Annotated in this window: 52 protein-coding genes and 1 tRNA gene; 23 read left to right on the forward strand and 30 right to left on the reverse strand. The window is 61.0% G+C overall.

The genetic code is table 11. The features are described from left to right. Positions 1-29 precede the first annotated feature (29 nt). The 3 genes from N5D22_RS26105 to N5D22_RS26115 all read right to left on the reverse strand — a co-directional run bounded on the left by N5D22_RS26105 (position 30) and on the right by N5D22_RS26115 (position 5,150). A complete protein-coding gene (locus tag N5D22_RS26105) occupies positions 30-1,475 on the reverse strand; it encodes an NAD(P)(+) transhydrogenase (Re/Si-specific) subunit beta (protein WP_279657936.1) in 1,446 nt (481 codons plus the stop codon). A gap of 19 nt (positions 1,476-1,494) precedes the next feature. Next, the gene (locus tag N5D22_RS26110; protein WP_279657937.1) at positions 1,495-3,069 is read right to left on the reverse strand and encodes a Re/Si-specific NAD(P)(+) transhydrogenase subunit alpha; all 1,575 of its coding nucleotides are present in this window, start codon (positions 3,067-3,069) and stop codon (positions 1,495-1,497) included. Between the two features lie 197 nt (positions 3,070-3,266). Further along, complete coding sequence (locus N5D22_RS26115) at positions 3,267-5,150, reverse strand: MFS transporter (RefSeq protein WP_279657938.1); 1,884 nt, start codon at positions 5,148-5,150, stop codon at positions 3,267-3,269. A 508-nt stretch (positions 5,151-5,658) separates the two neighbouring features. On the opposite strand from N5D22_RS26115, the gene N5D22_RS26120 reads away from it, so the two are divergent. Further along, positions 5,659-6,693: an aspartate-semialdehyde dehydrogenase gene (locus tag N5D22_RS26120; RefSeq protein WP_003522626.1), complete on the forward strand. Its 1,035-nt coding sequence runs from the start codon at positions 5,659-5,661 to the stop codon at positions 6,691-6,693. A gap of 221 nt (positions 6,694-6,914) precedes the next feature. Beyond that, a complete protein-coding gene (locus tag N5D22_RS26125; protein WP_279657939.1) occupies positions 6,915-7,730 on the forward strand; it encodes a lytic transglycosylase domain-containing protein in 816 nt (271 codons plus the stop codon). A 276-nt stretch (positions 7,731-8,006) separates the two neighbouring features. On the opposite strand, the gene N5D22_RS26130 is transcribed toward N5D22_RS26125, so the two are convergent. Both N5D22_RS26130 and pdxY read right to left on the reverse strand, forming a co-directional pair. Then, positions 8,007-8,648: a carbonic anhydrase gene (locus tag N5D22_RS26130; RefSeq protein ID WP_020011681.1), complete on the reverse strand. Its 642-nt coding sequence runs from the start codon at positions 8,646-8,648 to the stop codon at positions 8,007-8,009. A 74-nt stretch (positions 8,649-8,722) separates the two neighbouring features. Continuing rightward, a complete protein-coding gene (gene pdxY, locus N5D22_RS26135; protein WP_279657940.1) occupies positions 8,723-9,598 on the reverse strand; it encodes a pyridoxal kinase PdxY in 876 nt (291 codons plus the stop codon). 213 nt (positions 9,599-9,811) lie between these two features. Here pdxY and N5D22_RS26140 point away from each other — a divergent pair, with 213 nt between their 5' ends. Together N5D22_RS26140 and N5D22_RS26145 are read left to right on the forward strand one after the other, a co-directional pair. After that, positions 9,812-11,272, forward strand: coding sequence for a phosphatidylserine/phosphatidylglycerophosphate/cardiolipin synthase family protein (locus tag N5D22_RS26140; RefSeq protein ID WP_279657941.1), 1,461 nt, complete (start codon positions 9,812-9,814; stop codon positions 11,270-11,272). A gap of 49 nt (positions 11,273-11,321) precedes the next feature. Continuing rightward, positions 11,322-12,167 (forward strand): endonuclease/exonuclease/phosphatase family protein, encoded by an 846-nt coding sequence (locus N5D22_RS26145; protein ID WP_279657942.1) that lies wholly within the window; start codon positions 11,322-11,324, stop codon positions 12,165-12,167. 28 nt (positions 12,168-12,195) lie between these two features. Here N5D22_RS26145 and N5D22_RS26150 read toward each other — a convergent pair whose 3' ends face one another. The 4 genes from N5D22_RS26150 to N5D22_RS26165 form a co-directional block, all read right to left on the reverse strand. Then, positions 12,196-12,399 (reverse strand): hypothetical protein, encoded by a 204-nt coding sequence (locus N5D22_RS26150; RefSeq protein WP_279657943.1) that lies wholly within the window; start codon positions 12,397-12,399, stop codon positions 12,196-12,198. Positions 12,400-12,690: 291 nt separating this feature from the next. Beyond that, positions 12,691-15,885 (reverse strand): multidrug efflux RND transporter permease subunit, encoded by a 3,195-nt coding sequence (locus tag N5D22_RS26155; protein WP_279657944.1) that lies wholly within the window; start codon positions 15,883-15,885, stop codon positions 12,691-12,693. A gap of 132 nt (positions 15,886-16,017) precedes the next feature. Beyond that, on the reverse strand, positions 16,018-17,208 hold the full coding sequence (locus tag N5D22_RS26160; RefSeq protein ID WP_279657945.1) for an efflux RND transporter periplasmic adaptor subunit: 1,191 nt from the start codon (positions 17,206-17,208) through the stop codon (positions 16,018-16,020). A 117-nt stretch (positions 17,209-17,325) separates the two neighbouring features. Then, entirely contained in the window at positions 17,326-18,135 is an 810-nt protein-coding gene (locus tag N5D22_RS26165; protein WP_279657946.1) for an alpha/beta hydrolase, read from the reverse strand. Between the two features lie 248 nt (positions 18,136-18,383). Between N5D22_RS26165 and N5D22_RS26170 the strand changes: the two genes are divergently transcribed. Further along, positions 18,384-19,283, forward strand: coding sequence for a LysR family transcriptional regulator (locus N5D22_RS26170; protein ID WP_279657947.1), 900 nt, complete (start codon positions 18,384-18,386; stop codon positions 19,281-19,283). A gap of 75 nt (positions 19,284-19,358) precedes the next feature. Here N5D22_RS26170 and N5D22_RS26175 read toward each other — a convergent pair whose 3' ends face one another. The 3 genes from N5D22_RS26175 to N5D22_RS26185 all read right to left on the reverse strand — a co-directional run bounded on the left by N5D22_RS26175 (position 19,359) and on the right by N5D22_RS26185 (position 22,220). After that, positions 19,359-20,102, reverse strand: a complete 744-nt coding sequence (locus N5D22_RS26175; protein WP_279657948.1) for a hypothetical protein — start codon at positions 20,100-20,102, stop codon at positions 19,359-19,361. Position 20,103: 1 nt separating this feature from the next. Continuing rightward, the gene (locus tag N5D22_RS26180) at positions 20,104-21,135 is read right to left on the reverse strand and encodes a hypothetical protein (RefSeq protein ID WP_279657949.1); all 1,032 of its coding nucleotides are present in this window, start codon (positions 21,133-21,135) and stop codon (positions 20,104-20,106) included. 185 nt (positions 21,136-21,320) lie between these two features. Then, complete coding sequence (locus tag N5D22_RS26185; protein ID WP_279657950.1) at positions 21,321-22,220, reverse strand: LysR family transcriptional regulator; 900 nt, start codon at positions 22,218-22,220, stop codon at positions 21,321-21,323. A gap of 162 nt (positions 22,221-22,382) precedes the next feature. Between N5D22_RS26185 and N5D22_RS26190 the strand changes: the two genes are divergently transcribed. Together N5D22_RS26190 and N5D22_RS26195 are read left to right on the forward strand one after the other, a co-directional pair. Beyond that, a complete protein-coding gene (locus tag N5D22_RS26190) occupies positions 22,383-23,564 on the forward strand; it encodes an MFS transporter (protein ID WP_279657951.1) in 1,182 nt (393 codons plus the stop codon). A 61-nt stretch (positions 23,565-23,625) separates the two neighbouring features. Further along, entirely contained in the window at positions 23,626-24,459 is an 834-nt protein-coding gene (locus N5D22_RS26195; RefSeq protein ID WP_279657952.1) for an aldo/keto reductase, read from the forward strand. 149 nt (positions 24,460-24,608) lie between these two features. Here the strand turns inward: N5D22_RS26195 and N5D22_RS26200 are convergent. After that, positions 24,609-24,683 (reverse strand) — tRNA-Gly (locus N5D22_RS26200). A 369-nt stretch (positions 24,684-25,052) separates the two neighbouring features. On the opposite strand from N5D22_RS26200, the gene N5D22_RS26205 reads away from it, so the two are divergent. Beyond that, on the forward strand, positions 25,053-25,274 hold the full coding sequence (locus tag N5D22_RS26205) for a hypothetical protein (protein WP_004443464.1): 222 nt from the start codon (positions 25,053-25,055) through the stop codon (positions 25,272-25,274). Positions 25,275-25,339: 65 nt separating this feature from the next. Here N5D22_RS26205 and dps read toward each other — a convergent pair whose 3' ends face one another. The 10 genes from dps to N5D22_RS26255 all read right to left on the reverse strand — a co-directional run bounded on the left by dps (position 25,340) and on the right by N5D22_RS26255 (position 34,934). Next, a complete protein-coding gene (gene dps / locus N5D22_RS26210; RefSeq protein ID WP_279657954.1) occupies positions 25,340-25,828 on the reverse strand; it encodes a DNA starvation/stationary phase protection protein Dps in 489 nt (162 codons plus the stop codon). Between the two features lie 122 nt (positions 25,829-25,950). Next, positions 25,951-26,709: an ABC transporter ATP-binding protein gene (locus N5D22_RS26215; protein ID WP_279657955.1), complete on the reverse strand. Its 759-nt coding sequence runs from the start codon at positions 26,707-26,709 to the stop codon at positions 25,951-25,953. Beyond that, positions 26,706-27,674: an iron chelate uptake ABC transporter family permease subunit gene (locus N5D22_RS26220; protein ID WP_279657956.1), complete on the reverse strand. Its 969-nt coding sequence runs from the start codon at positions 27,672-27,674 to the stop codon at positions 26,706-26,708. Before N5D22_RS26220 ends, N5D22_RS26215 begins: the two co-directional genes overlap by 4 nt. Then, positions 27,667-28,632, reverse strand: coding sequence for an ABC transporter permease (locus tag N5D22_RS26225; protein ID WP_279657957.1), 966 nt, complete (start codon positions 28,630-28,632; stop codon positions 27,667-27,669). The genes N5D22_RS26220 and N5D22_RS26225 overlap by 8 nt, the downstream gene beginning before the upstream one ends. A 193-nt stretch (positions 28,633-28,825) precedes the next feature. Next, positions 28,826-29,764 (reverse strand): siderophore ABC transporter substrate-binding protein, encoded by a 939-nt coding sequence (locus N5D22_RS26230; RefSeq protein ID WP_279657958.1) that lies wholly within the window; start codon positions 29,762-29,764, stop codon positions 28,826-28,828. Positions 29,765-30,096: 332 nt separating this feature from the next. Further along, on the reverse strand, positions 30,097-30,357 hold the full coding sequence (locus N5D22_RS26235) for a hypothetical protein (RefSeq protein WP_279657959.1): 261 nt from the start codon (positions 30,355-30,357) through the stop codon (positions 30,097-30,099). A gap of 131 nt (positions 30,358-30,488) precedes the next feature. After that, positions 30,489-32,006: a tripartite tricarboxylate transporter permease gene (locus N5D22_RS26240; RefSeq protein WP_279657960.1), complete on the reverse strand. Its 1,518-nt coding sequence runs from the start codon at positions 32,004-32,006 to the stop codon at positions 30,489-30,491. A gap of 106 nt (positions 32,007-32,112) precedes the next feature. Further along, complete coding sequence (locus tag N5D22_RS26245) at positions 32,113-32,607, reverse strand: tripartite tricarboxylate transporter TctB family protein (protein ID WP_279657961.1); 495 nt, start codon at positions 32,605-32,607, stop codon at positions 32,113-32,115. After that, complete coding sequence (locus N5D22_RS26250) at positions 32,604-33,548, reverse strand: tripartite tricarboxylate transporter substrate binding protein (RefSeq protein WP_279657962.1); 945 nt, start codon at positions 33,546-33,548, stop codon at positions 32,604-32,606. The genes N5D22_RS26245 and N5D22_RS26250 overlap by 4 nt, the downstream gene beginning before the upstream one ends. A 306-nt stretch (positions 33,549-33,854) precedes the next feature. After that, positions 33,855-34,934, reverse strand: coding sequence for an ABC transporter substrate-binding protein (locus tag N5D22_RS26255; RefSeq protein WP_279657963.1), 1,080 nt, complete (start codon positions 34,932-34,934; stop codon positions 33,855-33,857). A gap of 63 nt (positions 34,935-34,997) precedes the next feature. Between N5D22_RS26255 and N5D22_RS26260 the strand changes: the two genes are divergently transcribed. The 4 genes from N5D22_RS26260 to N5D22_RS26275 are packed head-to-tail and all read left to right on the forward strand — an operon-like array spanning position 34,998 to position 37,840. Next, complete coding sequence (locus N5D22_RS26260; protein WP_279657964.1) at positions 34,998-35,678, forward strand: response regulator transcription factor; 681 nt, start codon at positions 34,998-35,000, stop codon at positions 35,676-35,678. Further along, on the forward strand, positions 35,675-37,060 hold the full coding sequence (locus tag N5D22_RS26265) for a sensor histidine kinase (protein WP_279657965.1): 1,386 nt from the start codon (positions 35,675-35,677) through the stop codon (positions 37,058-37,060). The genes N5D22_RS26260 and N5D22_RS26265 overlap by 4 nt, the downstream gene beginning before the upstream one ends. 28 nt (positions 37,061-37,088) lie before the next feature. Beyond that, entirely contained in the window at positions 37,089-37,649 is a 561-nt protein-coding gene (locus N5D22_RS26270; protein ID WP_279657966.1) for a hypothetical protein, read from the forward strand. Beyond that, complete coding sequence (locus N5D22_RS26275; protein WP_269829932.1) at positions 37,646-37,840, forward strand: hypothetical protein; 195 nt, start codon at positions 37,646-37,648, stop codon at positions 37,838-37,840. The genes N5D22_RS26270 and N5D22_RS26275 overlap by 4 nt, the downstream gene beginning before the upstream one ends. A 34-nt stretch (positions 37,841-37,874) precedes the next feature. Here the strand turns inward: N5D22_RS26275 and purU are convergent, their stop codons facing one another. The 4 genes from purU to N5D22_RS26295 all read right to left on the reverse strand — a co-directional run bounded on the left by purU (position 37,875) and on the right by N5D22_RS26295 (position 40,850). Further along, the gene (gene purU / locus N5D22_RS26280; RefSeq protein WP_279657967.1) at positions 37,875-38,759 is read right to left on the reverse strand and encodes a formyltetrahydrofolate deformylase; all 885 of its coding nucleotides are present in this window, start codon (positions 38,757-38,759) and stop codon (positions 37,875-37,877) included. A 205-nt stretch (positions 38,760-38,964) separates the two neighbouring features. Next, positions 38,965-39,741: a YbaY family lipoprotein gene (locus N5D22_RS26285; protein ID WP_279657968.1), complete on the reverse strand. Its 777-nt coding sequence runs from the start codon at positions 39,739-39,741 to the stop codon at positions 38,965-38,967. 227 nt (positions 39,742-39,968) lie between these two features. After that, positions 39,969-40,493, reverse strand: a complete 525-nt coding sequence (hutX, locus tag N5D22_RS26290; protein ID WP_279657969.1) for a heme utilization cystosolic carrier protein HutX — start codon at positions 40,491-40,493, stop codon at positions 39,969-39,971. 9 nt (positions 40,494-40,502) lie between these two features. After that, on the reverse strand, positions 40,503-40,850 hold the full coding sequence (locus tag N5D22_RS26295; RefSeq protein WP_279657970.1) for an antibiotic biosynthesis monooxygenase: 348 nt from the start codon (positions 40,848-40,850) through the stop codon (positions 40,503-40,505). A gap of 186 nt (positions 40,851-41,036) precedes the next feature. Here N5D22_RS26295 and N5D22_RS26300 point away from each other — a divergent pair, with 186 nt between their 5' ends. The 3 genes from N5D22_RS26300 to N5D22_RS26310 are packed head-to-tail and all read left to right on the forward strand — an operon-like array spanning position 41,037 to position 43,794. Next, positions 41,037-41,930 (forward strand): hemin ABC transporter substrate-binding protein, encoded by an 894-nt coding sequence (locus N5D22_RS26300; protein ID WP_279657971.1) that lies wholly within the window; start codon positions 41,037-41,039, stop codon positions 41,928-41,930. After that, on the forward strand, positions 41,927-43,015 hold the full coding sequence (locus tag N5D22_RS26305) for an iron ABC transporter permease (RefSeq protein WP_279657972.1): 1,089 nt from the start codon (positions 41,927-41,929) through the stop codon (positions 43,013-43,015). Before N5D22_RS26300 ends, N5D22_RS26305 begins: the two co-directional genes overlap by 4 nt. Beyond that, positions 43,012-43,794 carry a heme ABC transporter ATP-binding protein gene (locus N5D22_RS26310; RefSeq protein WP_279657973.1) on the forward strand — a complete coding sequence of 261 codons (783 nt, stop codon included), beginning with the start codon at positions 43,012-43,014 and terminating at the stop codon, positions 43,792-43,794. The genes N5D22_RS26305 and N5D22_RS26310 overlap by 4 nt, the downstream gene beginning before the upstream one ends. Positions 43,795-43,804: 10 nt before the next feature. On the opposite strand, the gene N5D22_RS26315 is transcribed toward N5D22_RS26310, so the two are convergent. Continuing rightward, positions 43,805-44,161 carry a YbaN family protein gene (locus N5D22_RS26315; RefSeq protein ID WP_149741208.1) on the reverse strand — a complete coding sequence of 119 codons (357 nt, stop codon included), beginning with the start codon at positions 44,159-44,161 and terminating at the stop codon, positions 43,805-43,807. 253 nt (positions 44,162-44,414) lie between these two features. On the opposite strand from N5D22_RS26315, the gene N5D22_RS26320 reads away from it, so the two are divergent. The 5 genes from N5D22_RS26320 (at position 44,415) to N5D22_RS26340 (ending at position 48,668) form a co-directional block, all read left to right on the forward strand. After that, positions 44,415-44,810 (forward strand): VOC family protein, encoded by a 396-nt coding sequence (locus N5D22_RS26320; RefSeq protein ID WP_279657974.1) that lies wholly within the window; start codon positions 44,415-44,417, stop codon positions 44,808-44,810. 18 nt (positions 44,811-44,828) lie between these two features. Further along, on the forward strand, positions 44,829-45,542 hold the full coding sequence (gene ung / locus N5D22_RS26325; RefSeq protein ID WP_279657975.1) for a uracil-DNA glycosylase: 714 nt from the start codon (positions 44,829-44,831) through the stop codon (positions 45,540-45,542). Positions 45,543-45,613: 71 nt separating this feature from the next. After that, positions 45,614-46,690, forward strand: a complete 1,077-nt coding sequence (locus tag N5D22_RS26330) for a DUF2218 domain-containing protein (RefSeq protein ID WP_279657976.1) — start codon at positions 45,614-45,616, stop codon at positions 46,688-46,690. A 163-nt stretch (positions 46,691-46,853) separates the two neighbouring features. Beyond that, positions 46,854-47,798: a VOC family protein gene (locus N5D22_RS26335; protein WP_279657978.1), complete on the forward strand. Its 945-nt coding sequence runs from the start codon at positions 46,854-46,856 to the stop codon at positions 47,796-47,798. 255 nt (positions 47,799-48,053) lie between these two features. After that, on the forward strand, positions 48,054-48,668 hold the full coding sequence (locus N5D22_RS26340) for an alpha/beta hydrolase (RefSeq protein WP_279657980.1): 615 nt from the start codon (positions 48,054-48,056) through the stop codon (positions 48,666-48,668). Positions 48,669-48,865: 197 nt separating this feature from the next. On the opposite strand, the gene N5D22_RS26345 is transcribed toward N5D22_RS26340, so the two are convergent. Beyond that, complete coding sequence (locus tag N5D22_RS26345; RefSeq protein ID WP_035228041.1) at positions 48,866-49,450, reverse strand: transglycosylase SLT domain-containing protein; 585 nt, start codon at positions 49,448-49,450, stop codon at positions 48,866-48,868. Between the two features lie 661 nt (positions 49,451-50,111). Between N5D22_RS26345 and N5D22_RS26350 the strand changes: the two genes are divergently transcribed. Beyond that, positions 50,112-50,645, forward strand: coding sequence for a transglutaminase-like cysteine peptidase (locus tag N5D22_RS26350; RefSeq protein ID WP_279657981.1), 534 nt, complete (start codon positions 50,112-50,114; stop codon positions 50,643-50,645). 90 nt (positions 50,646-50,735) lie between these two features. Here N5D22_RS26350 and N5D22_RS26355 read toward each other — a convergent pair whose 3' ends face one another. Further along, positions 50,736-51,623 carry a DMT family transporter gene (locus tag N5D22_RS26355; RefSeq protein ID WP_279657982.1) on the reverse strand — a complete coding sequence of 296 codons (888 nt, stop codon included), beginning with the start codon at positions 51,621-51,623 and terminating at the stop codon, positions 50,736-50,738. A gap of 241 nt (positions 51,624-51,864) precedes the next feature. Between N5D22_RS26355 and N5D22_RS26360 the strand changes: the two genes are divergently transcribed. Beyond that, positions 51,865-53,163 carry an adenylosuccinate synthase gene (locus tag N5D22_RS26360; RefSeq protein ID WP_046801505.1) on the forward strand — a complete coding sequence of 433 codons (1,299 nt, stop codon included), beginning with the start codon at positions 51,865-51,867 and terminating at the stop codon, positions 53,161-53,163. Positions 53,164-53,233: 70 nt separating this feature from the next. Further along, the gene (locus N5D22_RS26365) at positions 53,234-55,564 is read left to right on the forward strand and encodes a hypothetical protein (RefSeq protein WP_279657983.1); all 2,331 of its coding nucleotides are present in this window, start codon (positions 53,234-53,236) and stop codon (positions 55,562-55,564) included. Positions 55,565-55,728 lie beyond the last annotated feature (164 nt).

Genomic DNA, 55,728 nt, shown 5'->3' on the forward strand with positions numbered 1-55,728 from the left:
TTTCCGGTTTCCCGGAAACGCCCTTTCTCTTACTTGATCAGCGGCAGAAGGTCATTGATCGACTTCTTGGCGTCGCCGTAGAACATGCGGGTATTGTCCTTGTAGAACAGCGGGTTCTCGATACCGGAGTAACCCGTGCCCTGGCCGCGCTTGGAGACGATGACCAGTTTCGCCTTCCACACTTCCAGAACCGGCATGCCGGCAATCGGCGAGTTCGGATCGTCCTGGGCGGCCGGATTGACGATATCGTTAGAGCCGATGACGATGACGACGTCGGTATTGGGGAAGTCGTCGTTGATCTCGTCCATTTCCAGCACGATGTCGTAGGGCACTTTGGCTTCGGCCAGCAGCACGTTCATGTGGCCGGGAAGGCGGCCTGCCACCGGGTGGATGGCGAAGCGCACGGTCTTGCCATCAGCGCGCAGCTTGCGGGTCAGTTCGGAGACCGCGGCCTGCGCCTGCGCCACCGCCATGCCGTAGCCGGGAACGATGATGACGCTGTCGGCGTCATTCAGCGCGGCCGCCACGCCTTCGGCGTCGATCGCCACCTGCTCGCCCTCGATTTCCATCGCCGGACCCGTCGTGCCGCCGAAGCCGCCGAGGATGACCGAGATGAAGGAGCGGTTCATGGCCTTGCACATGATGTAGGAGAGGATGGCACCGGAGGAGCCGACCAGCGCGCCTGTCACGATCAGCAGATCGTTGCCGAGCGTGAAGCCGATGGCCGCCGCCGCCCAGCCGGAATAGCTGTTCAGCATGGAAACGACGACAGGCATGTCGGCGCCGCCGATGCCCATGATCAGGTGATAACCGATGAAGAAGGCGGCCAGTGTCATCAGCACCAGCGTCCAAGCGCCGGCGCCGTTGCAATACATGATGAGCAGCACGAGCGACAGGATCGCAGCGCCGGCATTGAGCAGGTGCCCGCCGGGCAGTTTCTTCGCCTTGCCGTCCACCTTGCCGGCAAGCTTGCCGAAGGCGACGACGGAGCCGGTGAAGGTGACCGCACCGATGAAGACGCCGAGGAAGACCTCGACCTTCATGATCGCCAGTTCCACCGGCGTCTTGTGGGCGAGGATGGCGGAAAAGCCCGTCAGCAACGAACGCGCGGTCTCATCGAGCGAGGCGACATGCGCTTCCTCGATATGGGCGTTGAAGCCGATGAAGACGGCGGCGAGGCCGACGAAGGAGTGAAGGGCTGCAACGAGCTGCGGCATTTCGGTCATCTGCACGCGGCTTGCGACGAAGTAGCCGAGAACGGAGCCGCCGGCCAGCATCAGCAGCACGACGAGCCATTGCCCGACGCCCTTGCTGATCTCAGGGCCGAAGACGGTGGCGACAATGGCGAGACCCATGCCTGTTATGCCGTACCAGACGGCGCGTTTGGCGCTTTCCTGTCCGGAAAGGCCACCAAGAGAAAGGATGAAAAGAACGGCTGCGGCAACATAGGCCGCGGAAACGATACCAATGGTCATTGAATGTCCCCTACACGGCTCAGGACTTCTGGAACATGGCGAGCATGCGCCGTGTCACGAGGAAACCGCCGACGATGTTGATCGTCGCGATCAGGACGGAAAGCGAGGCGAGGATCACCACCAGCCAGTTGCCGGAACCGATCTGCAGCAATGCGCCGATGATGACGATGCCGGAAATCGCGTTCGTCACCGCCATCAGCGGCGTATGCAGCGAGTGGCTGACATTCCAGATGACCTGGAAGCCGACGAAGCAGGCGAGCACGAAGACGATGAAGTGGCTCATGAAACTTGCCGGCGCATAAAGACCGACGAGAAGCAGGACAGCAGTGCCGGCGACGAGCAGACCGACCTGGCTCTTTGTCTGCGCCTTGAACTCGGCCCGTTCCTTGGCGTGCTTTTCCTCGGGCGTCAGCTCCTTTGCTTTTTCCTTTGGTTTCTGCGCGGCAATGGCCTGGATCTTCGGTGGCGGCGGGGGATAAGTAATTTCACCCTGATAGGTGACCGTCGCACCGCGGATGACGTCGTCTTCCATGTTGTGAACTGGCTTACCGTCCTTGGCGGGCGTCAGATCGGTCATCATGTGACGGATGTTGGTGGAATAGAGCGTCGAGGCCTGCGTCGCCATGCGGCTCGGGAAATCCGTATAGCCGATGACGATGACGCCATTCTCTGAGACGACGCGCTGGTCGGGAACCGTGAGGTCGCAATTGCCGCCGCGTTCGGCGGCGAGATCGATGATGACCGAACCCGGCTTCATCATCGCCACCATGTCGGCGAGCCACAGTTTTGGGGCGTCGCGGCCCGGAATGAGCGCCGTGGTGATGACGATATCGATCTGCGGAGCGAGTTCGCGGAATTTTTCGAGCTGCTTCTCGCGGAATTCCGGCGAGGAGGGAGCGGCATAACCGCCGGTGGCGGCGCCATCCTGCTGCTGATCGGCGAAATCGAGATAGACGAATTCCGCGCCCATGGATTCGATCTGCTCGGCCACTTCCGGGCGAACGTCGAAGGCATAGGTAATGGCGCCGAGCGATGTGGCCGTGCCGATGGCGGCAAGACCGGCAACGCCTGCGCCGATGACCAGGACCTTGGCGGGCGGCACCTTGCCGGCGGCGGTAACCTGACCGGTGAAGAAGCGGCCGAAATTATTGCCGGCCTCGATCACCGCGCGATAACCGGCGATATTGGCCATGGAGGACAGGGCGTCCATCTTCTGGGCGCGGGAAATGCGCGGCACCATGTCCATGGCGATGACATTTGCGCCCTTTTCCTTCGCCTGCTCCAGAAGGTCCTTGTTCTGGGCGGGATAGAAGAACGAGATCAGCGTCTTGTCCGAAGACAGGCGATCAATCTCCGACGTTTCCGGCGGACGAACCTTGGCGATGATGTCGGAACCGGCGTAAAGCGCATCGGCGCTGTCGACGATCGTTACACCGGCTGCGCGATAGGCGTCGTCGGAAAATCCTGCCGCCTTGCCTGCACCGGTTTCAAGAATGCAATCATATCCGAGTTTCTGCAATGCCTGGGCGCTGTCGGGCGTCATGCCGACGCGCGCCTCGCCCTCATATAATTCCTTAGGTGTCCCGATTCTCAAAATGGCTCTCCCTCTGCCTGATAATATAGGGGGGTCATAACCTATTCAGGGGGGTTTTGTCTCCATATTGATTTTGTCTTGCCTGCGACGGAATGACAGCCCGCTGCGACAGTCTTGTTCGATATGCGGACGTACCGCGCAATAAAAGAACCCGGCGCTGAAGCGCCGGGTTCCGAAAATGTCAAACAGGGTATGGCTCAATCCATGGCGTGGATATCGCGATCCTTGGTTTCCGGCAGGAACAGCAGGCCGACGACCAGCGTGATGCCCGCGAAGATGATCGGGTACCAGAGGCCGTAATAGATGTCGCCCTTCGCCGCGCTCATCGCAAAGGCGGTGGCGGGCAGAAGACCGCCGAACCAGCCGTTACCGATGTGGTATGGCAGCGACATGCCGGAGTAGCGGATGCGGGTCGGGAACAGTTCGACCAGCAGGGCCGCGATCGGGCCGTAGACCATCGTCACGTAGATGACGAGAACGGTCAGGACTGCGATGATGACGACCCAGTTCACGGCGGCCGGATCGGCCACCATGGAGAAGGTGCCGCCGCCGGCTACGGTGTAGACGGCCATTTCCGCCGCACCAGCGGCTTCTGCCGGTGTCAGCAGCTTGTCCGCCACCAGCTTGTCGGTCGCGACCATCTTCTTGTCGGCAGCGCGAACGGCCTCCGCATTGAGGTTAAGCTCCGGGTTTGCGGCAATGAAGGCATCCAGTTTCGCGTCCGGCACCTGTGCCGCGCCGCGCACCAGCGGGTAGCCGCCATCGTGAAGCGCCATGTTGACCTGTTTCTGGAAGGCCTTGTCCTTGGCTGCCGCATCCGCGCCGGCGGCGGCCGCGTCGTAGCTGGCGATGGTCGCATCGCCGATCTTGATGCTGGCCGGCTGGCCGGCTGCTCCTGCAACCACGTCATAGGGAACGGAGTTGCGCGTCAGGAACGAGGTGGCGATATCGCAGGATGTGGTGAACTTCGCCGTGCCGGTCGGGTTGAACTGGAACTTGCAGTCGCCGGGGGCTGCGGTCACGGTGGCGCGAACGGTGGACTGGGCTTGTGCAAGCGCCGGGTTGCCAGCCCATGTCAGTGCCTTGAACAGCGGGAAGTAGGTCAGCATGGCAAGGATGAGGCCGGCCATGATGATCGGCTTGCGGCCGATCTTGTCGGAAAGCCAGCCGAAGATGACGAAGAAGCTGGTGCCGAGGATGAGTGCTGCCGCCACCATGATGTTGGCGGACTGGCCGTCGACCTTCAGAATGCTTTGCAGGAAGAACAGCGCGTAGAACTGGCCCGTATACCAGACGACGGCCTGGCCGATGACGGCACCGACAAGTGCGATGAGCGCGATCTTGGCGTTTTTCCACTGGCCGAAGGCTTCGCTGAGCGGCGCCTTGGATGTCTTGCCTTCTTCCTTCATCTTCTTGAAGGCGGGGGATTCGTTCATTTTCAGACGAATCCAGACCGATACGCCGAGCAGCAGAACGGAGACGAGGAAGGGAATGCGCCAGCCCCAGGCGGCGAAGGCTTCCTTGCCGAGTGCGAACTGCACGCCGAGAATGACCACCAGCGACAGGAACAGGCCGAGCGTCGCCGTCGTCTGGATCCACGACGTGTAATAGCCCCTGCGGCCGTTCGGCGCATGTTCGGCGACGTAAGTTGCCGCACCGCCATATTCACCGCCGAGCGCCAGGCCCTGCAGCATGCGCAAAACGATCAGGATGATCGGAGCGGCGATGCCGATCTGCGATGCGCCGGGCAGGACGCCGACGAGGAAGGTCGAAACGCCCATGATGAGGATGGTGATGAGGAAGGTATATTTGCGGCCGACAATGTCGCCCAGGCGGCCGAATACCAGCGCGCCGAAGGGGCGCACGAGGAAGCCGGCGGCGAAGGCCAGCAGCGCAAAGATGTTGCGTGTCGTTTCCGGATATTGGCTGAAGAAGTTCGCGCCGATATAGATCGCGAGCGAGCCGTACAGATAAAAATCGTACCATTCGAAGACTGTTCCGAGAGAAGAGGCGAAAATCACCTTCTTCTCTTCACCCGTCATTGGACGGGCGGCGCCGCTCACGGTTGCAATATCTGCCATTGTCTGTCCTCCACAGATGTCCCAATTGGCGCATTGCGGAGCCCATCTCTCTCCTCCGGACTCCCCATAAGGGTGCAATGCGCGGAGTGTCAGAGTGACAGAAAATTAACTGCAATAAGAGCGATGCTTTCGGATTATGACTTTAGTCTAATGCAAGGCGTCCCGAAAATGTCGCGAGGCCGATTTGACGTCTTGCGCAAGACGTCTCCAAACGCGCCTTTTTTCTTGACACAAACAAGAAACCTTCTAATAGCTTCTCGCGAAGAAGGAGCATCACCTTGCGCATGCATGTTGCAGACATGTTCGTCATGGAAGGATCGGCACAATCCGCCGGCGATGATCCGCGCCTTTCTCATTCTACCCGAATTACGGCCAAAACGACGATTAAAACCGTCTAACGTCTCTGGCCACCGCTCTCTCCCCGGTTTGGCTGGGGATCGAGGAAGCCGCGATCTGATGCGGGTTCCCACCTCACCAAAAAGAGGAGAGACAGAAAGAGAGCTTGATCATGGGTTTCAAAGTTGCAATTGCAGGCGCCACCGGCAACGTCGGTCGCGAAATGCTCAATATCCTGGCCGAACGCGGTTTCCCCGCCGATGAAGTCGTGCCGCTCGCTTCCGCCCGCTCGCAGGGCACGGAAGTCTCCTATGGCGACCGCACGCTGAAGGTCTCGAACCTCGAGAACTACGATTTTTCCGACACGGATATTTGCCTGATGTCGGCCGGCGGCGATGTTTCCAAGAAGTGGTCGCCGAAGATCGGCCAGCAGGGCTGCGTTGTCATCGACAACTCTTCCGCATGGCGCTACGATCAGGACGTTCCGCTGATCGTTCCGGAAGTCAACGCCGATGCGGTTGCGGGCTTCACCAAGAAGAACATCATCGCCAACCCCAATTGCTCCACGGCACAGCTCGTCGTTGCGCTGAAGCCGCTGCATGACTTCGCCAAGATCAAGCGCGTCGTCGTCTCCACCTACCAGTCGGTTTCCGGCGCCGGCAAGGAAGGCATGGACGAGCTGTTCCAGCAGACCCGCGCCGTCTTCGTGGCCGATCCGGTCGAAGCCAAGAAGTTCACCAAGCGCATCGCCTTCAATGTCATTCCGCATATCGACGTCTTCATGGAAGATGGCTACACCAAGGAAGAGTGGAAGGTTCTGGCCGAAACCAAGAAGATGCTCGATCCGAAGATCAAGGTAACCTGCACGGCCGTGCGCGTTCCGGTCTTCATCGGCCATTCGGAATCGGTCAATATCGAGTTCGAAAACGAGATCACCGCCGATCAGGCGCGTGACATCCTGCGCGAAGCGCCGGGTTGCCTCGTGATCGACAAGCGCGAAAACGGCGGTTACATCACCCCGGTCGAATCCGCCGGTGAGGACGCGACCTATATCTCGCGTATCCGTGAAGATGCGACGGTCGAGAACGGCCTCAACCTGTGGGTTGTTTCCGACAATCTGCGCAAGGGTGCAGCTCTCAACGCCGTCCAGATCGCCGAACTCTTGATCAATCGTGGTTTCATCAAGCCCCGCAAGGCGGCTGCCTGATCCACGATACGATTTTTTAAGGTTCGTTAAGTATAACCCGTCTGTTCTGTGTGGGGCAGGCGGGTTTTATAATTGGCGAGATCACGGCCAGTTTATTTGCAGGCCTTGCTGCCGAAAGGCAATTTAGGCCGCCAAAAGACAGTTTTGGCACCTGAATCATACAGTATTGACGGTTTGGTTCTCGGGAATAATTCCCCAAAGGATATCGAAGGCAGATTTTGATGCGGGCAATGAAGGTAGTTCTGGCTGGTGTGGCCATGGTTTCGGTTCTGGCAGCGACGCCGGTTATGGCTGCGCAATGCGGCAATACTTCGGCGGGCTTCGATGCCTGGGTCGGCGCCTTCAAGCAGGAAGCGGCGGGCCGCGGCGTCAGCGCCTCGGTGCTCGACCGTGCTTTCTCCGGCGTCTCCTACAACCAGGCGACGATCCGTGCCGACCGCGGCCAGCACAGCTTCAAGCTCTCCTTCGAACAGTTCATGCAGAAGCGCGGCGGCCAGACGATCATTTCGCGCGGCAAGACCATGAAGAAGAACAACGCTTCTCTCTTTGCTTCCATCGAGCGCGCCTATGGCGTGCCGGCCGGTCCGCTGCTCGCGATCTGGGGCATGGAAACCGGCTTTGGCGGCTTCATGGGCAACCAGCACACGCTTTCCGCCGTTGCGACGCTTTCCTTCGACTGCCGCCGTTCGGATTATTTCACCGAGCAGCTTTATGCGGCCCTCAAGCTCGTCGGCAGCGGTTCGCTGAACGTCAACGCCAAGGGTGCGGCCCATGGTGAAATCGGCCAGACGCAGTTCCTGCCCGTGAACGTCGTGCGCTACGGCGTTGATTTCGACCGTGACGGCCGTATCGATCTCGTCGGCTCGCGCGCCGATGCGCTGGCCTCCACCGCGAACTTCCTCGTCGGCCATGGCTGGCAGCGTGGTGCGGGCTATCAGCAGGGACAGGCGAATTACGCCGCCATCCAGGGCTGGAACGCCGCAAGCGTCTACCAGCAGGCCATCGCCTTCATCGGCAAGGCGATTGACGGCCAATAAGGCCGCTTTCCACGGACTAAAATTTCACTTCCGTCATGCCGGACTTGATCCGGCATCCAGCGACGTAGCGTCCGACAGAGTTTTCCGCATGATCGACGTCATCCTCATGATCGACGTCATCCTCATGATCGACGTCATCCTCGGGCTTGACCCGAGGATCCATCGCGCGTCAGGTTGTGGATCCTCGGGTCAAGCCCGAGGATGACGAAGGAGGGGTTTGATTGCCGGGCAGATTAATGGCCACCCAGGACGTCTCGCTCTCTCAATCCGCTTCACTCACAGATCCGGACGGCGGAAATCACCCGTTTTACCATCCATCACCCACAATTCGCCGGTCGAAATATCGAACCATGCGCCGTGCAGTTTCACCTTGCCGGCAGTTTCCTGCGCCTTGACGAAGGGGAAGCCGCGTAGGTTGGCGATGGAGTTGCGGATGGAAACCCGCTCCAGCGCCGTCTGCCGCTCGGAGGCGGTCATGACGTCGTTGCTCTGGATCTGTTCGGCCGCCGACTTGACCATGTTCATCCATTTGCCGATGAAATCGCCCGGGGATAGCGGCTCGAGATTGGGATCGAGCGCCGCTTGAATGCCGCCGCAGCGGCCATGCCCCATGACAACGATGTCCTTCACCTTCAGAACCTGGACGGCATATTCGATGGCTGCCGAAGTGGCGTGGTACTGGCCATCAGGCTCGAAGGGCGGCACCATGTTGGCGACATTGCGGACGACGAAAAGCTCTCCCGGCCCGCAGTCGAAAATGGTTTCCGGCGCGGAGCGGGAGTCGCAACAGGCAATGAACAGGGTCTGCGGCTTCTGTCCGGTCTCGGCCAGAACGCGATATCTTTCGCGTTCGTCGACATAGCGGCCGCTCATGAAGTTCTTGTAGCCGTTGAGAAGGTTTTCCGGAAAATCTTTCATCTATCGCAGTACCGTTGTGGTTGGACCAAGATCACGGAGCGAACCTGGCGCGTTGAAGACCAATCCTTGAGACGCTATTTGCGCTTGCCGCGTGAAGGATGCAAGAGATGACGCATCTGCACCATGGCCATGGGTTTGGAGAGGCTTGAAGAGTCCGTCTCCAGCGTCAGTTCGTTCATGTCGCGTTTTTTGGTGCGGGCCAGAATTTCGAACACGCTGGCGGTCGCCAGCTGCAGCGCCTTTTCGTCATCCATGCCTTCCAGCAGGCGGGCGAGGAACAGGGCCGACATCAGGTCGCCAAGACCGTTCGGCGCATTCTCGATGGCGCGGTGTTCGGCAAGCAGCGCGTGGCGGCCGCTGAGGTAGAGGTTGCCAGTGCCGCCCGTCATCATCGGCACGGCTGAGGTGACCAGCATTTTCGGCGGGCCGAGCGCGAGCGCGGCATCCATGATGGCATTGTTGGTTTCAAGTTCCGCACCGCTCATCCAGGCCAGTTCATAACGGTTCGGCGTGGCGACGGTGGCAAGCGGGATGAGGTGATCGCGGATGGCTTCGGCGGTCTCAAGCGGAATGTAGAGCCCGCCCAGATCGCCCATCACCGGGTCACAGGCGTAAATCAGCGCCGGGTTCTTTTCCTTCAGATTGCGGATCAGCCTTGCGACGGAGCGCACCTGCGCTGCGCTGCCGAAATAACCTGTTAGAACCGCCTTGACCTCGCCGATCCATTTGGCGTTTTCGAGGTCGGTCATCGCCCTGTCGAAGTCATCGTCCTGGAAGCGCATGCGGGTGGATGGGCCGTGGCCGGGATGCCAGGGCATGACGATGGTGGGCACCGCCCAGACCGGATAACCCAGCGTCTCCAGCGCAAAGACCGCCGCGCGATTGCCGACGGAACCACGCATGACGTGGCTTGAGATGACGATGACGGCGCCCTGGGTATTTTCCTGCATCACGGCCTTCTTGCTTTCCAACATCGCAGAAAGCCCGCAAGAACCCCTGCCTAAAGATCAAGATGCGCTCTCATGACATATCGCAAGGCCGGTTTCCACCGTTAATCCCGCAAGGGTCTGTCCCGCAAAAGCATGGCGCGGTCAGGTTCTTTGTTTCTGCCAGCGCTCCCTGCCTGTCATTGCGAGATTGCCGAAGTACTCTATAGTTGTACCATGCTTGATCTCGTCATTGCCTATTGGCCGCATATCCTTGCCGTTCTCTCGATTTTGATGGGAACCGTGGCGGCCGTTCATGCCACGATGACGAAAGAGGAGGTGCGCTCCGCGCTTGGCTGGGTCGGCGTCATCGTGCTGTCGCCCATCGTCGGCGCGGTCATCTACGCGATTGCCGGCATCAACCGCATTCGCAGATCGAACATCACGCAGCAGCGGTCCTTCATGCAGGACGAGATCATGGATCGCGTGGCGCGTCTGGATGCCAGCGGCGAAACGATAGCCGAACGCTTCGGCCGCCGTTTCGAGGCGATGAAGACGCTGGGCGACCGGGTGACCCGGCACGCGCTGACGACCGGCAACGGCATCGAACCGCTGTTGACGGGGGATGTCGCCTATGCCGCCATGCTGGAGGCGATCGGGGAGGCGAAGCGGTCGATCATCCTCGAAACATATATTTTCGACAATGACCGGATCGGCGCCCGCTTTGTCGCCGCACTGGAAAGGGCGAAGTTTCGCGGCGTGGAGGTGCGGGTGCTGGTGGACGCGGTGGGTGCGCGTTATTCCGTGCCGAGCATCCTGCCGACGCTCAGGGAAAAGGGCATCGTCTGCGATGTCTTCAACGGCAATGTCATCATGGGGCTGCGGTTGCCCTATGCCAATCTGCGCACCCACCGCAAGATCCTGGTGGTGGACGGGCGCATCGCATTCAGCGGCGGCATGAATATCCGCGAGGGTTTCACCCGGGAATTTGGCGGCGAAAGCCAGTCGCACGACACGCATTTCAAGATCACCGGGCCGGTGGTATCGGATTTTTTCTCCATCGCCGCGGAGGACTGGCGCTTCACGACAAAGGAGGTTCTGGACGCCCCCGTCTGGGATATCGCCATTCCCGATGGCGTGCCGGGCTCGCAGATCGTCGCCCGCGTCTGCTCCTCCGGGCCGGATAAAAGCATCGAGACCAGTCACAAGATGCTGATGGGCGCGTTTTCCGTCGCCCGTTCCTCCATTCTCATCATGTCGCCCTATTTTCTCCCCGATCGGGAGCTTATTTCGGCGCTGATTACCGCAGCAAGGCGGGGAGTCGTGGTGGATATCATCGTACCCAAAAGCAACAATCTGGTGCTTGTGGACAGGGCGATGACGGCGCAGTTCGACCAGATGCTGAAGAATTACTGCCGCATCTGGCGGGCGACGGGGGCTTTCAACCATTCCAAGCTTCTGGTGATCGACGGGCGCTGGAGCTACATCGGCTCTTCCAATCTCGATCCGCGTTCGCTGCGATTGAACTTCGAGATCGATCTCGAAGTTATGGATGAGGAATTCGCCGCGACAATCGGTGAGCGCATCCGGGATGCACGGGCAACCGCCTTGCCCGTGCGGCTCAGCGAACTGAATGCGCGGCCATTCGTTGTCCGTCTTGTGGAGCGTGTCCTGTGGCTCGCTTCGCCTTATCTTTAGAGTGCGGTGCGTCCGGCAGGGCGCTGCGCGAGACCGGAGGCATCGACGCGTGAAAAAGAACGGTTTGCTGGATGATGAAAAAACGGCCTTGACGAAAAACACCAGCCTGTCCGCCTTCGTCATGCAGTCGCTGCGCGACCGCCGCCAGCGCCAGAATACGGCGCCAGCGACGAAAGACCATTCCTTCCCCGTCATCGCCTCCTACAATGTGCATAAATGTGTCGGCCGCGACCGCAAGTTCGACCCTGATCGCACCAGCCGTGTCATTCAGGAAATCGGCGCCGACATCATCGCCCTTCAGGAAGCGGACAGCCGTTTCGGCGAGCGTACCGGCCTGCTCGATCTTGCCCGTCTGGAGCGGGAAAGCGGCCTTATCCCCGTGCCCGTGCAGGCCGGCGTGAAGGCGCATGGCTGGCACGGCAATGTCGTGCTGTTCAAGGAAGGCGCGGTCCGCGATGTGCATACGCTGAAACTGCCGGGGCTGGAGCCGCGCGGCGCGCTCGTCGTGGAGCTGGATCTGAAACGCGGCGGCACGCTGCGGGTCATCGCCGCTCATTTCGGGCTTCTCAGACATTCCCGCGCCCAGCAGGCGAAAGCATTGATCGGCCTTCTTGAGGCGCGCAACGAATGCGCGACCATCCTTATGGGAGACCTGAACGAATGGCGTCTCGGCAACGGGTCGTCGCTCAACACGTTCCGGGAGGCTTTTGGCGCTTTGCCGCCGGCGGTGCCGAGTTTTCCCTCCAACCTGCCGGTGCTCGCGCTCGACAGGATCATCGCCAATCGTGAAGGGTTGATCGAGCAGGTGGAGGCGCATGACAGCGCGCTGGCGCGCATCGCCTCGGATCATCTGCCGCTGAAGGCCGCGGTCCGGACCGACCTGCTGCCGGTCTGATTGCTGGCGGCATCGGCCGAAGCGAATCTCAGAGCCGTTGTGCCACGGTCAGATGGCTGCGCGAACGGGCTTCCAGCAGGGAAGCGCGAATGGCTTCCATCAGGCGCTGGTGGTTGTTTCTGGTCTTGCTCTTGTCCAGATTCTGCGCGGAGAGCGCCAGGTCCAGACCTTCATGCATCACTATCGAATAGGCAACGCTCATTGCCCAGCTTTCGTAGTCCTGCTCCATCATGTAGCCCCTGAACTAAATCATTTAGTCCGAATCACCCTGTGCTTGAAATTTAACACAAAATACAAAGCATAAAATAGCACTGTTTCTTTTGATGTTCGTCAATGTGCCCGGATATATTGTATCTTCATCGTCTCCAATGCCGTGCAGCATCGGCATTATTTACCCTTAAGTATTTGAAACAGATTCTATTTCAGAAAAGTCGCATGAACGTTTTGTGTCATGAAAAACGCCGCGCATCTGATGATGCGCGGCGGGCTTGCTTCGAAGGTGGCGGTGGATGGGAGTGTGGTCTCAGCCGGCCTTTTCGAGCTTGTAGTCCGAATTGGCCGGTTCTTCCTGCTTGTGCTGGATGAGCGGGCGGTTGCCCGCCAGCTTGCGCACCAGCACGTAGAAGACCGGTGTCATGAAGATGCCGAAGAACGTTACGCCGATCATGCCGGAGAACACCGCGACACCCATGGCGGCGCGCATTTCCGCACCCGCACCGGTGGAGATGACCAGCGGCACCACGCCCATGATAAAGGCGAGCGAGGTCATCAGGATCGGGCGCAGGCGAAGCCGGCTTGCCTCGATGGCCGCCTGAAGCGGCGTTCGTCCCTCGAATTCCAGCTCCCGGGCGAATTCCACGATCAGGATCGCGTTCTTCGCCGAGAGACCGACAAGGACGACAAGGCCGATCTGCGTAAAGATGTTGTTATCCCCTCCCGTCAGCCAGACGCCCGTGAGGGCCGCGAGTACACCGAGCGGGACGATCAGGATGATCGCAATCGGCAGGGTAAGGCTTTCATATTGCGCGGCGAGCACGAGATAGACGAGCAGCAGCGCCAAGGGGAAGACCACGATGCTGGAATTGCCGGCCAGAATCTGCTGGTAGGTCAGATCGGTCCATTCGTAGTCCACACCGGCGGGCAGGGTTTCGGCAAGGATCTTCTCAATCGCCGCCTGCGCCTGTCCCGAGGAGAAGCCTGGCGCCGGTCCGCCGTTGATATCGGCTGCAAGGAAGCCGTTATAACGGTTGGTGCGTTCCGGTCCCGTCGTTGCATCCACCTTCAGCAGTGTCGACAGCGGGATCATCTGACCCGTTGCCGAACGTACCTTCAGGCGGCCGATATCTTCCGCATGGGCGCGGAACTGCGCATCCGCCTGCACACGCACGCTGTATGTCCGCCCGAAGGCGTTGAAGTCGTTGACATAAAGCGAGCCCAGATAGATCTGCAGCGTCTGGAAGACGTCGCTGACGGAGACGCCCAGCTGTTCAGCCTTGGCGCGGTCGAGATCGGCGAAGAGCTGCGGCACGTTGATCTGGTAGCTGGAGAATATACCTGCCAGCTCCGGCGTCTGATAGGCCTTGGCGATGACCGCCTTGGTCGCTTCGTCAAGGGTCTGGTAGCCGTAACCGGCGCGGTCCTCGATCTGCAGCTTGAAGCCGCCCGTCTGGCCGAGACCGTTGACCGGCGGCGGCGGGAACATGGCGATGAAGGCATCCTGAATGCTTGCATATTTCTGGTTCAGCTGCATGGCGATGGCGCCACCGGACAGTTCCGGTGTCTTGCGCTTTTCGAAGTCATCGAGAACCGCAAAGACGATGCCGGAATTGGAGCCGATGGTGAAGCCGTTGATCGACAGGCCGGGGAAGGCGATGGCGTGGCTGACGCCGGGCGTTTCCATGGCGATATCGCTCATGCGCTTGATGACGCTTTCCGTGCGGTCAAGCGTTGCACCGTCAGGAAGTTGGGCAAAGCCGATCAGGTACTGCTTGTCCTGCGCCGGCACGAAGCCGCTTGGAACCGTCGTGAACATGCCGTAGGTGGCGGCCACCAGCGCCATATAGACCAGCATGACGAGGCTCTTGCGCGTCACCAGCCCGCCCACGGTCTTGCCGTAGCCATTGGAGGCGGCGCCGAAGGCGCGGTTGAAGCCGCGGAAGAACCAGCCAAGGATTTTGTCCATGAAGCGGGTCAGCCAGTCTTTCGGCGCGCCGTGTTCCTTCAGCAGCAGGGCTGCAAGAGCGGGCGACAGCGTCAGAGAGTTGATCGCCGAAATGACGGTGGAGATGGCGATGGTCAGCGCGAACTGCCGGTAGAACTGGCCGGACAGGCCGGAGATGAAGGCGAGCGGCACGAAGACGGCGACCAGAACCAGCGCAATCGCGATGATCGGCCCGGACACTTCCCGCATCGCCTTATAGGTGGCGTCACGCGGCGAGAGCCCGTTTTCGATGTTTCGTTCGACGTTTTCGACGACCACGATCGCGTCATCCACCACGATGCCGATGGCGAGCACGAGCCCGAACAGCGTCAACGCGTTGATGGAGAAACCGAAGGCATACATGACGGCGAAGGTGCCGATGATCGAGACCGGAACGGCGATGAGCGGAATGATCGAGGCGCGCCAGGTCTGCAGGAAGAGGATGACGACAAGCACCACGAGGCCAACGGCCTCGAGGAGTGTATCGACAACCTTCTCGATGGAGGAGCGCACGAATTTCGTCGTATCGTAGACGATCTCGTATTTCACGCCGTCAGGCATCGCCAGCTGCAGGTTGTCCATCGTGGCGCGGACATTGTCGGCGATTTCGATGGCGTTGGAGCCCGGAGCCTGAAGCACGGCGACAGCCACGGCGGGTTCGCCGTCGAGCAGCGAGCGCAGCGTGTAGTCGGCCGCACCCAGTTCAATGCGGGCGACGTCACGCAGGCGGGTGATTTCACCGTTGGCGCCGCTCTTGACGATGATGTTGCCGAATTCCTCCGGCGTGGTCAGACGGCCCTGGGCATTGACGTTGAGCTGCAGGTCGACACCGTTCGGGCTTGGGGAAGCGCCGATGACGCCGGCTGCTGCCTGCACGTTCTGCTGGCGGATGGCGTCGGAGACGTCGCTGGCGGCAAGATCGTGCTCGGCCACCTTCTGCGGGTCGAGCCAGACGCGCATGGAGTAGTCGCCTGCGCCGAAGACCTGAACCTGGCCAACGCCTTCGATACGGGCGAGCCGGTCCTTGACGTTCAGCGTCGCATAGTTGCGCAGATAGGTGATGTCATAGGCGTCGGTCTTCGAGACGAGGTTGACGACCATGATGAAGTCGGGCGAGCTCTTGACTGTCGTGATGCCGAGCGCGCGGACTTCCGCCGGCAGGCGCGGTTCGGCCTGCGACACGCGGTTCTGCACCAGCTGCTGCGCCTTGTCAGGGTCGGTGCCGAGCTTGAAGGTCACGGTCAGCGTCAGCACGCCGTCGGAGGTTGCCTGGCTGCCCATATAGAGCATGTCCTCGACGCCGTTGATCTGTTCTTCCAACGGTGTCGCGACGGTTTCGGCAATAACGGTCGGGTTCGCGCCGGGATAGGTGGCGCGGACAACGACGGATGGCGGAACGACTTCGGGATATTCCGAAATCGGCAGGGCGCGCATGCCGAGCAGGCCTGCCACCACAATCAGGATCGACAGAACGCCGGCGAATACCGGCCTGTCGACAAAAAATCTGGAAATATTCATATCCAGTCCCTCTCCGGGTCTTTGGGAATGCGAAGGCCGTTCCGGCGGCAATCCTGCCGCCGGTGAAGGCCGGTTCTGTCTGAAGGGGGCGTCTCGCGAAGGCGCGGGACGCTTACTGATCAAAAAGGCGGGTTACTGCGAAGCGGCAACCTTGTCTTCCGTCTGCGGTGCGATGGTTGCACCGGGGCGAATGCGCTGCAGGCCGTTGACAACGATCGTGTCGCCTGCGGCAAGGCCGCTTTCAACGATACGCTGGCCATCGGCCGGTGCGCCCGGCTTGATCTGGCGGTAGCTTACCTTGTTTTCGGCGTCGACCACGAAGACGAACCGCTTGTCCTGATCCGTGCCGATGGCCCGGTCGCTGATGACGATGCGGTTTTCCGGCTTCGGTTCACCCATGCGCACCCGCACGAACTGGCCGGGAATGAGCCTGCCATCAGGATTTTCGAAGACGGCGCGGACACCGATGGTGCCGCTTGCCGAATCCACCTGGTTGTCGATCAGGTGCAGCGTGCCCTTGATCGGCGTTCCCTCATCCGAAAGCGTGCCGATTTCCACCGGGATCTGTTCGAGGGCGGGCAGGGCGTCATCCGTGTGCGGCAGTTCGGCAAGCGCCTTGGCCACCACGCCTTCGCTGGCGTTGAAGCTGGCATAGATCGGGTTGACCGATACCAGTGTCGTGAGCGCCGGCGAGGTGGAGCCGGCGGCGACGAGGTTGCCGGCGGTGATTTCGATACGGCCGACGCGGCCGGAAACAGGGGCGAGGATTTCGGTATAACCGAGATCGAGCTGAGCCGTGGTCAGTGCTGCGCGGGCGGCGCGAAGCTGGGCTTCGGCGTCCGCAAACGAGCTTTGCCGCTGGTCGAGATCGCTCTGGGAGATGGTGCGATTGTCGGAAAGCCTGCGGCCACGGTCGAGTTCGGTCTTCGCAAGGCTGACCTTGGCTTCAGCGGAAGCGACCTGGCCCTCAGCGCCCGCAACGGCGGCCTGATAGGGGGCCGGGTCGATGGTGAAGAGAGGATCGCCTTCCTTCACCAGCGCGCCTTCGCGGAAATGCACGGCCTTGATCTGGCCGGCGACGCGGGAGCGGATCTGCACCCGGTCAACGGCTTCGAGACGGCCGGAAAACTCTTCCCAGCGCATGACGTCACGGCTTTCCACCTTGGCGACGGTAACCGGGATTGCCGGCGTTTCGGCAGGCGTTGCGGCGGCCGTGGCATCGCGGCTGGTGGGGAGGTCGAAAAACAGTGCTGCGGCTGCGACGGACATAGCGAGCCCGATACCGGCGCCCGTCAGGGCCCGGCGCTTTGTGTTCAGCGTCATGGGTTTCTCCTTGGCCCCCGATCAGGAGCCGGTCAGTTTCTCTATCTCTTTGTTTTGTCGCATTTCCGGACAGGAAACCGGGGTCCGCTTTTCCTGGAAATGCTCAAAATGCGGTATTCAGTGTTTCAACTGGTCAACGAAGGTCTTAAACTCCGAACAGACGGATGAGACCCATCCGCCGCCCTCTCCTTGATAAAGCCCCGTCCAGCCGACGCCGGCGGGGAAAACATGCTGCCGGACGCTGACACCGGAGGCGATGAGGCGGTCGGCATAACCGACCGTTTCGTCGCGCAGAGGGTCGTCCTCGGCGGTAAAGATCAGCGCCGGCGCCACCCGGTTCAGCCGCGTACACTGGCAGGGCGCGGCATAGGGGTGGAAAAACCCGCAGGCCTTGGCAAGGTAATGGCTCCAGCCATCGGCCCACCTTTGGCGCATGCCGATCCTGTCCGCGTCGCGGAAGGATTCCGTCGTCATCATCGGGTCGATCATGGGCGACAGAAGAATCTGGCCTGCGAGTTTGCCCGGCATGCGGTCACGGGCCTTCAAGGCAAGCCCCGCCGCCACATTGCCGCCAGCCTCTTCGCCGGCCACGAACAGCAGCGATTTCGCGCCGCCATAATGCTTGCGGTCCCGGCTCAGATGATCGAGCGCCTCATAGGCGCAGTCGATGACCATCGGAAACTCGTTGCCGGACGGCTTGCTGTAGTCGGCTTCCACGACCACTGCGCCGCTTTCCGCAAGCGCGCGGGCCACCGGAAGCTCGGGGCAATTGCCGCCCGGCTCAAGGCCGGGTTCCAGAAACGATCCGCCGCGCAGATAAAGCACGACAGGCGGATGGCTGCAGAGGCAGGAACCTTCATAACGGCGCACGGAGAGCTTCGACGCGGACGCCGCGCTGCTGCCCATGTTTTCCCAATGCGCGTTCATGAATCCAGATCCTTTGCGCTACCACCTAAAGCGTGTTGCGATCCTTCGGATACGCTGCTGCGCTTTAAGTTTTTATCTTGCCACATGTCGTCACCGCAAAACCGCAACGCACTTTTGCGCGACATGCTTGAGGCGGATCATATTGCAAAATCTGAAATCCATATTATTGTTCGGATCGAAACGATCAAGCATGCAAATTTGAAAACACTATTCCGAAATCACGGATAATCACATCTCCGGGGCAATGAATGGATCAGCTCTCCGCCATGCGGGTTTTTACGCGGGTCGTGGAAACCGGCAATTTCAGCCGCGCCGCCACCGCGCTGAACATGCCGAAAACCACTGTTACCAATATGGTGCAGGCGCTTGAGGCGCATTTGCACACCACACTTCTCAACCGCACCACGCGCCGGGTGATGCTGACAACGGACGGCGCTCTCTATTATGAGCGGGCCTCACAGATTTTATCGGAAATCGAAGAACTTGACGGCAGCATGTCCAGCGCGCAGGTGCAGCCCTCCGGCCGGTTGCGGGTGGAAATGGCCGGTGTCTTCGCGGACCTGGTGGTTATCCCACATCTTTGCGAATTTTACCAGCGTTATCCGCAAATCCGTCTCGATCTCGGTGTCGGCGACCGTCTGGTCGATTATATCGCGGAGAATGTCGACTGTGCGCTGCGGGTCGGCGTGCTGCGCGATCAGTCGCTGATTGCCCGTAAAGTCGGCGAACTCCGGTTCGAGACATTCGCCTCGCCGTCCTATATCGAGAACTTCGGCATGCCGCGAGAACCGGAGGATCTGGAGAAGGATCATTATTCGGTGGGCTACCTCAATGCCACCACCGGCCAGATCATGCCTGCTTCCTTCGACAATGGCGTGCGCAGCGTCGAGCTGACCCCGAATTATGTCGTTTCGGTCAATGACAGCCGTACCTATCTCAATGCGGCGCTGGCCGGCATGGGCATCGTCCAGCTTCCCGTCTTCATGGTGAAGGATGCGCTTTCACGGGGCGAGCTGGTGCCGGTGCTTTCCGAATGGCGGCGCGAGGCCATGCCGATCTATGTGGTCTATCCGCAGACCCGGCATGTGACCAACAAGGTTCGCGTTTTCGTCGACTGGCTGGCCAAGCTCGTTCACGGCCTGGTGTGAGGCGGGCGGTCGGCGCTGAAGAAAACAGCGGGCTGCCCGGGATGCGCTTGCCTGAGATATGGCAGGGCGGCCACGTCACCGCAGGACAATAAAAGTGGCGTCCGCCGTCACTTTAACAGCGGAACTCTTACGCTCCGGTGAGGACCGGATATCAATTTTATAAATGGCGCAATTGCCGTTTTCTTTTCTGATCCGGGAGCAATGCGTATTCACACTGGCATAATATTCGCGCCGCTGCGCGGGCCAGCGATCTGTCAGTAATATCTTCTCGGCAGTCTTGTTGAGATTGGCCGATATTTCCAGGTAGTTCAGTTCTGCAGATGGCTGAACGGCGCCGAAAGCATCTCTTTGGGTGAAACTCAGCGTCATGCTCAGGTCATAAAATGTTTCCGATTGCTCGGCGGCAATGCGGGTCACCGCGCATTTGGCGGCAAGGGTTTGGGTCAGTAGAGCGCATTCCGCAAGACCGATGGTGGGCAGGCGGGAAGCAATATATCCGTTCCAGTCGGTCACTGTCGCAGCAGAGGGATCCCCGCGACGGAAGTCTTCCGGTTTCATCTGAACGCGAATTCTCACCGAGCGGCTTTTCTCGAATTCGTCCATGCTGCGGAGCGCCGCCAAACCCGGCGCGGATGCGGGGCTGACTGGAGTTCCGTTGAAGTCGCTTCTTTCTTCCTTCTGAACGGAAGATACGGTTCGGAGCAGGCCGGTCATCTCGAGCAAATATCGGGCTGCGGCAATATTGAGCACAAATCCGCCGATAAGCGGTAAAAAGAAAATGACTGTAATCACGAGCATGAAGATACGCGCGGGAGGCATTTTACTTGTTCCTGTTGAGCGCGGTGAGATCGCTGCCGAATATCGCCCTGGCTTTCTCCTTCACCAGTTGCGACCGGATTTTTTCATATTCGGACCTGGATGGCGCGAAGAACATATGGTCGGCCGACGCCGCCAGAACACGTGCTCCATCCAGGGAGTTGTAAACGACACGTGCGTCCAGCGAAGCGGGAACGGGCCCGACAATCGCATGGCTCATTTTTTCGAAACCGATGGTGTTGGCTTCGCTGGGGACACCGAAGGTGTTCGTGAACCACTTGTTGTACGTGGTGTATATCTTCGAGGCCTTGCCGACGCCCTCCTTTGCATCCTTGTTGCCGTTCCTGGCCTTCTCGACCAGGCTCCAGTGATCTTTCGGGGCCCGGGCCGGACGAATCTGGCATCGGGCTGCGGCTTTTTCGCCAATGGCGCTCACGGGGACGGCAGCATCGAGATTGGCTATGGCGGTGTGTGTGACACCGATGACCGCGACGCGATCAATTCGCGCATTTTCTGCCTTGTGAATATTCCACATAATGTTCCGCCCGCCCGCGAGGACGAGATAAACCGGGGCATCGGTGGCGGTTATCACAACATCCACCACATGCAGGCGATCGTCGTATTCCGGCGAATAAATAACGGGTTCGCGGCCGCGCTCCTGCCAGCCGCCGATATAGGTGTTGGCGCTTCTCAGGATATCGGCGTTGGCAATCGCAACGAGGTCGGAAAGCTGGTCGCTTTCATAAACCTGAACCTGAACGACCTTCACGCCTCCCGGCGGGCGCGGAAACATGCAATTTTCCGCGGGCTGGAGGGTTTCGAGGGTGATTTTTGTCGTGCCGGTCGAAGGGCCGACATTCGATACGGCTGCCTTGAACCAGCCGATCTTCTGTTCGGCTCCCACCAGCACACCGGAAAATACCCGATAGCCGAAGTTGGACCGTGCCGGCCTGTTCGGCGCCCCTTCCGGCGGCCTGTCGTCCGAACATCCCGCGAGCAGGGTGCAAATGATGATAAATGCAATAAATATTTGCATTAATATTTCCGAATTTATTATAAAATACTATCTAATATACTAATTTATAGCGACGTATAAATTTACTAATCGAAAATTGTGAACGATTTTTATCTGAAAATTACTTGGACATATTCGTCGAGGCGATTTTACGGTCCATGAAATTATCCGGTATTCTTTGCCCGGGCATATCGGCTTGATTCTGCTTACCGCCCGACCCTTACGGCGAGGAAATCGATGAGGGCGCGCACGCGGGCGGCGAGATGCTCGTGGCCGGCATAAACCGCGTGGATCACTTCCATCTCCTCGGCATTGTAGTCTTCCAGCACCGGCACGAGCAGGCCCGCCTCGATATCCGGCTCGATATGAAATTCGCCGACCCTTCCGAGTCCCAGGCCCGTCAGGCAGAGCCTTCGCATGGCCATGCCGCTGTTGACCGAAACGTTGCCGGTTACGGGCAGGCGGTAGACTTCCGTAGAACCGGGGTCGCGAAATGGCCATTCGTTGAGGCTGCGGCTGAAATTGAAGCTGAAGCAATTGTGCCGCGCCAGATCCTGCGGGTTTTCCGGCATGCCGTGTTTTTCGATATAGGCGGGGGAGGCGACGATGACCCGGCGCACCTCTTTCAGCTTTCTCGCCTTCAGGGATGAATCTCCCATTGCGCCCGAGCGAATGGCGATATCGGTGCGTTCCTCGATCAGGCTGATGACGCCGTCGGTCAGCGAGATATCCAGCTCGATTTCCGGATAAAGCGACAGGAATTCAGGCGCAAGCGGCAGGAGATAACGTTCGCCGAAGCCCAGCGTGGCGTTGACGCGCAAAAGGCCGCGCGGCACCACCTTGCCGCCGCTCGCCACGATCTGCTCGGTCTCGGCTATGTCGGCGAGAATGCGCCTTGCCCGTGCAAGATAGACTTCGCCCTCCGGTGTCAGCGTGACAAGCCGGGTGGAGCGGGCAAGCAGCCGGGTGCCGAGGCGGTCTTCGATACGTGTGACAAGCTTGCTCACCGCCGAGGGTGAAAGCTTCAGCCTGCGCCCGGCGGCGGAAAAACTGCCGAGTTCGGCCGCCGCCACGAAGACTTCCATTTCTCCGGCCCTGTTGTCCATCGCCGCACCGCCTGTGAAATCAATTCAAAGGTATTTATCCGGCCTTGCCGATTATCATGCAAGTCCCCTTCGCCCATATTGCGTCCATAGATTTGATCCAACCCGGACGGCGTCGCTGTCCAGAACGCCCGCGATCCCGCTCCGGGCGAAGAGGTATTCGTCATGCCATTGGCCATATTTGCCCTGACGATCGCGGCCTATGCGATCGGCACCACGGAGTTCGTGATTGTCGGTCTTCTGCCGACGGTCGCGACCGATCTTCACATCACCCTGCCGCTTGCCGGCCTCATCGTCAGCGTTTATGCGCTGGGCGTCACCTTCGGTGCGCCGATCCTGACGGCGCTGACCGGCAGGATCGAAAGAAAGCCGCTGCTGCTCGGCCTGATGGCCCTGTTCGTCATCGGCAACAGCGCGGCGGCGCTGTCGCCCAGCTATGAGATGCTGCTTGTCGCCCGCGTCATTGCCGCCTTCGCCCATGGCGTCTTCTTCTCGGTCGGCTCCACCATCGCCGCCGATCTCGTGCCGGAAAATCGTCGCGCCTCGGCCATTGCCATGATGTTCATGGGACTGACGGTCGCCATCGTCACCGGCGTTCCGCTCGGCACCTATATCGGGCAGGTCTTCGGCTGGCGTGCTACCTTCTGGGTCGTTGCGGCGCTTGGCGTCATCGCCTTCTTCGGCATTGCGACGCTTCTGCCGAACACGCTCAAGAAGGCGCCGCCGGCGAGCCTCTTCGATCAGGTCCGTGTTCTCGGCTCCGGTCGCCTGCTCATCGTTTTCGCCATGACCGCGCTCGGCTACGGCGGCACCTTCGTCGCCTTCACCTTCCTTGCGCCGATCCTGCAGGATGTCACCGGCTTTTCGGAAAAGAGCGTCAGCCTGATCCTCGTGCTTTATGGCATCGCCATTGCGGCCGGCAATATCGGCGGCGGCAGGATCGCCAACCATAACCCGGCCAGGGCGCTGATCGGCCTCTTCCTGGCGCAGGCGATCGTGCTGCTCGTCTTTTCCTTCACGGCCTTCTCGCCGGTGCTGACGCTCATCACGCTTGCCGCGCTCGGTTTCCTGTCCTTCGCCAATGTTCCCGGCCTCCAGCTTTATGTGGTGCAGCTTGCCAAGGAACATCGCCCCGGCGCCGTCGATGTCGCCTCGGCGCTCAACATCGCCGCCTTCAATCTCGGCATCGCCATCGGCGCATGGCTTGGCGGTCTGGTGGTGGAATCGCCGATGGGTCTTCCCGCAACCCCGTGGGTTGGCGCCATCCTCGTCGCCGTGGCCCTGCTCCTGACCCTCTGGAGCAGCTCGCTCGACCGCCGCGCCGCGCTGACCCTGAAAACTGCCTGAACTTTTCATGAAATTCCCGGCCGCTCCCAAGTCGGCCGGGCCGCTTCAAAGGAGAAAATATATGTTTGATATCACCGCAAATGGCGCTTCGATCCCGGCACTGGGTTTCGGCACGTTTCGTATTCCCGGTGCCGATGTGCTGCGCATCGTTCCCCATGCGTTGAAAGCCGGTTTCCGCCATATCGATACCGCCCAGATCTACGGCAATGAAGCCGAGGTCGGGGAAGCTATCGCTGCCTCCGGTGTGGCGCGGGGCGACGTGTTTCTGACCACCAAGGTCTGGGTCGAAAACTACAGGCACGATGCCTTCCTCGCCTCCGTGGATGAGAGCCTGAAAAAGCTGAAGACCGATTATGTCGATCTGCTGCTGCTGCACTGGCCGAACGAGGCGGTTTCGCTTGCCGAACAGATCGGCGCGCTGAACGCGGTGAAAGAAGCGGGCAAGGTGCGCCATATCGGCGTCTCCAATTTCAGCACGGCGCTGATGGCCGAGGCGGTGAAGCTGTCCAAGGCCCAGATCGTGACCAACCAGATCGAATACCATCCCTATATCGATCAGGACGTGGTTATCGCCGCGGCAAAGGCCGCCGGCATGTCGGTGACGGGTTATTACGGCATGGCCGATGGCAAGGTATTTAACGATCCGGTGCTGAAGGAAATCGCCGCAGGCCGTGGCAAGTCGGTGGCGCAGGTGGTGCTGCGCTGGCTCGTGCAGCAGCAGGGTGTCATCGCCCTGTCGAAAACGGTCAGCGAAGCCCGCGTCGATAAAAATCTCGCCATCTTCGATTTCGAGCTTTCCGCCGATGAAATGGCGGCGATCCGCGCGCTTGCCAGGCCGGATGGCCGCATCGTTTCACCGGAAGGGCTTGCGCCCGTCTGGGACGAGGCTGCCTGATGCCGAAGGCCGGGGAGGGAGCGTCCTTCCCGGCTTTTCATGCGTGGGAAAGCCGCGTGCATTCCGCACGGCAACGCGCGGCACAGCCCATGGAAACGAGGCGTCTCACATAGCGCATGGTGAAGATTTATCTGCCTGTTTTGGAAAACTGGAGCGGGCGAAGGGATTTGAACCCTCGACCCCAACCTTGGCAAGGTTGTGCTCTACCCCTGAGCTACACCCGCTCAAATCCACCGGTCCGGGGTAGTTCGCTGAACCGTGGGCCGCCGAAGCGGCGACGGGTGCTATATCGCTCAATCGTTTTTGGAATGCAACAGTTTCTTTTGCGGTTTCGGTGGAAATCCGCCTGTGTGCGGATTTCTCCTAAATGCCGGAGGCAGCCACGGCCCGCGCCGGCGGCGGTTTGGGCGAAGATATTGTTTCGGTTTGCCTTTATGCCTCTTTCACGACAGGGCGGGCCGACGGGAGGCCCAGAAAATAACCTGTTTACATTTGGTTAAAATCTGATTCGACAAGTGATTCGTTCGGGTGTACAAATTTCATGTCCACGAAAAGAAGAAACGATACTTGGCATATCATCAGGAGGATGAGCCTTGTCGTATGCAGCTTTTGAACGGGTTGGCGCGCAGTTGTCGCCGGAGCAGATCACCGATCTGCAGAATATTTTCGATGGCGTATGTTTCGAGTGCCTTCAAGATCGCAGCAGCCACGTTGCCAACGAGTGCGCAGCGGTTCTTATCCGCAGTGCCCAGCGCGGCATTCTCGATCATGAGATGCTGCGGGACATCGGGCTTGCCGTTCTGCGGCGGCACTGACGCTTGAACGAAAAAGAAGCGCCCGGACCATCCGGGCGCTTTGTTATTGGGTGGCGGATTTCTGCTCAGCTCTTTTCCTGCACATGTGCTTCGAGGAACCACAGCGCCTTGTCGAGATCGCGTGAGGCGGCGGTGAAGATGTCGGCCGTCGTCGGGTCGCCCGCCTCGTCGGAATCGTCGATCGCCTTGCGGATCATGTTCGCGACCTCGCCATAACGCTCGATCAATTCGTCGAGATGGTCGTGGATCCTGTAGATGTCGGTCGGATAGGCCTTGAGTTTCGTTGTCGAGGAGGCGGATTGCAGGCTGCCGAGCGCCGTGCCGCCAAGCTGCACCACGCGTTCGGCAATGGTGTCGCCGTGATTGTCGAGCTGCGTGCGGAACGTATCGAGAAGCTCGTGGACGGCGATGAACTGCGGGCCTTTCAGGTTCCAGTGCGCCTGCTTGGTGGCGAGCGCAAGGTCGATCACGGAAGCGAGCGATTCATTGAGAATGCCGATTACGGTCGACTTGGCGTTGGAAGGCAGGTCGTTCTTCGTCTTGTGCGTCTTCATCGATGTCTCCTGAAGTTGCGGACGGAATGCCGCTTTGGAAAAGTCCGTCGTTTAACGCCCGGGCCTGCGGCCCTGTTCCATGCCAGGCACCAGGACAGCAAAAATCCTGCACAATCATCATGTCATTCGTAAAACAGGCAGATGCGCCGGCCGTCTATCTCATTGACGCGGATTGGCATGTCGTAGATGTCCTTGAGGACGTCCGGGCGGATGATCTCTTCCGCCGGCCCCTGATGGCAGATGCGGCCCTCGCGCATGGCGATGATGGTGTCGGAATACCAGGAGGCGAAGTTGATGTCGTGCAGCACCAGAACCACGGTCTTCTTCAACTCGTCGGCGGCCTTGCGCATGATCTTCATCATGCCGGATGCGTGTTTCATGTCGAGATTGTTAAGCGGCTCGTCGAGCAGCACGTAATCTGTATCCTGGCACAGCACCATGGCCACGAAGGCGCGCTGACGCTGGCCGCCGGAAAGCTCGTCCAGAAAGCGGTCGGCCAGGGTTTCGAGATTGAGATATTCCAGCGCCCGGTCGATATGGACCTTGTCCTCGATGGTGGGGCGGCCCTTGGAATAGGGGTAACGGCCGAAACCGACAAGATCGCGCACCGTCAGGCGCGAGGAGATGTGGTTGTCCTGCCGCAATATGGAGAGCCGCTTAGCCAGCATGTCGGAAGGGGTTTTCGTGACATCCAGACCGTCCACCGTCACGGTTCCGGCATCCATCGACATCAGCCTTGCGACGATGGAAAGCAGGGTCGATTTTCCTGCACCGTTTGGCCCGATGATGGAGGTGACGCCGCCTGCCGGAATGGAGACGGAGACGCCATCGACGACGAGGCTGTCGCCATAGGATTTGCTGATCTGACTGGCGATGATCATCGCGCACCCCGCTTCAAAATAAGACCGATAAAGACGATGCCGCCCAGAAATTCGATGATGATCGAGAGCGCCGTATCGAAGGCGAAAACCCGCTCCAGCACCACCTGGCCGCCGACGAGGCAGATCACGGCGATAAGGATCGCCGCCGGCAGCACATAGGCGTGTTTGCCGTTGCCGGTAAGATAATGGGCAAGGGCTGCGACCAGCAGGCCGAAGAACATGATCGGGCCGACGAGCGCGGTCGAGACGGCGACCAGCACGGAGACCAGCACGAGGATGATGGTGACCGTACGCTTGTATTCGACCCCGAGGCTGATGGCCGTTGCGCGGCCGAGCGAGAGGACGTCGAGCGTGTGCACCAGCCTGAGCCCGATGATGGTCACCACGCCGATGATGACGGCGGAGACGGCAAGAAGCGTAGGATCGATGGAATTGAAGCTGGCGAACAGCACATCCTGCAGCACCGTATATTCATTCGGGTCCAGCACGCGCTGCATGAAGCCCGAGAGGCTGCGGAAGAAGACGCCGAAGACAATGCCGACCAGCACGAGAAGATGCAGGCTGCGTTCCGCGCCGACGAAAAGCCAGCGATAGAGCAGGGTGGAAAAGGCGACGAGCAGCGCGGTTTCAACAATGAACTTCAGCTGCGGATCGATCATGACGACGGTTGCCGAGCCGAAAACGAAGATCAGCCCGGTCTGCATCAGCACATAAAGCGAGTCGAAACCCATCACCGAAGGGGTGAGGATGCGGTTGTTGGTGACCGTCTGGAACAGCACGGTTGAGACCGCGATGGCATAGGCCACCAGCAGCAGCGACAGAAGCTTGATGCCGCGAAATGGCAGCACGAAGCTCCAGCTCCCTTTTGCGCCGAGCGTCATGAAGGCGGCCATGGAGATGAGTGCGACTGCCGCAAGCACGAGCAGAACGGTTTTTGCGCGCCTTTCGGGATGTCTCTCATGCATGGTGGCGTTTCCGCAGCAGGAGATAGAGGAACAGCGCGCTGCCGATGACGCCGACCACGGTTCCGATGGGTATTTCGTAAGGCGCGCGCACGGTCCGGCCGATGATGTCGCAGGAAAGCACAAAGACCGCGCCGAGCGTCGCCACCCAGGGCACCGAGCGGCGCATATTGTCGCCGATCATCAGGCTGACGACATTCGGCACGATCAGGCCGAGAAAAGGGATCATGCCGACGGTGACGACGACGACGGCGCTGACCAGCGAGACGATGGTGAGGCCGAGCGCCATGACCCGGCGATAATTCAGACCGAGATTGGTGGTGAAGTCGCGGCCCATGCCGGCCACGGTGAAGCGGTCGGCGGCGAGATAGGCGGCGATGGCGAAAAGGAAGCCGACCCACAGCAATTCATAACGGCCGCGCAGCACGCCGGAAAAATCCCCCGTCATCCATGCGCCCAGCGATTGCAGGAGATCGAAACGATAGGCGAAGAAGGTGGTGACGGCGGAGATGACGCCGCCGAGCATGATGCCGATCAGCGGCACCAGCAACACGTCGCGCAACGGCACCTGCCGCAGGATGCGCAGGAAAAGCGCGGTGCCGGCGAGCGCGAAGACGGCGGCTACCAGCATCTTACCGAAGATCGGCGTATCGGGTGCAAGAAGGGTGACGGTGAGCAGGCCGAGGCCGGCGGATTCGGTGGTGCCCGCCGTCGAAGGTTCCACGAAGCGGTTACGCACCAGCATCTGCATGATGAGCCCGGCAATCGCCATCGAGCTTCCGGCCAATATCAGCGCCAGCGTGCGCGGAATGCGGCTGACAAGCAGCACGCGCAGCGCGTCTGCACTCGTGTCCGGTGCGAAAAGCGTTGTGAGCGAAACGTTGCTCACGCCGACGAACAGGCTGACGATGGCGAGCGTCAAGGCCAGAAGAAGGGCAAGGATGAGGGACAGGGATTTCACGTTGGCGGTTTTTCGAAAATGGTGAAAGCTCCCGGTGGCTTGGCAGGCTGCCGAAACAGGTGTCCGACCTCTCCTTGGTCATCCTCGGGCTTGACCCGAGGATCCACAACCTGACGCGCGATGGATCCTCGGGTCAAGCCCGAGGATGACGTCGGGTGTGGAGCAGCCTTCAGAAGCGGATGCCTAGAGGCTTTTACGATTTCTTCTCGGAGACGGCCTTGTAGACCTGATCGAGCAGGGTGGAGAGCGCCGTATAACCGCTGCTGACGATATAGGCCGCCTGCGGATCGAGATAAACGATCTGCTTTTTGTTCCAGGCGTTGGTCTGGTGCACCAGCTCGTTGTCCAGCACCTGCGCGGCCGCCTTGCCGGGGTCGGTGGCGCGGCCGATGCCGGCGTCACGGTCGATCACGAACAGCCATTCGGGATTGACCTCGGCCAGATATTCGAAGGAGACGACATCGCCGCGGTCGAAACGGTCATCGATGTCGGCCGCCACCGGCTTGAAGCCGATTTCGGTGTGCAGCCAGCCGGTGCGCGAGCTTGGACCGTAGACGCCGACCTTGCCGGCATTGGTGACGAGGATCATCGCCGTGCCGGAATTGGGCGCGATCTCCTTCAGCTTGGCGACTTTTTCATCGATGGCGGCATCGAGCTTCCTGGCTTCTTCCTGCTTGCCGAAGATATCGCCGAGCTTGGTGATATTGGCTTTGACGCTGCCGATGAATTCCTTGGAATCCACCGACATGTCGATGGCGGGCGTGATCTTCGCGACATCGGGATATTTCGCCCGCGAACGGCCGCCGACGATGACGAGATCGGCCTCGGCCGCATTGATCGCCTCGTAATCGGGCTCAAACAGCGTGCCGACCTTCAGATATTTGCCATCGGCATATTTCTGCAGATAGGTGGGCAGGTTGGAGCCGACGACACCTGCCGGCTCGACGCCGAGCGCATCGAGATTGTCGAGCGAGGGAATATCGAGAACCAGAACCTTCTTCGGCGCCGCCTTCAGCACGGTTTCGCCCTGCGCGTGCTTGATCGTCATTTCCTCAGCGCCTGCCGTCATCGCGCCGAGGCTGAAGGCCGCTGCCGCCAGCAGCCGAACGGGGAAGGTGAAGTTGATGGCCACGTATATGTCCCTTGCAATATGGTTCCGGACCGGCGGAAAGCGTCCCGCCGGGTTAACTTGATGTTCGCTATCAGCTTTATTGGCAAGGTCGGCGGAAATCAAAATTATGTTTTAGAACGGTTCTGAATTGCGGTGAGCGGGAAATGTGCGGACACTGAAACATTTGCTCTAACCTCTTCCTGGTCATCCTCGGGCTTGACCCGAGGATCCACTGCGGTGGGGTGATGGATCCTCGGGTCAAGCCCGAGGATGACGTTGAGGGTGAGGAGAGGCCGGGCCAATTTCGTGGTGGCCCTTTTATCCGTCTGTTTTACCATCAAGACAGCCGCGTCTCAATCCGGCGGCCAGTCGCCGACGATTTCGCGCCTTTCCAGCTTCAGCGACCGATCCGGCTGTATCCGGTAGGTCTCAATCGCCAGCCGCCCGTCGCCCATCACGAATTCATTGCTGAGCGTGCTGCCGATGGGAGATTTGGTCAATTTGGTGCGCGGCTGTCCGCCATAGGTGATGCTGCCGGGAATGGGTTCCACCTCGGGGGCTGCGGTGGCGCAGCCGGCAAGGGCCAGAACCATCATGATCGCGATCTTGCGCATGTCTTTCTCCTGCATTCGAGGCAGAATCATATCATGGCCGCATCTGCATCACACATCCCGTTGGCGTGAATAAAAAAGGCCCCGCATCCGGCAGGATACGGGGCCAGTTGCCTTGGGAGGCTCTTGGTTTCTCAATCCTCGTTGGCGGCAAGCTGCGTCAGCACCTCGCCACGGCCGCGGATACGCATGATCAGCGGGATGATGAAGGCGGCGGCTGCCACGATGAAGAGGCCAACGGCAATCGGCGAGGTGAACAGCACGACCGGATCGCCCTGGCCGATGGCGAGCGCGCGGCGCAGCTGCTGTTCCGCAAGCGGACCGAGGATGAGGCCAACGACCGCAGGCGCAATCGGATAACCGAAGATGCGCATGATATAGCCGAGGATGCCGAAGGCGAGCAGCATGCCGAGTTCGAACACTGACGGGTTGGCGCCGATGGTGCCGAGCGTCGCAAACAGCAGGATGCCGGCGTAAAGCCACGGCTTCGGGATGGTCAGCAGCTTCACCCAGAGACCGACGAGCGGCAGGTTCAGAACCAGCAGCATCAGGTTGGCGATGAACAGGCTGGCGATCAGGCCCCAGACGAGCTGCGGATTGGTGGCGAACAGCAGCGGGCCGGGCTGCAGGCCATATTGCTGGAAGCCGGCGAGCATGATGGCGGCGGTCGCCGTCGTCGGCAGGCCGAGCGTCAGCAGCGGCACCAGCGTGCCGGCGGCCGACGCATTGTTGGCGGCTTCCGGACCGGCAACGCCTTCGATGGCGCCTTCACCGAATTCTTCCGGATATTTGGTCAGTTTCTTTTCGGTCGCATAGGACAGGAAGGTGCCGATTTCAGCGCCGCCCGCCGGCATGGCGCCGATGGGGAAGCCGATCAGCGTGCCGCGCAGCCAGGCTTTCCAGGAACGCGCCCAGTCCTGCGCGCTCATCCAGACGGAGCCTTTCACGGCTTCGACCTTGTCCGGGCCGGTGCTGCCCTGGGCGACGATGAACAGCGTTTCGCCGATGGCGAACATGGCGACCGCAAGCGTCGTCACTTCCACGCCGTCCAGCAGGTCGGGAATACCGAAGCTCATGCGGGTCTGGCCGGTCAGCTGGTCGATGCCGACGATGGCGAGTGCAAAGCCGATGAACAGCGAGGTGAGGCCGCGCAGCGCCGAATCCCCGAAAGCGGAGGAAACGGTAACGAAGGCGAGCACCATCAGCGCGAAATATTCACGCGGGCCGAAGACCAGCGCCAGCTTGACGATATAGGGCGCGATGAAGGCGAGCGCGATGGTGGCGATGAGGCCGGCGACGAAGGAGCCGATGGCGGCGGTGGCCAGCGCCGGGCCGCCTCTGCCCTTGCGGGCCATCTTGTTGCCTTCGAGCGCCGTCACGATCGAGGCGCTTTCGCCAGGCGTGTTGAGCAGGATCGAAGTGGTCGATCCGCCATACATGCCGCCGTAATAAATGCCGGCGAACATGATGAGCGAACCGGCGGGGTCGAGCCTGTAAGTGACGGGCAGAAGCAGCGCCACGGTCAGCGCCGGGCCGATGCCGGGCAGAACGCCGACGGCGGTGCCGAGCGTGACGCCGATCAGCGCATAGAGCAGGTTCATGGGTTGGGCGGCAACCTCAAGACCGTGCAGCAGGAATTCAAAGGTACTCATGGACAGATGTCCCCCAAGTGGACCCGATGGGCGGGCGGAACGGCGGGCGGTCGCGTCATCGCGCGCCTGCTGTTCCTGTGATCTCGAATTTTGGTCGGAATGGCTGTCAGAAGAACAGCCGTTCCAGAGGCCCGGCGGGCAGCGAAAGCTGCAGCAGCCGCGCGAAGACGAACCAGATGAAAAAGCTCAGGACGATGCCGATGGGGATCGAATACCAGAGCTTGCGTTTGCCGAAGGCGCGCGCCGTAAAGGCGAAAAGCAGACCGGTGGCGATGGAGAAACCAGCTACATTCAGCAGCAGCATCTGCGCGGCGAGACCGGCGACGACCCAGATGACCGGGGCGATTTCCTGTTTGTCGCGTTCGGGAAAATCGCCGCGCCAGGCCTCGATGGCCGTCCAGAGCGCCAGGCCGACAAGACAGAAGCCGATGGCGTAAGGCACAGTCGCCGGGCCGACCGGGGAATAACCGGTGACGCTGGCGAGACGGGCGCTGTCCCAGAAGATCACTGAGGCGATGAGGACGAGGAAGACGGCGATCGCCAGCGCCGCCCAGTCAGGGCGGCGCTTTTGATGCTGCGAAGGGTTGGAACCCTGGCTCATTTTACCAGTCCGATGTCTTTGAGGATGGCGGCGGTGGCGTCGGTATCCTTGGCGAGCTGCGCCTTGAATTCGTCACCGGCGAGGTAGGTGTCCATCCAGCCCTTGGTCTTCAGGGTTTCCTGCCACTTGGCGGATTTCGTCAGCTTCTCGATATCGGCATTGACGGCCTTTTCCTGTTCCGGCGTCAGGCCGGGAGGAGCGGCGACCATACGCCAGTTCTGAACGACGACATCGAGGCCGCTTTCCTTCAGCGTCGGCGCGTCAGCCCCTTCGATCTTCTCCTCGCTGGAAACGGCCAGCAGGCGCAATGTGCCGGCCTTGACCTGGCTTTCGAATTCGCCGTAGCTCGAAATACCGGCAGTCACCTGCGAACCGAGGATCGAGGCAAGCGCTTCGCCGCCGCCGGAGTAGGCGATGTAGTTGATCTTGGTCGGATCGACGCCGGCCGCCTTGGCGATCAGGCCGACCGTGATGTGGTCGACACCGCCGGCGGAGCCGCCGCCCCAGGACACGCTGCCCGGATCCTTCTTGAGCTGGTCGACGAGGTCGCCGATGGTCTTCAGCGGCGAGGACGCCGGAACGACGATGGCTTCATATTCACCCGTCAGACGGGCGATAGGGGTCACTTCCTTGAGCGTGATAGGCGCGTTGTTGGTGAGGATCGCGCCGACCATCACGTAGCCGCCGACGATGAGGGAATTCGCATTGCCCTTCTGCTGGCTGGCGAACTGCGCAAGGCCGATGGTGCCGCCGGCGCCCGGTACGTTCTGCACCTGAACGCTCTTGGAAATGCCCTCTTCCTGCAACACGGTCTGCAGGGAGCGCGCGGTCTGGTCCCAGCCGCCGCCGGGGTTGGCCGGCGCGATGATGGTGTAATCCGCCGCAGCCGCCGGAAGGGCGATCATGCCCGCCAGAAATGTGCTAATAAGAAAATGTTTCACTTAGAAAACCCTCCTCAGGATGCCCTTTTGGGCGTCGTTTTTCGTTTATGCGGAAGGGGGCTTCAGGGCGCATCTGTGCCGGCGCTGAAGAGTCAGCGTTGGGCCTTGGCAATCCTCAAGATTTCCTCCCGCATCTTCTTCCGCCTCCACGGAATGAAGAAGAATTGCAGAGCATCACAAAAAGCTGTCATCTAACTGACGCTACGCAAGTCCTTGCGCATTTACTCTCTATTAATTTGTGCTGGGCGTCCACTGTGGCGTGTGGGATGGCTAGATTCCTGCGACGAGCACAGGAATGGGGGGAACCTACTGCGAGCGCAGCGCCTCGTTCCAGCGCTCGATCAGCCGGCTGCGCTTGACCTGGTCCAGATAGACCATCAGTCCGGGGCTGACGGGCACGGGGCGCAATTGCGCGCCGTGGATGGCCTGCATGGTGTTGGCGGTGTTTTCTCCCGCCACCTCCGGGCTGACGGCCGGGATTTGCAACTGCCGGGCCATGATCGTCTGGCCTTCCTTCGACATGAAGAATTCGAGATAACGGCGGCCGAGCGCCGGGTTGGCGGCGGCTTCCGGCACCAGACCGATGCGCGACATGACGACGGTATAGTCCTTCGGCAGCACGATGCCGACATCGGGGTGGCGCGAGGCCCAGTCCGCCGCATAGGAGCCGAGAATATTGTATCCGAGCACGAAACGACCGTCGGAAACCCGCTCCAGAATGGCCGAGGAGGTGGAATAGACCTTCACGCCCGCCGCGCCCATGGCCTTGATGACGCTCCATATATCACCGAACTGCTCCTGATCCCGCGACATGAACAGGAAGCCGACGCCGGAGCGTTCGATGTCGTAAGTGGCGATGCGGCCGTGGATTTCCTTTGCGTGGCGTTCGAGATAGTCGACGAATTCGGCACGGGTGGCGGGCGGTTTTTCGGTGGTGAAGCTCGGCTTGTGATAAACGAAGACTGCCGGCTCGAAGGTCAGCGCATAGGCGGTATTGCGCCAGTTCGCCCAGGCGGGCCAGCGGGCGCTCATGGCAAGATCCGAGCGCTGGGCATAACCGTCATTGCTCAGTTTCACCTGCAGATCCATGGCGGATGAAAAGGCGAAATCGGCGGTCTTCTTTCCGGCGTCGGTTTCCTTCACGATGCGGTCGTAGATTTCCCCCGTCAGCATATCCTCGTAATGGACGGCGATATCGGGATTGGCCTTCTGGAAACCCTCGATCATCGGCGTTGCCAGCGGCTCATCCAGCGAGGAATAGACCACCAGCGTTTCGGCATCCGCCTTGCCGGAAGGGGCGGGAAAGACGGCGACCTGCGCAAGCGCGGGCGAGGCCATGCAAAGACAGAGACAGAAGAGAAGGCAGATACGCATGGAAAAGATCATGCCGTACGCATTCACAAGCGGCAAGGGCTTGGTTAAATTCAGGAACATTGCGGGAGGGTAGATTTGCGTATTTTGCTGGTCGAGGACAATCAGGTGCTGTCGGAAGGGCTGTCAGCGCTGCTGCGCGGCAGCGGTTATGCGGTGGACGTGGTGTCGGATGGCGCTTCCGCCGATGCGGCGATTGCGGCTGAAAGCTTCGATCTGGTCATTCTCGACCTCAACCTGCCGGAGATGGACGGCATCGAGGTGCTGCGCTCCATGCGTTCGCGTCAGGACAAGGCGGCGGTGCTCATCCTGACGGCGCGCGGCACGCCGGAAGAAAAGGTCAAGGGGCTCGATCTCGGCGCCGACGACTACATGATCAAGCCTTTCGACATCACCGAATTCGAGGCGAGGGTGCGGGTGCTTTTGCGCCGCAATGCCGGGCTGCGCTCCTCGGCGCTGAGTTTCGGCAAGGTGATGTTCGATCTCAATTCCCGCACTTTTTCGGCCGATGGACGTCCGCTCGATATTCCGGCGCGCGAGGTGGCGCTGCTCGAAGTGCTGTTCATGCGGGCCGGCAAGGTCGTCGCCAAGGAAGCCATCGTGCAGTCGCTGACCGGCTTTGACGACGATATTTCCGCCAATGCCATCGAGCAATATGTCAGCCGCCTGCGCAAGCGTCTCGCGCCCCACGGGCTGACTGTCAAGACCGCACGCGGCATCGGTTATTATCTCGAAAAGCTGCCGGAGATGGCTGAATGAGACAGGCCGCCTATTCGCTCAGGCGGCGACTTCTAGGCTGGCTTCTCATCTCCACCGCCATTATCGGCTGCGTTGCGCTGACCGATACCTGGCGCGAGGCGGTCAATACCGCCAATGTCGTATCCGACCGGGTGCTATCGGGTTCGGCGCTCGCCATTGCCGAGCGGGTGGTGGTGGCAGAAGACGGCTCGCTGGAAGTCGACATTCCCTATGTGGCGCTGGAAATGCTGACATCGGCCGCACAGGACCGGGTATTCTACCGCGTCGACGGGCCGAACGGGCAATTCCTCACCGGCTACCAGAACCTGCCGACGGTGGAGAATACGAATGGCGATACCCCTGCCTATCGTGATGCGGTGTTCCGCGACGAGCCGATCCGCATCGCCGCCATCAGGCGCTTCGCTTCCACCGGCATCAATTCCGTGCCCTTTTCCGTCACGGTCGCCGAAACCACCATTGCCCGCAGCCAGCTGGCGCAGGCCATCATCCTGCGCTCGGCGCTGCGCCTACTCCTGATGATCGTCGGGGCGGCGATCATCGTCTGGATCGCGGTGACGATTTCGCTGCGCCCGCTTTACCGGCTCAGTGAAGCGATTGCCGAGCGTAGCCCGAACGACCTGCACCCCATCCGCCAATCCGTGCCGGTGGAGGTGGAAAACCTGGTGGAAACAGTCAATTCCTTCATGGTGCGGCTGCAATCGGCGCTCGATGCGCTCCGGCATTTCACCGGCAATGCCAGCCACCAGCTGCGCACGCCGCTCGCCATCATCAGCACCCAGCTTGCGCTTTCCGCCCGCGCCGCGAGCCTTGAGGAAGCGCAGGCGGCGGCGCTGAAGGGCGGCGCGTCGGTCGCCCATGCCGAACATATCCTCGCCCAGCTGCTGCGCATGGCCAATATCGACGCCGCCGGTTCGAGCGAAAAGCATGATTTTTCCGCAATCGATCTCGTGGCGGTGGCACAGAATGTGACGGCCGATTTCGTGCCGCGTGCGGCCGAAGCCGGCATCGATCTCGGGTTCGAAGGCGAGGGCGAAGTGACCATTCCCGCCGAGCCGCTCCTGATCGGCGAACTGATCGGCAATCTCGTTTCCAACGCCATCAATTATGCCGGGCGCGGGGCGGAAGTCACCGTCCGTGTCGGCAAGGAGACGGACGCCGTCTGGCTGGAAGTGGAGGATAACGGCCCCGGCATTCCTCCGGAAAAACGCGCCATGGTGCGCCAGCGCTTTGCCCGCGGCGAAGCCAACGCCGCCCCCGGCGCCGGCCTCGGCCTCGCCATCATCGAAGAGATCGCCGGGCTGTTCGGCGGGCGGCTGACACTGGAGGATGGTGCGGAGGGGCGTGGGCTGAGGGCGCGGGTGGTGTTCGGTGGCGTGGAATAGTTTTCGATAGAGGGACATGAAGATGTCGATGGAAAAGTCACTCGAAGTTTTAAACGCCATGGTCGATGATGGCATTGTTGAAACCTATGTCATTGCCGGAGCGGTTGCGGCTCTTTTGTATATTGAGCCGACCGTCACCGAAGACCTGGATATCTTGATAACTTTTTCATCCTCATCCCCTGGCGGACTTGTGACGCTGGGTGAAATTGTTCCCTACCTGAAAGCGCGCGGCTATGACCAATGGGAAAAGGAAGGCCTGCTGATCGAAGGCTGGCCTGTTCAGTTTCTTCCTGCTTCCGATGCGCTGGATGTGGAGGCATTGCAGCAAGCGGAAGAGATTGCCGAAGATTTCGGCTCGGGTCGCCAGATCACGACCCGCGTCCTTTCAGCCCATCATTTGGTAGCGATTGCCATCCGTACCGGAAGATACAAGGATCATGCACGGGTGATTGCATTTCTCGACGCGAATGCCGTAAACATCGAGCTTCTACGCGATGTCGTGAAACGCCACGGGCTTGACGGTAAATGGCGGGAATTTCTTGCGAAAACTGGACATGCTGATGTGTTGGATTTAAATTCCAATCCATGAGCAATCCGTCCAACTTCACGCTGAATGAGATTTTGGCACGCAAAGCAGAGGCTCGGCGTGTTCGAGCCAATTTGTCTTTTGCCGAGAAGATCAGAATCGTCGAAAAAATGCGTGAGCGGCTCGCTCCATTCAAAGCCGTTCGCGATAAGAACAAGGCCGGTGCCGCATCGCAAGAGACGGTGCGGCGATAGCAGCCGTCAGATGATCGGGCTTACTGGCGACTTTTCACCCCATCCGCTCGGAAGCATAACTTCCCGGGCTTGGTGGGAAGACGACGGTGCGGTTGCCGTTGATGAAGGTGCGGTGGTGGATATGGGCGTGGATGGCGCGGGCCAGCACCTGGCTTTCCACGTCGCGGCCGAGCGAGACATAATCGTCGGCCGACTGCGCATGGGTGATGCGCACCGTGTCCTGTTCGAGGATCGGGCCCTCGTCGAGATCGGCGGTGACGTAATGCGCCGTGGCACCGATCAGCTTCACACCGCGCTCATAGGCCTGCTTGTAAGGGTTCGCACCCTTGAAGGAGGGCAGGAAGGAATGGTGGATGTTGATGATTTTGCCTGACATCTTGCGGCACATATCGTCGGACAGCACCTGCATGTAGCGCGCCAGCACCACCAGCTCCGTGCCGCTGGTCTCGATCAGGTCCATCAGCTGGGCCTCGGCCTTCGGCTTGTTCTCCTTCGTCACCTTGATGTGGTGGAAGGGGATGTCGTGGTTGACGACGACCTTCTGGTAATCGAAATGGTTGGAGACGACGCCGACGATGTCGATCGGCAATGCGCCGATCTTCCAGCGATAGAGCAGGTCGTTGAGGCAATGGCCGAAACGCGACACCATCAAGAGCGTCTTCATGCGCTGGCCATCCGGATAGATATCCGCCTCCATGCCGAATTTTTCCGCCACCGGCCGGAAGCCCTCGGTGATGGCCTGAAGCGAAGCGCCTTCCTCGGAAATGAAGGAGACGCGCATGAAGAACTTGCCGGTCTCGAGGTCGTCGAACTGCGAACTGTCGACGATGTTGCAGCCTTTTTCCGCCAGATAACCGGAAATCGCGGCCACAATGCCACGGGTCGATTTGCAGGCCACGGTCAGAACATAGGATGTCATTCGTTTTCCCTCAAAGACGTCGCGTCGGCATCAGCCGGCGCGGTTCGGCGCGTTCCATAGCGCAGCTCTGCGGCGGAGCAAAGCGTCAAGACGAACACAGCAAAGTCATAGGGCGGGAAAGAGGAGCGCGCCGTGCCGGAAGCGACATGGAATGTTCCATGGCCAGCACGGCGGCGCGGGGTGTTTGCCGGGGGCTTCTCCGGCCTCAGGCGCGGCGCAGCCGCATGGCGGTGCGGCCACGGCCGTCGAGCAGTTCGAGCGTGCCGCGGCGCGGCTCCAGCCGGAAGGAGCGGGCGCCTTCCAGCGCCTCGATGAACTGCCGCTCCTGGCGCATGATGTCAGGCGCGCAGGCCATCTGGGTGGAAATCATCCGGCCGAAATCGACGCGATTGCGGCGGATATTCACTTCGCCGCCGATGCCGTTGCAGCCGGCATTGCCGGAAACGCGGCCCTCGCGGGAAATTTCCAGCGTGGCCTGGCGGCGGCCGCGAACCCGCTCGCCGCGGATCTCCTGCACCAGCCAGCGCCCGTCGATGCCGGCTTCCGGCTCCGGCCTGCCCGGACCCGCACCGACGCGTTCCAGTACCAGATTGGTATCGTCGCGACCGCCGGTCAGAACGGAATAACGCTGCGTGGTGGTGAAGAGCAGCCGGTCGCGGTCGCGGATTTCGGCGCTCAGCGCATAGGAGCGGCGGCCACGGATGTCGCGGTCGTCGTAACGCAGCACGAAGGGTACAGGCACCTGGCCACGCGGGCGGATGGTGGTTTCGGCAATCGTCTGCGACGGCGCATCCGCCAGCGAAACGTCGATCAGGCGCACTGTCACGGTCGCGCCTGGCGGCAATGCGATGCGCTCGCGATAGGAAACGCTGCCGCGCAGGCTTGCCGGTGCGGCAGCCGCGCCGCCCGCCGCAAAAAGCGGGGCGAGAGCCAGGAGACCGGCAAAACTGCGGCGCGAAAGAAGAGGTTGGTTGTCGGTCATGGTGCTTGCTCCGTGCTGGTGCCGATCGAATTTCAGCGGATGATAGAAAATGGCACTGAACGGGCGATGAACCGGATTTTTTCGGCTGGCGCAGGCCGGGGCACTTGGTGTGGATGACAAGGGAGCGTTTGGCGGATCTATCTAGTTTGCATCCCTCTACCCTCATTCCTACGCCAAACACTGGAATGAGGGTGGCGGGGAGGTCGATGACGACCTCTCCGTCGGTCTCAGCCGCGGAAACCGTCCCGCAGCGCTTCGAACTTTGCCAGCTGCCCGGCCAGCAGTTCCTTGTTCTCGTCGCGGCGGACGAAAATCTTGAACATGGCGCCGCCGGCGGCGTTCATGAACCAGACGGAACAGGAGCGGCGGCCGTGGAAGCCGCGATCGACAAAGGTGATGCCGGCGCAATTGTCCTTCTTGATGTGACCGCCAATCGGGCTGTCGCCGTGGATGTTGAACCAGCCGTGGCTTTCCGTGCCTTCCGGCAGGTGGCCCGGCACTTCGAACACGATATCGCCGGTCTGCACGATCATCAGGACTTCGCCCCAGCCGCGCATCTCGTTCCAGATGGCGTCGAAGCGGTCGGCGGCAGCGGAAACGGCGGCACCTTCGGGCAGGATCGTCAGAATTTCGGCCGGTGTCACCTCGGCCTTGGCGGCAATGGTTTCGACGATGCCGTCAGGCTTTTCGGCGAGCGCCGCGGCGGCGCGGGCCTGCCTGTCGTCGTCGGTCTTTTGGACTGCAATGCTCATCGGGCGGCCTCAGGCGGCAATCGAACGGCGGTCGCCATTCTTGTCTTCATGGATGATGACGTCGAAGCCTTCGAAATGCGGGCCGGAGAGATATTCGACCTTGCCGCGGTTTTCGCCGGCCTTGGCGTGGGCGGCGCGGAACTGTTCGGATTTCGTCCAGGCAAGGAAGTCGTCCTTGGTCGCCCAGACGGTGTGCGAGGCATAAAGCGTGTGGTCGTCGGCCTTCGGGCCTTTCAGCATGTGGAATTCGATATAGCCCGGCAGTTCGCTGAGGTGCGACTTGCGCTCGCGCCAGATGGATTCGAAGGTTTCCTCGTAACCCGGCACGACGCGAAAGCGGTTCATTGCGATAAACATGAAAGTCTCCCTTTAAGTTTCCTGTTTCAGTCAGGATATCCGGCCCGGATGGGGTTGGGAAGGGGTTCACGACAAAGCGAACAAAATTACTCCACTTATCGATTGCGCGGTGTATAAACATGTGTAAATAACTCAAGATTAGTGGCGCGGACGAAGCTGCGCCGGGTCGTGTTTCAGGATAACGCCATGTTGAATTCCCGTCTTCATTCCCTCGTTTTCGCCGCCCTCGTACCAGCCGCGATCGCCTTGACTGCGCCGGCCGCAATGGCTTCGGACAAGGGTAATCCGGAGGCGAAACGCATCGTGGCGGTGGGCGGCACGGTGACGGAGATCCTCTATGCGCTGGGTGCCGGCGATCGCATTGCGGCGCGTGACAGCACCAGCAGCTATCCGGCCGATGCGCTTGCCAAGCCTGATATCGGTTACATGCGGGCGCTCTCGTCAGAGGGCATCCTGTCGCAGAAGCCCGATCTCATTCTCTCCGAGGACGGTTCCGGGCCGGCCGATGTCATCGCCATCTTGAAGGCAAGCGCGGTGCCTTTCGTCACCGTCGACACGCCGCCGAGCGGCGATGCCATCCCCAAGAAGATAGAGGATATCGGTGCGGCCGTGGGTCTTTCCGACAAAGCCGGGGCGCTGGCTGCGGAGACCAGGGCCGGGCTCGATGCGCTTGCCAGGGATGCCGCCTCCGTGCCGGAAAAGGACAGGAAGCGGGTGCTCTTCCTGCTCTCCAGCGCCGGCGGCCGGGTGATGGCGGCGGGCAAGGATACGGAAGCGGCGGCGATCATCGAAATGGCAGGCGGCATCAATGCGGTTCAGGAGATCAGCGGTTACAAGCCGCTGACGGATGAGGCGGTGATTGCCGCCGCCCCTGACGTGGTGCTGACCATGGCGCGCGGCGACCATGCCGCCAAGGCGGAAGAGATTTTCGCGCTTCCCGCTTTCCAGTCCACGCCGGCTGCGGCCAGCAAGGCGCTCATCAGCATGGACGGGCTTTATCTCATCGGTTTCGGCCCGCGCACGCCGGCTGCCGGCCGTGAGCTGGCGGCCAAGCTGTACCCTGATGTGGTGAAGCCGTGAGCCTTGCCGTTTTGGACCCCACTGAGCACAGGGTCCTGGGCGACAGGTCCCGTCAGGGCATCGTCACCCTGGCCGTGCTCGTCGGCATATTGCTGTTTGCCTGTGGCGTATCGCTTGTCAGCGGGCCCACGGGCGTCGGCCTTTCCGAACTCTGGACCTATCTGACCGGTGGCGCGGCTCAACTCGACGCGCGCGACAAAGTCATTCTCGAAGCCGTGCGCCTGCCGCGCACGGCGCTCGGCATGTTGATCGGCGCCGGGCTTGCCGTTTCGGGGGCGATGATGCAGGGCCTGTTCCGCAATCCGCTGGCCGATCCCGGCATTGTCGGCGTCACCTCGGGTGCGGCGCTGTTTGCTGTCGCGGCCATTTCTCTCGGAGAGGGCGCGTTTGCCGCCGTCGCCGTGTTTTTCGGCCCGCATTTCCTGCCGATCATGGCATTTTTCGGCGGACTGCTGAACACCTGGGTGCTCTACCTGATCGCCACCAAGGATGGCGCGACCTCCACCACCACGCTCATTCTGGCCGGCATTGCGGTGGCGGCCATCAGCGGCGCGCTGACCGGGCTGATGATCTTTGTCGCCGACGACCGGGCGCTGCGCGACATCACCTTCTGGTCGCTCGGTTCGCTGGGCGGGGCAACACCCGCCAAGGTGCTCACCACCTTGCCCTTCATCATCGTCGTTCTCGCCATCATTCCTTTCGTCGCCCGCGGGCTGGATGCGCTGATCCTCGGCGATGCCGCCGCCTTTCACATGGGCATTCCGGTGCAGCGGCTGAAGCGGATCGTCATCCTCGCCGTCGCCGCCGCCTGCGGGGCGAGCGTGGCGGCGGCCGGTTCCATCGGTTTCGTCGGTATCGTCGTGCCGCATCTGCTTCGCCTTGCCATTGGCCCGTCGCACCGCTTCCTGCTGCCGGCCTCGGCACTTGGCGGCGCCGCGCTTTTGCTTCTGGCCGACAGTTTCGCCCGTACGGTGGCCGCGCCGGCGGAATTGCCCATCGGCGTGGTCACGGCGCTGATCGGCGCGCCGGTCTTCCTGTTCCTGCTGCTCGGCCGCGGCGGCTTTTCCATGCGGAATGCGCCATGATCCGGGCCGAAAACCTCACCCTCATCCGCTCCGGCCGCCGGCTTCTCGATGCCGTCAGCGTCGATCTGAAACCGGGCAAGGTCAATGTCATCATTGGCCCCAACGGTGCGGGCAAATCGACGCTGATGAAGGTTCTCTCGGGCGAGATGCGGGCCGAAAGCGGCTCGGTGACCTATAATGATGTCGCCCTGCCGGCCTTCACGCCGGTCCAGCTTGCGCGTCTCAGGGCCGTGCTGCCGCAGAACACCCAGCTTGCCTTCCCTTTCACGGCGCTCGAAATCGTGCGCATGGGGGCGGTGGCGCAGGGGTCGCGTGCGCCGGAAGAGCAGGCTCGCCGGGCGCTTGCCAAGGCGGGGCTGCGCGGTTTCGAGCAACGGTCCTACAACATGCTCTCAGGCGGCGAACAGCAGCGGGTGCAGTTTGCCCGGGCATTGGCGCAGGTGCCTTTTCCTATGGAAAATGGTGAGGCGCGGGCGCTCTTTCTCGACGAGCCCACCGCAAGTCTCGATATCGGCCACCAGATCGCCGTGCTGGAAACGGCGCGGGATTTTGCAAGCGGCGGCGGGCTGGTGCTCGCCATCCTGCACGATCTCAATCTTGCGGCGGAATTTGCCGATCAACTTATCGTCATGCATGGCGGCCGGGTGACGGCCAGCGGCCCGTCGCTTGAAACGATCAGCGACGAGACGATTGCAAGGGTCTATGGCATTGGCGGCGTCGTCGGGCGGCTGCCGGCGCGGCATATTCCTTATGTGCTGCCGCAGTCGCGGCATCGTTAGCAGGGGTATCTCAGCTTTCCGGCCGCGTGGCGATGAAGAGCGCCGAGCCGAGCATGACGGCGGCGACGATGGCCGCCCGCAATGGCGGCGGCTCGCTCAGGAACCAGAAAGCGGCGTAGCTGACGGACATGGCCGAAAGCGCCGCGATCTTGGCTTTGCGGGCGATTGCGCCGCGTTCGCGCCATCGCCGCAGGGAAGGCCCGAATCTGGGGTGGGCCAGCAGCCAGGCCTCGAGTTTTGGCGAAGAGCGGGAAAAACACCAGAGCGCCAGAAGCAGAAAGGGCGTGGTGGGCAAAACGGGAAGAAACGCGCCGACAATGCCGGTCGCGACCATAAGCCAGCCAAGACAGAGGTATAAAAGGCGCATGCCTAGCCGGTATCATGAGTTCATCACTCAGGATAGGGCGGCGGGCTCAAAACCATGCGGTCCCGTTGCCGCAGGTTCCGGCCGCACCGGAAAAACCAAGGGGTTCTTGCCATCACATTTGCCGTGATCGGGCGGCTACGTCCTGTCGCAGAGCGCCTTTAGGGTTGAAAGCGCGACGCTCAGTCTTTATCCCCTTGGGCCGCGATGCCCGGAGCATAACCGGGCTGTCAACAGGAAGAAGAAGGAAAACACCATGGCCAAGCTGATCCACTCGATGGTCCGGGTGCTGGACGAAAAGCGTTCGGTGGAATTTTACAAACAGGCTTTCGGCCTTGAAATTGCGGAACGCGCCGAGTTCGAGAATTTCACGCTGATCTATCTCAGCAATGCCGAGGGCGATTTCGAGCTGGAGCTTACCGTCAACCGCGGCCGCGAAGTGCCCTATGCGCTGGGCGATGGTTATGGCCACCTTGCCGTCAGCGTTGCCGATGTGGACGCCGAACACCAGCGCTTCACCGAGATCGGCCTTTCTCCCGGCAAGATCATCGAGGCCGATTACAAGGGCCAGCCTTTCGCAAAATACTTTTTCATCTGCGATCCGGATGGTTACAAGATCGAAGTGCTGCAGCGCGGCAACCGGTTCAAATAAACTCCAATGGAGGCGGGCATGGCAGAGGCAGGCGTGAAACTCGAAGACAGCTGGAAACGCGTTCTTTCCGGCGAATTCGCCAACCCCTACATGCTCAAGCTGAAGGAGTTCCTGCTTGCCGAAAAGACCGCCGGCAAGCGCATCTTCCCGAAGGGCGCGGAATATTTCCGGGCTCTCGATCTGACGCCTCTCGATGAGGTCAAGGTCGTCATTTTGGGCCAGGACCCCTATCACGGGCTCGGTCAGGCGCATGGGCTGTGTTTTTCCGTCCAGCCGGGCGTGCGCATTCCGCCTTCGCTCGTCAATATTTACAAGGAATTGCAGAGCGATCTCGGCATTCGCCCCGTCGGTCACGGCTTTCTGGAAAGCTGGGCCAAACAGGGCGTACTTCTGCTCAACAGCGTGCTGACGGTGGAAGAGTCCCGCGCCGCCTCGCATCAGGGGCAGGGCTGGGAAAAATTCACCGACGCCGTCATCCGCGCCGTCAACGACGAATGCGACCATGTGGTCTTCCTGCTCTGGGGTTCCTATGCCCAGAAGAAGGCGGCTTTTGTGGATCAGCGCAAGCACCTCGTGCTGCGCTCGCCGCATCCGTCCCCGCTTTCCGCCCATAACGGCTTTTTCGGCAATGGCCATTTTTCCAAGGCAAACGCCTTTCTCGCCTCCCATGGCCGCCAGCCGATCGACTGGCAATTGCCGGAAACGGCGGGAAGCGACAAAAACCTTCTCTAGATACTCATAAAATACCTTTACGCTTTGCGGTTGTCGGGATTAAAGATAACCGGACTACAAAGTGAAGGATTATGCCCGTGTCTCTGCTGTCTGCCGAAACCTCCGTCTCGCTGCCCGATCCGCTGTCGATCGTCGATGCTTTCGAGGATCATTTTTCCGAGCATATGGAGATGGAACGCGAAGGCGCTACGGTGCGGTTCAAGACGGAATACGGCCATGGCAGCTTCAGCGCCGAAGGCGGCCGTTTCGCCGCAAGTGTCAGCTGCATTTCCGAACATATATTGATGTCGGTGAAGGCCATGGTGGCCGAACATATCGTCGAATTCTCCGGCGAGACCGGGCTGGATTTCCGCTGGAGCGGCCATGGCGCGCAACAGCGTGAATTGCCCAATCTTTTTGTCGGCAAGGTCGCCCGCGCCTATAATCTGACGCCGCATATGCGCCGGCTGGTCGTGTCGGTCGAAAGCGGCATCGAAAGGCTGCTGACCGGCGGCATGCATGTGCGGCTGCTTTTGGTGCCGGATCAGGCGCGTGCGCCGGTCTGGCCCTATCTCGCCCCCACCGGCGCCATCGTCTGGCCGGCCAATGACGATTTCCTGACGCGGCGCGTCTATACGATCCGCTCCGGCGACATCGCCCGCGGCGAGGTGGATATCGATTTTGTCATGCATGAAGGCGACCATATGCCGGGTGCGACCTTCGGCGCGACGGCAAAACCGGGTGACGTTGTCGGCATCATCGGCCCGAGCGGTACCTGCCCGGAGGCGGATCGCTACGTCTTTGCCGGCGACGAAACCGCACTGCCGGTAATGCTGCGCATGGCCGCCGAAATGCCGGCCGGCAAGGTGCTGCGCGTTTATGCCGAGATCGACGACGAGGCCGAGCGGCAGGAGATCGTCTGCGCTGCCAATGTCGAGTGGACATGGCTTTATCGCCGCGGCAAGCCCGCCGGCACCACCGGCCTCATCGAAAAGGCGTTGCGTGACCACGCCTGGAGCGCCGACCATGAAGGCCTGCATGTCTTCGTCGCCTGCGAGAAATCCGAGGCGAGGGCGGCAAAATCCTTCCTGACCGATGAGATCGCCCTGCCGAAGGCGGCGCTGCGCGCCGTCGGTTATTGGACCATGGGTGTCGCCGACGACCACTGATCGTTGACGCCAGGAGTGATCCGGCATCCAAATCTACGTCTTCTTTTTGTGAACAATCCGTTCGGATTGTTCTCTCTGTACGACGCGGCATTCTTACCCCATTTTCGGCTCATGAAACACGGCGGGCTCCTTTCCGGGGCCGGTGAGCCGAAAGGGGTTTATCATGCTCAACCAGATCAAGGGCCTGCACCACGTCACCTCGATGGCGGCGAGCGCGCGCCAGAACAACAGCTTTTTCACCGATACGCTCGGCCTGCGCCGGGTGAAGAAGACGGTCAATTTCGACGCGCCTGACGTCTATCATCTCTATTATGGCGATGAGGTCGGCACGCCCGGCTCCGTCATGACCTATTTTCCGTTCCCGCACATCGCCCGCGGCCGTCCCGGCACCGGCGAGGTTGGCACGACGCTGTTTTCCGTTCCGGAAGGATCGCTCGGCTACTGGCAGGACCGTCTTTCCAAAGCCGGTGTCGATGGCCTGAAGGCCGATGAGGCCTTCGGCAACAAGCGCCTGCATTTTGCAGGTCCCGATGGCGACGGTTTTGCGCTGGTCGAGGTCAGGGACGACAACCGTGCGCAATGGATCGGCAATGGCGTCGGCGCGGATCAGGCGATCCATGGTTTTCAGGGTGCCTCGCTGCGACTTCGCGATGAAGGTGCAACGGCCGAGCTCCTGAAATTCATGGGCTATCAGGAAGTGGATCGTCAGGATGGCGTTCTGCGCCTCGGCATTGCCGGCGGCAACGGCGCCGACTTTATCGACATCGAAACCATGCCGAATATTTCGGGCGCACGCCTGGGAGCAGGCTCCGTGCACCACATCGCCTTTGCGGTCGAAAACCGCGAAAAGCAGCTGGAGGTGCGCAAGGCGCTGATGGATACCGGCTATCAGGTCACCCCCGTCATCGACCGCGATTATTTCTGGGCGATCTATTTCCGCACGCCGGGCGGCGTGCTGTTCGAAGTGGCCACCAACGAACCGGGTTTCGACCGCGACGAGGACACTGCCCATCTCGGCGAGGCGCTGAAGCTGCCGACCCAGCATGCGCATCTGCGCTCCGTGCTGGAAGAGCATCTTGAGCCGCTGGGGGACGAGAAGGCGGTTTGACCGCTCAATAGCGTTTGGCAGGACATTGCCACGTATTTCTTCTCCCCGTTTGGGGAGAAGGTGGCCCGAAGGGTCGGATGAGGGGGCAACGCTCACGATGGACCGCACCCTTGCCCCTCATCCCGCTGCCGCGGACTTCTCCCCGGCGGGGAGAAGAAGCAAGCCGCGTCCATTCGCTCCATCTGATCGCCCTGCCTGGCCGAAGAGGCCGTGCGGAAGCCGTTAAACCTCCTCCTTTCAGAAAGGGATTCTCCCATGACCAAGGACAGCTATTTCCACAAATCCCGCGCCGGCCTCGCAGGCGCACCGCTTTTCGTTCTGCTGCACGGCACGGGCGGCGATGAGAACCAGTTTTTCGATTTCGGCTCGCGTCTGTTGCCTGAGGCCACCATTCTTTCGCCGGTCGGCGATGTTTCCGAGCACGGTGCGGCGCGTTTTTTCCGCCGTACGGGCGAAGGCGTCTACGACATGGCCGATCTTCAGCGGGCGACCGTCAAGATGGCGGATTTCATCAAGGCGAACCGGGAACATTATCAGGCCGGTCCGGTCATCGGCCTCGGCTTTTCCAATGGCGCGAATATCCTCGCCAATGTACTGATCGAACAGCCCGGGCTTTTCGACGCTGCGGTGCTGATGCATCCGCTCATCCCGTTCGAACCGGAAATTTCGCCGGCCAAAGCCACCCGCCGGGTGCTGATCACGGCCGGCGAGCGTGATCCGATCTGCCCGGTGCCGCTGACGAAGGCGCTGGGAGAGAGCCTCAAGGCGCAGGGCGGTACGGTGGAAACCGTGTGGCATCCGGGCGGGCATGAGATACGCTCCGGCGAGATCGACGCGGTCAGGGCATTTCTGGCGGCTTACGGGGAATAGGCGTATGGCTGCACAGCTGTTCTCCGTCTGGCGCAACCGTTCCGGCACGATGCCGCTCCGGACAAAACGTCATCCTCGGGCTTGACCCGAGGATCCACCGCCCGGCGTGACCATGGATCCTCGGGTCAAGCCCGAGGATGACGGCGGAGGTCTGCTACTCCGTCCCCCGTTCTCCAGTGAATTTGTCGAGTCTCACCTCAGCGATAGCCGCATTGCTGCAGCTGCGCCTCGTAGCGCAGCGCCATGTTGGCGGAGCGGCGGGCGGCCTTCTGGACGCCGGAATTGTTGCGCCAGCTGCCCTTCGCATAACCGGCATGGCCGGAATAATAGGCGAGGTAGAGATTATAGGGGTCGTTCAGCGAAATGCCGTTCTCGCGGCGGCTCTTGGCGTGATACCAGCCGACGAAGTGGATGGCGTCGGTGAAATCGGTGCGGCTTGCCGACCAGCGGCCTGTTTCACGCTGGTAAACACCCCATGTGCCATCAAGCGCCTGCGCATAACCATAGGCGGTCGACTGGCGTTTCCACGGAATGAAGCCGAGAAGCTTGGTGCGCGGCGGTCGCGCATAGGGGCGGAAGGCGGATTCGGTATAGATCGTCGCCATCATGACAGGCACGGGCACGCCGAATTCCCGCTCGGCCGCTTTCGCGTCGCGCCGCCAGTTGTTGAAGATGCCGTTGCGCTGCTCGAAAATCGCACAGGCATTGGTCACCTGCGACGGTGCGGTGGCGCAGCCGGCCAGAACGAGCATCAGAAAAACAACGGCAAATACGCCACGCATAACGGAACCCTTTCGTTCCGCTATTCTTAAATTGCTAACCATTAACGTCGGGTTTTAAGACAAGGTTAATTCAAATGCCGCCGATCGGGCGGCCGTTAACCCGCTGAAAATTCCTGTGGCCGGGATGGGGCGAGGCCGCCTCCCGAGCGCCTTTTTTCAAGAAGCGTTCATCCCCGCACGTCCACGGTGCCGCCGGCCCGGCTATACTTGGTCCATCCCGGTCATCAGGCGTGCGCGCGGCGCAGGATGGACGGGGCAGGCGGCCGAAACCGGGGAGTTTCCCGATGTCACGGTTGAGGCGGCCGGCCTATGCCCATCCTCCAAACAGGAACCGGTTTGGCGGGCGGGTCATATGTTTCAAGCCGGGGCCGCATCGTCTGCAAACCCTGCAATACCCTTTGATACCCCCGCAGCGATGCGGCCCCCTTATCGCTTCCCGACGTTGCCGCGGAATTCGCGGTGACGATATCGGCGCATATTCGAAAAAGAGCGCTCGCTGTACAAAAATGAAAACCGATAAAATTGTAGCAATCAGCTTAAAGCCCCTGAAAACAGTGCTGTGCCATTGTGGGATCACAGACGGGGAGCGGCCTCTGAACGAGACGCTCCACAATGAAATCGAGACCGGCACAAGCCGGCGGATCGCCAAACGGGGTATGAAATGCTGAAGAAGATTATTGCTGCCGCCATCTGCGGAATTGCCGTCGCTTCCATGTCCACCCATGCCGATGCGGCTGGCGCTGCCGGTTTTGCCCGCGGTTTTGCCGCCGTCGAGAAGTCTGCGGTGACGCAGATCGGTGTTTCCGCGCCTGATGGTTTCGATGGCTGCGTTCTTTCCGCCGGCCAATGCGTCTCCACCATCGCCGCGCCGCTGACGGGTGAGCGCCGCGAGGAGCTGCTGCGCGTCAACCGCGATGTGAACGCCACCATGGGCGCACTCGACGATTATTTCTCCGGTTTTGCAACCGATGTTCCGGCAACACCGTCGTTGAGCCTTGGCGATTGCGGCGATTGCGCGGCGATCAAGCGCACCGCCCTTGCCGGCGCCGGCTGGTCTTCCAGCGCGCTGCGCCTTGCCTTTTCGCTGAACAATGACGGATCGCTCGAAAAAGTGCTGATCGTCACCACCGACAAGGGCGATATCGTCCTTGGCAACGCCGTCCTTTCTCCGGCCAAGCGCGAAACCGCGCTCTGACCTTTCGTTCGAGCATCGGAAAGATTTTCGGTCCGATGCTCCATTCTTTCATGCCTGCCAGACTGCGCCGGTTTTCCTGATCCTGTTGGTTCAGGAAGCCGGCGATTTTTTTCGTTCGGCCACGGCAATGCCTGCCAGCGCCATGATGAGAGCCATAACCTGGTAGGTATGCAGCGTTTCGCTGAGCACGACGACGGAAAGCAGCGTGCCGAAGACCGGCACGAGGTTGATGAAGAGGCCGGCGCGGTTGGCGCCGATCTGCTCCACACCCTTGATGTAGAGGATCTGCGCGATGAGCGACGCAAAAATGGCGGCATAGACCACCAGCACCCAACCCTTCTGATCCGGCCAGATGACGCTGTCGCGCGACATTTCCCAGAAGACCAGTGGTACCGAGGTGAGGAGGGCGAAAAAGGCGGGGATGGCCATCAGCGTGCGCCAGTCGACGGCCGGTTTCCAGCGCAGGATGACGGTGTAGATGGCATAGACCAGCACGGCGAGCAGCATGACGGCGTCGCCGACATTCATTTCCAGTTGCAGCAGCGAGACCGGATCGCCATGCGAGGCGAGAAGCGCCACACCTGATATGGTGAGGCAGAAGCCGGCGATCTGGCCGAACAGCACGCGGGTGCGGAACAGCATGAAATTCAGCACGAAGATGACCATGGGAATGCCGGCCTGGATGACGGCGGCATTGATGGCCGAGGTGTGTTGCAGGGCCGTGTAGAGAAACACGTTGAAGGCGGTATAACCGACGCTGCCGAGCACGAAGAAATAGGGCAGGCGTTTTTTCACCACCGGCCAGTCCCTGATAAGCTGCGGTACGGAAATGGCGAAGATGATGGCGACGGCGAAGACCCAGCGCAGGAAGGTGAAGGCCATGGGGCTGATGTGGCCGACGGCCAGCTTGCCGGCAACGGTGTTGCCGCCCCAGCAGAGCGTGGCGATGATGAGGGCGATATAGGCTTTGGAGGGCACGCTGATGTTTCGCTTCTTCACGGGGCGGGAAAACGGCTAAGGGGTGAATGGCGGTCTTGCGCCCGCGCCTGGCCCCCACGGGGCGAGATAATGCGGGAAATCCGCGCCTTGTCACGGAAAAAGCAAAATTCTCCATAAGAAACAGGGTCGCTTTCCGTAAAACAACACAGTATACATTCGCGGGTTTGGGTTTCCCATCGGGTTATCGGGCGCGCAAGCGCCATGAGCAGGAAAGCAAGAAATGACGAATGTTGTGGTGGTCGGCTCGCAATGGGGCGACGAAGGCAAAGGCAAGATTGTCGACTGGCTGTCCGAGCGGGCAGATGTCGTCGTGCGGTATCAGGGCGGCCATAATGCCGGCCATACGCTTGTCATCGATGGCATCAGCTACAAGCTTTCGCTTCTGCCCTCCGGCGTCGTGCGTCCCGGCAAGCTCGCCGTCATCGGCAATGGCGTCGTGGTCGATCCGCATGCACTGATCGCCGAAATCGGCCGTCTGGAAGCGCAGGGCGTGAAGGTTACCCCGGAAAACCTGCGTATTGCCGACAATGCCACCCTCATTCTTTCGCTGCACCGCGAGCTTGATGGCATGCGCGAAGATGCGGCCTCCAACAGCGGCACGAAGATCGGCACCACCCGCCGCGGCATCGGCCCGGCCTATGAAGACAAGGTTGGCCGCCGCGCCATCCGCGTCATGGACCTCGCCGACATGGAGGCGCTTTCCGCTAAGGTCGACCGCATCCTGACGCATCATAACGCGCTGCGTCGTGGTTTCGGCGCGACCGAGGTTTCGCACGAGACGATCATGGAAGAGCTGGGCTCGATTGCCGAGCGCATCCTGCCGTTCAGCGAAACCGTCTGGCTGCTGCTCGACAAGAAGCGTCGCGCCGGTGCGCGCATCCTGTTCGAGGGCGCTCAAGGCTCGCTGCTCGATATCGACCATGGCACATACCCCTATGTGACCTCTTCCAACACGGTTGCCGGCCAGGCCGCCGCCGGTTCGGGCATGGGTCCGGGTTCGCTGGGTTATATTCTCGGCATTACCAAGGCTTACACCACCCGCGTCGGCGAGGGCCCGTTCCCGACAGAGCTGAACGACGAGATCGGCCAGTTCCTGGGCGAAAAGGGCCATGAATTCGGCACCGTCACCGGCCGCAAGCGCCGCTGCGGCTGGTTTGACGCCGCACTGGTGCGCCAGTCGGTCGCCACCAACGGCATTACCGGCATCGCGCTCACCAAGCTTGATGTTCTCGACGGTCTCGACGAGCTGAAAATCTGCGTCGGCTACAAGCTTGACGGGCAGGAAATCGACCATCTTCCGGCCAGCCAGGGCGCGCAGGCGCGTGTCGAGCCGATCTACATCACGCTGGAAGGCTGGAAGGAATCTACCGTCGGTGCCCGAAAATGGGCGGATTTGCCTGCTCAGGCAATCAAATATGTCCGTCAGGTCGAGGAATTGATCGGGGCGCCTGTCGCACTTCTGTCGACAAGTCCGGAGCGTGACGACACCATACTTGTGACTGATCCGTTTGAGGATTAATGTCCTCGGCGATCTAGATTCATAAACCATATCGGGCCGGTACGTCGCCGGTCACGACGAGAAAGTGCTTATGGCGGATTTTGTAGCAGTCATTCGCAAGGCCGTGGATGGCTTGGCGAACAATACTCCCGAAAACCGGGCGAAGGTTTACGACAAGGCGCGCAGTGCTGTTGTGCGCCAACTCGAGAATATGAAGCCACGTCCGCCGGAAGAATTGTTGCGCCGGCAGATCGCCAAGCTGGACGCTGCCATATCAGAGGTGGACAGCGAATATGCCGAGGCGCTTCCGGCGCTTGAGGATGATGACGCTGTCTCGCCGGCTGCGGAAGAGACGGCGGCATCCTATCACCAGCAGGATGCTGCCGACGAAGACGCGGCCCGCGCCGCCGAGCCGGAACAGGCTGCCGAAGCGGAACCCGTCGCCGACCGCGAAGAGGAGCGGCACGAGCCGGCCTATGAGGAACCGGTATCGGTTGAGGCCGAAGAGCCGAAGCCCGTTTACGAAGAGCCCGCCCATCACGACGAAACCCGGCACGACGCCCACGCTCTTGATGACGAGCGGCATTATGGTGAGCGTGAGCCGGAAGAGCTTTATGATGCGCCGGAACCGGCGCACGCCGCACCGGCCCGGGCAGCCGCTTCCCACGAGGAGGTCGGCACCTATTTTACCCGCGCTGAAGAAGAGCCGGTTCAGCAGCTGCACGACGACCATGTGGAGCCTGAAACGGCGCCCGTCCCCGCCGATGATTCCGTTCCCTCCCATTGGGCGCAGCCGGTGGATGAGGACGACTGGCGCAAGCTCGACGAAGCGCGGGACGACGATGTGCGTCCGGTTGCCGGCGAATATGAGGATATCGGCAATGAGGGCGGCGAACGCCCGCTTGTGGCCGGTTATGCCGCACAGCATTATCAGGAACCGGAAGTCAGTTTCGAGCCGGCCCCTTACGAAAAGGATGAGCGGCGCGAGGCGGACGACCATTTGGGCCCGGCCGCTGTGGAGCATGCTCCGGTGTTCGGCGGCCGGCACGATTTTTCCGAGCCCCGCCAGGCGGAAGAGGCAGCCCCGAAAAAGGCGGCTGTTGTCGAGGATTTCTCGTCCTATTTTCAGGATGCGGATATTGCCATTCCCGCCAAGGGCGCGCCGGCACTGCCGCGCGCGGATAACGATCCCTTCGGCGATCAGGCTGCGGCAAAGGACAACAAGGAACGCACGCCCTGGGACGATCTGGACGAGCTGATCGGTTATGACGGCGCGTCGTCCTCCAGCCGTCAGGCTTCGGACGAAACGAACGGTGTGGGCGCCGCCGCCGCGACACCCGCCTATATGGTCAAGAAGAAGCCGCGCCGCAATTATGCGTCGGTTGTGCTCGCCCTCGTCGGCGTGGCGCTGCTGGCCGGCGGCGGTTATGCCGTGTGGATGAACCGCGATGCGCTGAACGATATGGTCGGCGGGCTGGTCAGCTCTGCACAGAACGGCGGCACCAGCCAGACGGCTTCGAACGGTATGGGTGAGGCGCAGACCTCGACACCGCCGGCGACCCAGCAGCCGCCCGCCACGGGGCAGCAGCCGACAACCCCGACCAACCATCAGACGCCGACCCATGGCGATGACGGCTCCGTCACCGGCACAAAGTTTACCCAGCGGCTTCTGGCCGACGGCACCGAGCGTGACGAGGGCCCGGCGCCGGGCGCGAACGGCCAGCCGGTTACGGCGGAAGGCCAGTCGGTCTATGAGCAGAATGTCGCGCCGCCGCCTGCGGGCGAGGCTCCGGCCAACAATGCCGGTGCGCCGGCTGGAACGCCTGCCGGCACACCGCCGGCGCAGCAGCCTGCCGCCGCCGCCGGCGACCGCATGTTCCTTTATGAGGAAGTGCTGGGTCAGACGGTGCCGACCGCCATTCAGGGCAGCGTTTCCTGGTCGCTGCAGCAGGAAAATGATGCGGAAGGCAAACCTTCGCCGACCGTGCAGGGCCAGATCACCGTTCCCGGCCGTGGCCTCAGCGCGCTGATCACCTTCAAGCGCAATACCGATCCGTCGCTGCCGGCCAGCCATCTGATCGAGATCGTCTTCTCGGTTTCACCCGGCTTCGAAGGCGGCGCTATCGACAGCGTGCAGCGCATCGCGATGAAGAGCACCGAGCAGGATCGTGGCAACGCGCTGATCGCGGTTCCGGCCAAGATCACCGACGATTTCCACATGATCGCGCTCAACGACTTCCCGGATGCGATGAAGACCAATCTGGAGCTTCTGAAGAGCCGTAACTGGATCGACATTCCTGTTTCCTACCGCAATGGCCGGCGTGCGCTGCTGACCCTGCAAAAGGGCAATGACGGCATCGCCGCCTTCGACAAGGCGCTCAGCGAATGGGCGGCGGCGACGCCGGCGACGGGCGGTCAATAAGGATTGAAAGGGCGGCTCGGGCCGCCCTTTTTGTTATATGGCAAAAAGGGCGACGTGCTTGTGGAATGGCTGCGGCGTTGTCTTTGCTTTGTCGGGTGATGGGTTTTGGTGATGTGGGTGGGTGCGGCTCACCCCCCTCTGCCCTGCCGGGCATCTCCCCCACA

The organism is Agrobacterium sp. GD03872, assembly GCF_029840625.1.
GTDB classification, from domain to species: Bacteria; Pseudomonadota; Alphaproteobacteria; order Rhizobiales; family Rhizobiaceae; genus Agrobacterium; species Agrobacterium fabrum_A.

Excerpts from the sequence above, each read along its gene's own strand:
- N5D22_RS26105 (WP_279657936.1), bottom strand. The coding sequence starts at position 1,475 with ATGACCATTGGTATCGTTTCCGCGGCCTATGTTGCCGCAGCCGTTCTT.
- N5D22_RS26115 (WP_279657938.1), bottom strand. The coding sequence starts at position 5,150 with ATGGCAGATATTGCAACCGTGAGCGGCGCCGCCCGTCCAATGACGGGT.
- N5D22_RS26120 (WP_003522626.1), top strand. The coding sequence starts at position 5,659 with ATGGGTTTCAAAGTTGCAATTGCAGGCGCCACCGGCAACGTCGGTCGC.
- N5D22_RS26125 (WP_279657939.1), top strand. The coding sequence starts at position 6,915 with ATGCGGGCAATGAAGGTAGTTCTGGCTGGTGTGGCCATGGTTTCGGTT.
- N5D22_RS26130 (WP_020011681.1), bottom strand. The coding sequence starts at position 8,648 with ATGAAAGATTTTCCGGAAAACCTTCTCAACGGCTACAAGAACTTCATG.
- pdxY (WP_279657940.1), bottom strand. The coding sequence starts at position 9,598 with ATGCAGGAAAATACCCAGGGCGCCGTCATCGTCATCTCAAGCCACGTC.
- N5D22_RS26140 (WP_279657941.1), top strand. The coding sequence starts at position 9,812 with ATGCTTGATCTCGTCATTGCCTATTGGCCGCATATCCTTGCCGTTCTC.
- N5D22_RS26150 (WP_279657943.1), bottom strand. The coding sequence starts at position 12,399 with ATGATGGAGCAGGACTACGAAAGCTGGGCAATGAGCGTTGCCTATTCG.
- N5D22_RS26155 (WP_279657944.1), bottom strand. The coding sequence starts at position 15,885 with ATGAATATTTCCAGATTTTTTGTCGACAGGCCGGTATTCGCCGGCGTT.
- N5D22_RS26160 (WP_279657945.1), bottom strand. The coding sequence starts at position 17,208 with ATGACGCTGAACACAAAGCGCCGGGCCCTGACGGGCGCCGGTATCGGG.
- N5D22_RS26165 (WP_279657946.1), bottom strand. The coding sequence starts at position 18,135 with ATGAACGCGCATTGGGAAAACATGGGCAGCAGCGCGGCGTCCGCGTCG.
- N5D22_RS26170 (WP_279657947.1), top strand. The coding sequence starts at position 18,384 with ATGGATCAGCTCTCCGCCATGCGGGTTTTTACGCGGGTCGTGGAAACC.
- N5D22_RS26175 (WP_279657948.1), bottom strand. The coding sequence starts at position 20,102 with ATGCCTCCCGCGCGTATCTTCATGCTCGTGATTACAGTCATTTTCTTT.
- N5D22_RS26180 (WP_279657949.1), bottom strand. The coding sequence starts at position 21,135 with ATGCAAATATTTATTGCATTTATCATCATTTGCACCCTGCTCGCGGGA.
- N5D22_RS26185 (WP_279657950.1), bottom strand. The coding sequence starts at position 22,220 with ATGGACAACAGGGCCGGAGAAATGGAAGTCTTCGTGGCGGCGGCCGAA.
- N5D22_RS26190 (WP_279657951.1), top strand. The coding sequence starts at position 22,383 with ATGCCATTGGCCATATTTGCCCTGACGATCGCGGCCTATGCGATCGGC.
- N5D22_RS26195 (WP_279657952.1), top strand. The coding sequence starts at position 23,626 with ATGTTTGATATCACCGCAAATGGCGCTTCGATCCCGGCACTGGGTTTC.
- dps (WP_279657954.1), bottom strand. The coding sequence starts at position 25,828 with ATGAAGACGCACAAGACGAAGAACGACCTGCCTTCCAACGCCAAGTCG.
- N5D22_RS26215 (WP_279657955.1), bottom strand. The coding sequence starts at position 26,709 with ATGATCATCGCCAGTCAGATCAGCAAATCCTATGGCGACAGCCTCGTC.
- N5D22_RS26220 (WP_279657956.1), bottom strand. The coding sequence starts at position 27,674 with ATGCATGAGAGACATCCCGAAAGGCGCGCAAAAACCGTTCTGCTCGTG.
- N5D22_RS26235 (WP_279657959.1), bottom strand. The coding sequence starts at position 30,357 with ATGCGCAAGATCGCGATCATGATGGTTCTGGCCCTTGCCGGCTGCGCC.
- N5D22_RS26240 (WP_279657960.1), bottom strand. The coding sequence starts at position 32,006 with ATGAGTACCTTTGAATTCCTGCTGCACGGTCTTGAGGTTGCCGCCCAA.
- N5D22_RS26245 (WP_279657961.1), bottom strand. The coding sequence starts at position 32,607 with ATGAGCCAGGGTTCCAACCCTTCGCAGCATCAAAAGCGCCGCCCTGAC.
- N5D22_RS26255 (WP_279657963.1), bottom strand. The coding sequence starts at position 34,934 with ATGATCTTTTCCATGCGTATCTGCCTTCTCTTCTGTCTCTGTCTTTGC.
- N5D22_RS26265 (WP_279657965.1), top strand. The coding sequence starts at position 35,675 with ATGAGACAGGCCGCCTATTCGCTCAGGCGGCGACTTCTAGGCTGGCTT.
- N5D22_RS26270 (WP_279657966.1), top strand. The coding sequence starts at position 37,089 with ATGGAAAAGTCACTCGAAGTTTTAAACGCCATGGTCGATGATGGCATT.
- N5D22_RS26275 (WP_269829932.1), top strand. The coding sequence starts at position 37,646 with ATGAGCAATCCGTCCAACTTCACGCTGAATGAGATTTTGGCACGCAAA.
- purU (WP_279657967.1), bottom strand. The coding sequence starts at position 38,759 with ATGACATCCTATGTTCTGACCGTGGCCTGCAAATCGACCCGTGGCATT.
- N5D22_RS26285 (WP_279657968.1), bottom strand. The coding sequence starts at position 39,741 with ATGACCGACAACCAACCTCTTCTTTCGCGCCGCAGTTTTGCCGGTCTC.
- hutX (WP_279657969.1), bottom strand. The coding sequence starts at position 40,493 with ATGAGCATTGCAGTCCAAAAGACCGACGACGACAGGCAGGCCCGCGCC.
- N5D22_RS26295 (WP_279657970.1), bottom strand. The coding sequence starts at position 40,850 with ATGTTTATCGCAATGAACCGCTTTCGCGTCGTGCCGGGTTACGAGGAA.
- N5D22_RS26300 (WP_279657971.1), top strand. The coding sequence starts at position 41,037 with ATGTTGAATTCCCGTCTTCATTCCCTCGTTTTCGCCGCCCTCGTACCA.
- N5D22_RS26310 (WP_279657973.1), top strand. The coding sequence starts at position 43,012 with ATGATCCGGGCCGAAAACCTCACCCTCATCCGCTCCGGCCGCCGGCTT.
- N5D22_RS26315 (WP_149741208.1), bottom strand. The coding sequence starts at position 44,161 with ATGCGCCTTTTATACCTCTGTCTTGGCTGGCTTATGGTCGCGACCGGC.
- N5D22_RS26320 (WP_279657974.1), top strand. The coding sequence starts at position 44,415 with ATGGCCAAGCTGATCCACTCGATGGTCCGGGTGCTGGACGAAAAGCGT.
- ung (WP_279657975.1), top strand. The coding sequence starts at position 44,829 with ATGGCAGAGGCAGGCGTGAAACTCGAAGACAGCTGGAAACGCGTTCTT.
- N5D22_RS26330 (WP_279657976.1), top strand. The coding sequence starts at position 45,614 with ATGCCCGTGTCTCTGCTGTCTGCCGAAACCTCCGTCTCGCTGCCCGAT.
- N5D22_RS26335 (WP_279657978.1), top strand. The coding sequence starts at position 46,854 with ATGCTCAACCAGATCAAGGGCCTGCACCACGTCACCTCGATGGCGGCG.
- N5D22_RS26340 (WP_279657980.1), top strand. The coding sequence starts at position 48,054 with ATGACCAAGGACAGCTATTTCCACAAATCCCGCGCCGGCCTCGCAGGC.
- N5D22_RS26345 (WP_035228041.1), bottom strand. The coding sequence starts at position 49,450 with ATGCGTGGCGTATTTGCCGTTGTTTTTCTGATGCTCGTTCTGGCCGGC.
- N5D22_RS26350 (WP_279657981.1), top strand. The coding sequence starts at position 50,112 with ATGCTGAAGAAGATTATTGCTGCCGCCATCTGCGGAATTGCCGTCGCT.
- N5D22_RS26360 (WP_046801505.1), top strand. The coding sequence starts at position 51,865 with ATGACGAATGTTGTGGTGGTCGGCTCGCAATGGGGCGACGAAGGCAAA.
- N5D22_RS26365 (WP_279657983.1), top strand. The coding sequence starts at position 53,234 with ATGGCGGATTTTGTAGCAGTCATTCGCAAGGCCGTGGATGGCTTGGCG.